Source organism: Ochrobactrum teleogrylli (genome assembly GCF_006376685.1).
Classification (GTDB): Bacteria; Pseudomonadota; Alphaproteobacteria; order Rhizobiales; family Rhizobiaceae; genus Brucella; species Brucella teleogrylli.
The window spans coordinates 344,177-401,180 of the sequence record NZ_VEWL01000003.1 but is presented as its reverse complement, the minus strand read 5'-3'; the positions used below and the strand labels follow the sequence as shown (position 1 = coordinate 401,180).

Here is a 57,004-nt window from a genome sequence, read left to right as displayed (position 1 = left end):
TTCCGGCGAAGCGGTGACGAACAGCTTTATCTCCGCCTTGGGGCAGACCACGGTGCCGATATCGCGACCGTCGAGGACGCTGGCCGGAAGGGCCGCCGCAAAATGGCGCTGGGCTTCGACAAGCGCACGCCGCACGGCTGGCATGACCGCAACCTTGGATGCGGCCTCGCCGATATCATGGGCGGAGAGCACGGTCTTGTCCATTTCGCGTAAGTCGAGATGGCGGGCCGCATCGGCTGCCAGCAGTTCGTCATCAAGCGGCAGGTTCTTGTCGAGAAGCGCCTTGGCGACTGCGCGATAGGTCAGTCCGGTGTCGAGATGCGGTATGCCGTAATGCGTGGCGATGCGCCGGGCAAGGGTTCCCTTGCCCGAGGCTGCCGGTCCATCGATGGCGACGATGAATGGCTTCATTCGGCTTCGCTCGGCTCGATCTTCGCGCCCATTCCGGTCATGAGGTCCATGAATTCCGGGAAGGAGGTTGCGATCATCGTGCTGTCGTCAACGGTCACAGGCTTTTCAGAGGCAAGGCCCATGACAAGGAAGCTCATCGCGATACGGTGATCGAGATGGGTGGCGACGACACCGCCGCCGATGCCCTTGCCGTCAGGACGACCGCGAACGGTGAGCGACATCTCGCCTTCTGTGCAATCGACGCCATTGACTTCGAGACCGCGGGCCACGGCGGCCAGACGATCCGATTCCTTGACGCGCAGCTCGTCGAGCCCGTCCATGACCGTTTCGCCTTCGGCGAAGGAACCGGCAATGGCCAGCACCGGATATTCGTCGATCATCGAAGGCGCACGCTCCGGCGGAACGGTGACGCCCTTGAGCTTCGACGATTTCACGCGCAGATCGGCAACATCTTCACCGCCAGCGAGACGTTCATTGAAGACTTCGATATTGGCGCCCATTTCCTGCAAGGTGAGGATCAGGCCCGTGCGGGTCGGATTCATCAAAACATTGCGGATGGTGATATCCGAACCTTCGACCAGCAACGCTGCAACCAGCGGGAAAGCCGTTGAGGATGGATCGCCCGGAACATCGATGGTCTGGCCGACCAGCTTGCCCTGTCCGGTGATGCGGATATGGCGCACACCATCCTTGTCGGTCTCGACGGTGAGATCAGCGCCAAAACCCTGCAGCATCTTTTCGGTATGGTCGCGTGTCATGACCGGCTCGATGACGGTCGTGACGCCCGGCGTGTTGAGACCGGCCAGCAGCACTGCCGACTTCACCTGCGCGGAAGCCATCGGCACGCGATAGGTGATCGGATTGGCGACGCTCGGTCCCACGAGGGTCAGCGGCATGCGGTCGCCATCGGTCGACTTCACCTGCACGCCCATCTGGCGCAGCGGGTCAAGCACGCGGCCCATCGGCCGGCGCGAAAGGGACGCATCACCGATAAAGGCGGTGGTCATGTCATAGGTGCCGACGAGGCCCATGGTCAGGCGCGCACCCGTACCGGCATTACCGAAATCGAGCGGTGCTTCCGGTTCAAGCAGGCAGCCATTGCCGACGCCATGGATGATCCAGGTATCGCCATCCTTTTCGATCTTGGCGCCCATGGCCTGCATGGCGCGACCGGTATTGATGACGTCTTCACCTTCAAGCAGGCCGGTGATGCGGGTCTCGCCCGATGCCAGGCCGCCGAACATGAAGGAACGGTGAGAAATGGACTTGTCGCCCGGAATGCGAATTTCGCCGGCCAGTGCCTCCGAGCGGCGGGCGACTGCAGGTTTCGGGGAAGCGGAATGGGACATGGATTTTTCACTGTCGCATTTTTGGCGCGATCGCGCGCCGGGATTGAGAGATAAGCGGGGCTTCACTAGCATAGTAATACCATGCGGTCATCCGCGAATACGCCATCGATGGTCTGCCGGACGCGCCTATAATAAAGAGTCTTGGCTATTCGGCGTCTTTCGCTTTGACAAACCCGCTAAATTGCGTTTATGCACCGAACAACAAAGGCAAAGACGCGGCACCGTCCGCTGTTCCTGCTGTGGACCGGTCTTTCGGTATATTGCGGGCATATGGGTGGTCTGACAGGATCAGCCGGCGCGTTTTTGAAATGAATTTATGCCCCCGGATGAAAAGTGGCCCCCGCCACAGGCGTAACGGGAATAAAACTCACGAGGCTCAACGTGGCAAAAGCTGAACTTGGTACCAAGCGCATCGACCCGGAAACGGGCAAGAAGTTTTACGATCTGAATCGCGATCCGATCGTTTCGCCTTACACCGGCATCTCCTATCCGCGTTCTTATTTCGACGCGAATGCAGAAGCGCGCGTCGTTGAAGAAGAAGCCGAAGAGGAAGAACTCGATACGGCACTGGAAAAGCCGGATTTCGTTTCTCTTGAAGACGCCGACGATGAAGCGAAGGGTGGCGGCGACGATCTGCCGGATCTGGACGACGACGATGTCGATCTGGGCGACGATGATGACGACACCTTCCTCGAAGAGGAAGAAGACGAGGACGACGATATGTCGGGCATCCTCGGTGGTGGCGTCGGTGGCGACGACGAAGAAGGCTGATCCCGCGGAATCAGCTTGATTTCCCAGTGTTTATGACAGGGCAGCCCGCGGGCTGCCCTTTCTTTTTCGGCCTGCGCAGAGGCAGCTTTCCACAGCCTCCGGCGGCAGAAGCGGACAATCGGCAAATTATTTTCGCAGATGTGAAAAGAGTTGCGATTTAGCTCTTGATCTTCTCGCAAACGCCATTTAATAAGCCGCCACACCGGACAGCAAGTTCTGTCTGGCCCACCTCGAAAGAGGTCTGATGGGGCCATAGCTCAGCTGGGAGAGCGCCTGCATGGCATGCAGGAGGTCAGCGGTTCGATCCCGCTTGGCTCCACCAAATTTCCCCAGTCGAAAACTTCAAAACGCTTTTTGTTCAGCAAACTTAATATTGATTCAGTTCAGTTTTCGTCAAATTTCTTGCCCGCAAGATCACTTCACACTCGACTTTATCGCGGAAGCGTATACTGACACGCAATAACAGTATTTATGCGATGTTTTGGAATGAATAGACTTCCTGATTTTGACGGTCTTCGGTTTTTGTTGTGTGCGGGGATCGCATTTTTTCATTTTTCCTTTCAATTCCCCATAGATAACGAGAAGATGAATTCCGTTATATTAACTTTTGCTTATTTTACCGATGTCTTTTTTATCCTGTCCGGCTTGTTTCTAGCGCTTCGCTCGAATTACCGCTGGAATCTTGCCCGCTACACGTCCTTCATCGGCAAGCGGCTCGCGCGAATCTACCCGTTGCACGTGGTCGCGTTTTCCTGCTTCGCGCTGATATCGGTGCTAGCAGCAGCTGGACTGTTCCATCCATCGACGCCGCCCAATATGAGCTGGCGGGACGGTCTGGCCCAGCTGCTGCTTGTTCATAGCTGGGGAATGGGGCAAAGCCTTTCCTATAATTATGTCAGCTGGTCGCTCAGCGCGCTGTTTTTGATGTATCTCTGCTTCCCGCTGTTCGACTGGCTCTGCAAGCACTTTGGCGATTGGGTGCTTGTCGTGGTTGTTGCCGCGTTGCTCGGCGGCGAATATGCGGCGCGGATGCTGGCGACGCCGTCACTTACACGCGTGCAGTTTGCAGATCTCGGCGTGCTTCGTGTATTGCCATCCTTCCTGTTCGGCATGTGGCTGGCGCGTCAGAAACATGGCGACTTGCCGAAGAGCTTCATCAAGCTCGCGCTTGCGGCCTGCCTGGTGATTTTTCTGTTCTATCATCCGGTAAGCGGAATGCCGGGCGCGACAACGCTCGAAGGGCCATGGCGGCTCGTGTTTCTCTATTTCAGCGTCTATGTACTTTTTGCCGCCAGCCGACAGAAACTCTACACGCCGCTGCAATGGAGCGGCTTCGTGAAAATGTCGCGTTATAGTTTCGGCATTTTCATACTCCACCCGCTGGTCGGCGGGGTCTTTTTCAAGATGTTGCCCGGTGGTTGGGGGCAAACGACGTTCAGCGCAATTGTTCTGATCAGCATGGGCGTGCTCGTCAGCATTGTTGCCGCTATCGCTGCATGGCATCTGTTTGAAAATCCGGTCCACCGCTGGGCGGTGCGCCGCATCGACTTGTGGATGGACAGACAGGGTGAAAGCGAACCGATGATGCGCCGACGCGACGCATGACCCGGAAAAGCATGGACGTACCGGAAAGTCTCTTTTAGAAACCTCTGGCGGCGCAGCCCGTAACTGGTGTCTGCTGCGCCCGTGTCATGGAGGAATGATGAGCACCGAGCCCGTTTCCACGCAGTTTTCGCACGACCATCCGCTGTGGCAGCCCGATGCGCAACGCATCGCAGCCAGCACGCTGGAGCAATTCCGCATTCGCGCCGAGCAGCGCACCGGCCTCAGCCTGTCGGATTATGCGGCGCTGCATCGCTGGTCGGTGGAAGATCGCGCGGGCTTCTGGACGCTCATCTGGGATTTCTGCGAGGTCATTGGCGAGCGCGGTGCAACGGCCCTTGTCGACAAGGGCCATATGCGCGAGGCGAAATTCTTTCCCGAAGCGCGGCTTAATTTCGCGGAAAATCTCCTGCGCCAGCAGGGCCATGACGACGCCATCGTCTTCCGTGGCGAGGACAAGGTCGAACGTCGCCTGAGCTGGGACGATCTCCACGCGCTGGTCTCCAAACTCCAGCAATTCATGCTGGCCGAAGGCGTAGAGCCGGGCGACCGTATTGCAGGCATGATGCCCAATATGCCGGAGGCCGTTGCGCTGATGCTGGCCGCCAGCTCCATCGGCGCCGTCTGGTCGTCGTGCTCGCCGGATTTCGGCGTGCAGGGCGTGCTCGACCGCTTCGGCCAGATTGAACCGAAGCTGTTCTTTGCCTGCGATGGCTATTGGTACAATGGCAAGCGCATCGAGGTGGCCGACAAGGTGGCGCTGGTCACGGCACAGCTGCCGGGATTGCGTCGGTCGGTGATTGTCAGCTATCTGGGCGAAGCGGAAGCTGTCGCGCAGAAGGCCGCGAAGGGCGTTGCGCTTGATGAAGCGCTGAGCGCCTTTGCCGCAAAGCCTGTCGAATTCACGCGCCTGCCTTTCGATCATCCGGTCTATATTCTGTTTTCTTCCGGCACGACCGGCATTCCAAAATGCATCGTCCATCGCGCCGGTGGGGTGCTGTTGCAGCATCTGAAAGAGCAGCGTCTCCATGCAGATATCCGCGAAGGCGACAAGTTCTTCTATTTCACCACTTGCGGCTGGATGATGTGGAATTGGCTGGCGTCGGGCATCGGTTCCGGGGCCACCTTGCTGCTCTATGACGGCTCGCCCTTCTATCCTGATGGCAATGTGCTGTTCGATTATGCCGCCGCCGAAGGCATGACCTATTTCGGCACATCGGCAAAGTTTATCGACGCCGTGCTGAAAGCCGGGCTGAAGCCGGGCGAAACGCACGACCTCTCGGCGCTGCGCACTGTTTCGTCCACCGGTTCGCCGTTGTCGCCCGAAGGCTTTGCTTTCGTCTATGACGCCATCAAGCCGGATGTGCATCTTGCGTCCATCTCCGGGGGAACGGATATCGTGTCCTGCTTTGTGCTGGGTGTGCCGACGGAACCCGTCTGGCTGGGCGAAATTCAGGGTGCTGGCCTCGGCATGGCCGTCGATGTCTGGAACGATGACGGCCAGCCGGTGCGCATGCAGAAAGGCGAACTGGTCTGCACGAAGGCGTTCCCCTGCATGCCGCTGCAGTTCTGGAACGACCCGGACGGGGCGAAATATCAGGCCGCCTATTTCGAGCGCTTCGACAATATCTGGTGCCATGGTGATTTTGCCGAATGGACCGAACATGACGGCATCGTCATTCATGGACGTTCGGACGCGACGTTGAACCCCGGCGGCGTGCGTATCGGTACGGCGGAAATCTACAATCAGGTCGAGCAGATGCCGGAGATCGCCGAGGCGCTCTGCATCGGTCAGGATTGGGATAAGGATGTGCGCGTGGTGCTGTTCGTGCGCCTTGCCGCTGGCGTGACGCTGGACGAGACCTTGACGGCGCGCATCAAGAGCAAGATCCGCACCGGGGCAACGCCCCGCCATGTTCCGGCGAAGATCGTCGCCGTCAGCGATATTCCGCGCACCAAATCGGGCAAGATCGTCGAACTGGCCGTGCGCGACATCGTGCATGGGCGCGAGGTGAAGAACCGCGAGGCGCTGGCCAATCCGGAAGCGCTGGAGCTTTATCGGGACGTTCCTTCCCTGCAGGAAGACTGATTTCTATTCCTGCTCCGATGCGCGGGATGATGCGCAAACAAAAGCTGAACCGGCGACGAAGGTCGCCGGTTTTCGCGCAACAAAATTTCTTTATCCGGTAATAAATAGCCACAGAACGCCGCGCAAAGCCATTGCCTATTTGACCGCCACGGGACACTCTGACCAGACATAGCCGTCTTGAAAAAGATGGATACCGGGCAGAACTTGTGGAGGACGAGTATGTTTGCTTCGGGCATGAATTTCGGTCTTGGCGAGGAGATCGAAGCCCTTCGTGAGACCGTGCGCCGTTTCGCGGAAAGCCGCATTGCGCCGCTTGCCGCTGAAACCGACCGTAATAACGCATTTCCCATGCATCTGTGGCGTGAACTGGGTGAGCTGGGTGTGCTGGGCATCACGGCGCCGGAAGAGTATGGCGGCGCGGGTCTCGGCTATCTCGCCCACTGCGTGGCCATGGAAGAGATCAGCCGCGCCTCGGCCTCGATAGGCCTCAGCTATGGCGCGCATTCCAATCTCTGCGTCAACCAGATCAAGCGCAACGGCTCAAGCGAGCAGCGCGCCAAATATCTGCCAAAGCTCATTTCCGGTGAACATGTCGGCGCGCTCGCCATGTCCGAGCCGGGGGCCGGATCGGACGTGGTTTCGATGAAGCTTCGCGCCGAAAAGCGCGGCGACGCCTATGTGCTGAACGGCAACAAGATGTGGATCACCAACGGCCCGGATGCCGATGTGCTGGTGGTCTACGCCAAGACCGATCCGTCGGCTGGCTCACGCGGGATGAGCGCCTTTATCGTCGAGAAAAGTTTCAAGGGTTTCTCGACCGCGCAAAAGCTCGACAAGCTTGGCATGCGCGGCTCCAACACCTGCGAGCTGGTGTTCGAAAATTGCGAAGTGCCTGCCGAGAATGTGCTGGGCGAGGTCGGCAAGGGCGTCAACGTGCTGATGTCCGGCCTCGACTATGAGCGTGTGGTGCTGGCGGGCGGCCCGCTTGGCATCATGGCAGCCTGTCTTGATGTCGTCGTGCCCTATGTGCATGAGCGCAAGCAGTTCGATCAGCCGATTGGCGAGTTCCAGCTCATGCAGGGCAAGCTCGCCGACATGTATGTGACCTTCAACGCCTCGCGTGCCTATACCTATGCCGTGGCGGCGGCCTGCGACCGGGGCGAGACGACGCGCAAGGATGCGGCGGGCTGCATTCTCTACACCGCGGAAAATGCGACCCAGATGGCCTTGCAGGCAATCCAGTCGCTGGGCGGCAATGGCTATATCAACGACTATCCGACCGGGCGTCTGCTGCGCGATGCCAAGCTTTACGAAATCGGTGCGGGTACGTCGGAAATCCGGCGTATGCTGATCGGGCGGGAATTGTTTCAGGAGACCCGTTGATGCCGGTTCTGAAATCCGAGATATCGACGCGTAGCACTAGCTATCAGGCTAACCGCAAGGCCATGCTTGAGGCCATCGATATCGTGGCCGAGGCGTCCCGCCTTGCCATCGATGGCGGCGGCGAGAAAGCGCGTGAACGTCATGTTTCTCGCGGCAAGCTGCTTCCCCGTGACCGCGTTGCGCAATTGCTTGATCCGGGTTCGCCCTTTCTGGAAGTCGGTCTGACGGCGGGTCACGGCATGTATGACGGTGCTGCTCCTTCCGGCGGTATCATCACCGGCATCGGGCGCGTATCGGGACGCGAATGTATGATCGTCTGCAACGATGCGACGGTGAAGGGTGGCACCTATTATCCGGTGACGGTGAAAAAGCATCTGCGCGCGCAGGAGATCGCGGGCGAGAATCGCCTGCCCTGCATCTATCTGGTCGATTCAGGCGGGGCCAACCTGCCCAATCAGGATGAGGTTTTCCCGGATCGCGACCATTTCGGACGCATCTTTTACAATCAGGCGCAGATGTCGGCAGCGGACATTCCGCAGGTCGCCGTGGTCATGGGGTCGTGCACGGCGGGCGGCGCTTATGTGCCTGCCATGAGCGACGAGACGGTGATCGTGCGCAATCAGGGTACGATCTTTCTGGCTGGCCCGCCGCTGGTGAAGGCCGCAACCGGCGAAGTGGTGACAGCGGAAGATCTTGGCGGCGGCGATGTGCACACACGGTTGTCCGGTGTGGCCGATCATCTGGCCAATGACGATGCCCATGCCTTGCAGATTGCGCGCGCCATCGCGGCCAATCTCAACAGTGAGAAACGCTCCTTCATTGCGAAGGGCGACGGTTCGGCCCCGCTCTATGACCCGGAAGAGCTTCTGGGCGTGGTTTCCGCCGATACGCGCATTCCCTATGATGTGCGCGAGGTGATTGCGCGGCTGGTCGATGGTTCGGATTTTGATGAGTTCAAGGCGCGCTACGGCGCTACGCTGGTTTGTGGCTTTGCCAGCATTTACGGGATGCCGGTGGGCATCATCGCCAATAATGGTGTGCTGTTTTCCGAAGCGGCCACCAAGGGCGCGCATTTCATCGAGCTTTGCTGCCAGCGCAATATTCCGCTGGTGTTTTTGCAGAACATCACCGGCTTCATGGTCGGGCGCAAATATGAGGCGGAAGGCATCGCCAAGCACGGCGCCAAGCTGGTGACGGCGGTGGCGACGGCCAATGTGCCGAAAATCACCATGCTGATCGGTGCATCCTATGGCGCGGGCAATTACGGTATGGCGGGACGGGCCTATTCCCCACGCTTTCTGTGGACCTGGCCGAACAGCCGCATTGCGGTGATGGGTGGCGAACAGGCAGCGGGCGTGCTGGCGACCGTCAAGCGCGACGGGATCGAACGCACCGGTGGAACATGGTCGGCGGAGGAGGAAGCGCAGTTCAAGCGTCCGACGCTTGAAATGTTCGAGCGCCAGAGCCATCCGCTTTATGCCTCGGCGCGGCTTTGGGACGATGGCGTTGTCGATCCGCGCAAGTGCCGCGAAGTGCTGGGCCTGTCGCTTTCCGCAACGCTGAATGCGCCGGTCGAGCCGACGCGTTTTGGCCTGTTCAGAATGTGAAGAGGGCGATCAGATGTTCAAAAAGATACTGATTGCCAATCGCGGGGAAATTGCCTGTCGGGTCATCCGCACGGCGCGTCAATTCGGTATCGCCACTGTGGCGATCTATTCGGATGCGGATGCCAATGCGCTGCATGTGGAGATGGCCGATGAGGCGGTGCGCGTCGGCCCTGCCATCTCGGCGCAAAGCTATCTCAATGTCGAGGCGATTATCAAAGCTGCACTTGAAACCGGCGCGGAGGCAATCCATCCGGGCTATGGCTTTCTCTCGGAGAATGCCGGTTTTGTGGATGCCGTCGAAGCTGCCGGGCTGGTCTTCATCGGCCCATCGGCAAAAGCCATCCGCGCCATGGGGTTGAAGGATGCCGCCAAGGCGCTGATGGAAAAAGCCGGTGTTCCCGTCGTGCCGGGCTATCACGGCGACAATCAGGACGGCGCTTTCCTCAAAAGCGAGGCGGACCGCATCGGCTATCCGGTGCTGATCAAGGCCCGGGCGGGTGGCGGCGGCAAAGGTATGCGGCGCGTCGATCAGGCGGCGGATTTTGCAGCAGCGCTGGACAGCGCGCGTCGCGAGGCGGAAGCCTCGTTCGGCGACAGCGCCGTGCTGGTGGAAAAATATATGACCAAGCCGCGCCATATCGAGGTGCAGGTCTTCGGCGATAATCACGGCCATGCGGTGCATCTTTTTGAGCGCGATTGCTCGCTGCAACGCCGCCACCAGAAGGTGATCGAGGAAGCGCCCGCACCCGGCATGACGCCGGATATGCGCGCGGTGATGGGCGAAGCTGCGGTGAAGGCCGCTTTGGCCATCGGCTATTCCGGCGCGGGCACGGTGGAGTTCATCGCTGATGTGTCGGAAGGGCTGCGGCCTGACCGGTTCTTCTTCATGGAAATGAACACGCGCTTGCAGGTGGAGCATCCGGTGACGGAGGCGATCACCGGTCTCGATCTGGTCGAATGGCAGTTGCGTGTGGCCTCGGGCGAAACCTTGCCGAAGCGGCAGGACGAGCTTGCCATCCACGGCTGGGCCTTTGAAGCGCGGCTCTATGCAGAGGACCCGGCCCGCGACTTCCTGCCTGCGACAGGCAGGCTTGCGCTGTTCGGGCCGCCTGAACATGCGCGTGTCGATTCCGGTGTGCGGACAGGCGATACCATCACGCCGTTCTATGATCCGATGATCGCGAAGATTATCGTCCATGGCCGGGATCGCGAAGAGGCGCTGAACCGGTTGGATACGGCGTTGGGCAAGACCCGCATTGCCGGTCTTGTCACCAATCGGCAGTTCCTGTCGGCGCTTTGCAAGCTGGATGCGTTTCGCACCGGCGATGTCGATACCGGGCTGATTGCCCGCGAGGCAGGGCAATTATTTGCTGACGAGCCGCCATCGGAAATCGCCTTTGCACTGGCGGCATTGGCGGCGCTCGATCTGCTGGATGCGCCGCTGAGCGACGATCCATGGTCGAGCCTGCGCGGATTTCGTCTGTGGGGCGATGCATCGCGCTCGGTGCTGCTCGACCATCAGGGCGAACGCCGGACAATCAGCTTTACGATCAATGATCAACGGCGTTTCAGCTTCGATTTCGGCGCGGTCGAAATCCGCAGTCACGCAAACGGGCTGGTTCGGTTCTCCGTCGATGCTCGTGTGTCGGAAGCGTCTGTCGTTCGCATCGGGCATGATGTGACGGTGCAGTTCGACGGGCGCGACACCATATTTCATCATGTGTTGTCTGCCGGAGCGGAAGATGATGCGTCCACGGAAAGCCGCATTCTTGCACCGATGCCAGGACTTGTACGGCTCGTATCCGCCGTGGAAGGCACCAGCGTCGCCAAAGGCGATCCGCTGGTGACGATGGAGGCGATGAAGATGGAACTGTCACTGACTGCGCCACGCGACGGCAAGATCACATCCATTACCGTTGTGGCTGGCGATCAGGTCAGTGAAGGCGCGCTGCTTGTCGAATTGGAGGATGAACATGGCTGAACACGTCGAAATCGTTGAAATGGCAGCACGTGACGGCCTGCAAAACGAGAAACGTTTTGTGCCGACGGCGGACAAGATCGCGCTGATCGACCGCCTGTCTGGCTGCGGTTATGCCCGCATCGAGGCGACGAGTTTCGTGAGCCCGAAATGGGTGCCGCAACTGGCCGATGCGGCAGACGTGATGGCGGGCATTCGTCGCGCCGACAGCGTGCGCTATTCTGTGCTCGTGCCGAACATGAAGGGCTATGAGGCGGCGGCTGCGGCCAATGTCGACGAGGTCGCGGTTTTCATCTCCGCCTCGGAGGGGTTTTCCAAAGCCAACATCAACTGCACGATTGCCGAGAGCATCGAACGCCTGTCGCCGGTAATTGGCGCTGCGATCAATGACGGGCTTGCGGTGCGCGGCTATGTCAGTTGCGCCATCGAATGCCCCTATGACGGGCCGACCGCGCCACAGGCCGTTGCCGATGTGACTGAGCAGCTTTTCTCGCTCGGTTGCCATGAGGTGAGCCTTGGCGACACGATTGGGCGCGGCACGCCCGACAAGGTCGCGGCCATGCTGGATGCGGTGCTTGCCATCGCCCCTGCGCACAGCCTTGCGGGCCATTATCACGACACGGGCGGACGTGCGCTCGACAATATTCGCGTCAGTCTGGAAAAGGGCTTGCGGGTGTTCGATGCATCGGTCGGCGGTCTGGGCGGTTGTCCTTTTGCGCCGGGTGCCAAGGGCAATGTCGATACGGTGGCAGTGGCCGAACTTTTGCACGGTTTGGGTTTTGAAACCGGCCTTGATCTGGACAAGCTGCGGTCGGCGGCATTGTTCGCGCAGGCGCTGCGTCAGGATAGAGCCGCATGAACCCTTTCGAGACCATTCAGCTTGCCATTGACGCGCGCAGCGTCGCAACGCTGACGCTGAACCGGCCCGAGCAGCACAATGTGCTGTCCGGCCTGATGATCGATGAACTGACCACTGCGGCGCTGCATCTGGCGGATAATCCGAAGGTGAGGATTGTGGTTCTGACCGGTGCGGGCACGAGCTTTTGCGCGGGCGGCGACCTTGGCTGGATGCAGGCGCAGGTGAATGCCAGCCGTGCGCAGCGGATCGAGGAAGCGCGCAAGCTCGCCTTGATGCTGAAGGCGCTTCGCGATCTGCCAAAACCGCTGATCGCGCGCGTCAATGGACAAGCCTATGGTGGTGGTATCGGCCTCATCAGTGTCTGTGATGCAGCCATCGGCGTGTCCGGCGCGCGCTTCGGCCTGACGGAGACGAAGCTTGGTCTGATACCTGCCACCATCAGCCCCTATGTCGTGGCGCGCATTGGTCAGGCCCATGCACTGCGCACATTTACCTCTGCCCGACTGTTCGACGCGCAGGAGGCAATGCGTATCGGCCTGCTGCATGAGGTGGTCGAGGCTGAGCAGCTGGATGTGGCGGTCGAGGCGGAGATCAAACCGTATTTTTCCACCGCACCGGCGGCGGTTGCGGCGTCGAAACGGCTCGTCCGCGCGCTGGTCGCGCCGATTGACGAAGCCGTCATCGACATGACGCTCACCCGTCTTGCCGACACATGGGAAACACCGGAGGCCGCGGAAGGGATCGCGGCCTTTTTTGCGAAGCAATCACCATCATGGAAGGGAGGGAGTTAGACTTTGGGAGGAGGCCGATTTTCGCTGTCACTGTGGGCACTTGGCCCCTTGCAATCGAAAGCCGGAAATGCATTCTTAGCACATCACGAAAGCGGCTCCCGTTTTGGAGCAGTTTTCCGAAACCGCCGAGGCTGTTTTGGATAATATTATGGCTCCAGTCCCTTTTTGGGTGCGGTGCGGCGCGCTTTTGGATCGACCCTTTGAGATCGTAAGATGAAACAAAAGGGAGGGCCCGGCAATTCGGCAGCACGTAAGCGCTGACAATTGACCGGATGGGTTGCCATCATGGGTTAGATGAGGGCGCGTCTCAGGACGGCGCCCCACCAAAGGAGAAAAAGAATGAACCTGAAACTTCTGTCCAGCGTAGCTTTCGCTGCTACACTCGGTTTTGCCAGCGCTGCTTATGCCGACATCACCATCGGCGTGGTTGCACCGCTGACGGGTCCGGTTGCCGCTTTCGGCGATCAGGTGAAGAAGGGCGCAGAAACCGCTGCCGAAGTCATCAACAAGGCTGGCGGCATCAAGGGCGAGAAGATCGTTCTGAAGTTTGCCGACGACGCCGGTGAACCGAAGCAGGGCGTCTCTGCTGCCAACCAGATCGTCGGCGATGGCATCAAGTTCGTCGTTGGCCCGGTTACGACCGGCGTTGCCATTCCGGTATCCGACGTTTTCTCTGAAAACGGCGTGCTGATGGTCACCCCGACTGCAACTGGCCCGGATCTGACCGCACGCAAGCTGGAAAACGTGTTCCGCACCTGCGGCCGCGACGACCAGCAGGCCGAAGTCATGGCCGATTATGTCCTGAAGAACTTCAAGGACAAGAAGGTCGCTGTGATCCACGACAAGGGCGCCTATGGCAAGGGCCTGGCCGACGCTTTCAAGGCTGCGATCAATAAGGGCGGTGTTACGGAAGTGCATTACGATTCCGTCACGCCGGGCGATAAGGATTTCAGCGCACTGGTGACCAAGCTGAAGTCGGCAGGCGCTGATGTCGTCTATTTCGGCGGCTACCATGCCGAAGGCGGTCTCTTGTCGCGTCAGCTGCATGACGCTGGCATGCAGGCGCTGGTTCTCGGCGGTGAAGGTCTGTCCAACACCGAATATTGGGCAATCGGCGGCACCAACGCACAGGGCACGCTGTTCACCAATGCCAAGGACGCCACGAAGAACCCCGCATCCAAGGACGCCATCGAAGCGCTGAAGGCCAAGGGTATCCCGGCTGAAGCCTTCACCATGAACGCCTATGCCGCAGTTGAAGTCATCAAGGCTGGCATCGAAAGCGCTGGTTCTGCCGAAGATTCGGCTGCCGTTGCCAAGGCTCTGCATGACGGCAAGCCGATCGAAACCGCAATCGGCACGCTGACCTATGGCGAAAATGGCGACCTCAGCTCGCCGAGCTTCGACATCTTCAAGTGGGATGACGGCAAGATCGTCGGCCTCGAATAAGACGCCCTCGACAGACAATCAGAAACGCCGGGCTTGTCCCGGCGTTTTTGCGTTCAGATAAATATTAGAAGGCAGTTCAGGACCCGGAAAAGTTGAACGTCGGTTCAAGCTCTTCGAAGGTGTCATCCATCGCATGGGTCGGACTGCCCGGAAAACCGAAATGCCCATAGGCTATGGACATCTGCCCCTCGGCCTTGCGCTCGCCGCCCTTGGAGATAGCCGCCACATAAAGCGCCGCGGCAAGGCCAGTGCGATCGGCACCAGCCTTGCAATGAATGAGAATCGGTTTTTCGGCATTCTGCATCAGCGTGATCAGCTCCTGCGCGCGCTGGGGCGACAGCCGCTTGCTGGACGACATTTCAAAATCAACATGCTGGATGCCAAGCGCTTGTGAAGCGTTGATTTCGTCGTCATACCAATCCGCACCCGGTTCCGGACCGCGCAGATTGATGATGGTCTTGATACCATAGGCCTTTTGCAGTTTTGCGATCCGCGCCGGATCAGGCTGGTTCGAACGATAGGCCTCTCCGGGCACAATTTCATGGACATTGCCGTTATACTGGATCGTATAGAGATAGCCGCCCAACATACTTGCTCCCACCAAAGCAGCAAGAGCGCCAATTCTGACGCGGTTGACGGACCATTGGGCGTATATTTTGAAAAAGCTCATGGGAACGCTTTAAAAGAGTTTTATGAAATAAATTCTATCGCCAGTTTTTGCTTGGCTTTGGCGGAGCATGGAGTAAGAATGAGACTTATTCTTGTTCGGCCTGGCGATATTCTGGCCGTTTTTTGGATAGCTTTGGTTACATATTTCATATCGGGCGACGGCCATAAGCCGTCAGGGGCAAGCATTCGCGTCAGTTGCGTGGCGTCAGTCGAAGTTGCGTTGGTTTTCCGTGGCTTAAGCTTCGGTTAACTATAAGTGTCTAGTCTGAATCCATGAAAAGCTGGGGCAGTTAGCGGAGCAGGTTTATGCAGCGCTACAGATTTGACGATAAAATGATTCTCACGGAAGCGATTGTCGAGCTTCTTAACCGTGGTGTTGAGCGCGATGATCTTGATCTGGTCTTGAGCCGGATTGGTCCGGTCGATCTTGATTTGATGCATCAGTGTCTGGTCGAGGTCTGGAACTATAACCATCCCGAATTTGCCGAAACGGCGATGGCTGCCTGATATCGGGCGGCTCGTTTCGACGGGTGATTTCTGCTCTTTGGCAGAAATTTCGAGGATGTCACAATCTTGAAACGGAGAGGGTTTATATCTCCCTCCGTATCGGGAATTCACCTGGGACGACGACCGCGGATGAACCGGCGTCAACTCAGGTGAAAGCGGAAGGTCGGGTCCATCCCGGCCTTTTTCGTTTTGGTTTCTTGAGGTTCATTTTGAAATTGAAGTCAGGTTATTTGTAATGATCCGGCACCCTATGCCATTAGTTTGTAGTATTTGACGATGTCGGCTGCAATTCTTCCAGATGACTGGTTCACGAACCTGTTCTGACCGCATATAGGAGTTGTTCTGGATTGGGTGCATCGCCTCGTTCTCGCGTCCCTCCGTGCTGATGGCCAAGGAAGCGGTCAATCGCAGCTACGAAATGACCTTGAACGAAGGACTGCGCTATGAGCGCCGCCTGTTCCATTCGCTTTTTGCGACCGAAGATCAGAAAGAAGGCATGGCTGCTTTCATCGACAAGCGCACGCCAAGCTTCAAGAATCGATAAGACCGACAGCACATCGGGCAGCTATTACCGTTGCCCGATGTGGTATGATGGCCCCCTGTAAGGGCCGAAAAGCCCGTACGCAGGCGCAAATCCGGCTTTTTGATTGGCGGTTGAGACAGAATCCTCGTTGACGTGAGGGCAAAGCTGATCTATAAGCCCGCCCACGGATCGGCGGCCTTCCCGGGATTTCTAGGGATTTCGGCTGCCCTAGAGGTTTTGTGCCCGGCGGTTTAAGCCCCTGGCTAGCTGACAGAAAAAGAGAGGCATTTATGGCCAATACTCCTTCGGCCAAGAAGGCAGTGCGCAAGATCGCTGCCCGCACCGAAATCAACAAGTCGCGCCGCTCGCGCGTTCGCACTTTCATCCGCAAGCTGGAAGACGCTCTTCAGAGCGGCGACAAGCAGGCTGCGGAAGTCGCATTCAAGGCTGCTGAGCCTGAACTGATGCGCGCAGCCTCCAAGGGCGTCGTACATAAGAACACTGCTGCTCGCAAGGTGTCTCGTCTTGCCAAGCGCGTGAAGGCACTCAACGCCTAATTGCTGCCTATTTTTATATGTAAATTTCGAAACCCGGCTCATTGTTAGCCGGGTTTTCTTTTTTCCGGGTTTCTGACGGAAGGCTGCGCAACGAGAGGTCGCAATTTTTTCGCAGATTTTTCAATGTGAAAAGGCCGGTTTCCGAGGTTTCCAAAAACAATGATTAGGTAATTTTCAATTGTAATTTCAATCATTTGCGAAGATTTCGACGGAGTTATCCACAGGGGTTTGACCGGACTCGGAAGGCCGTTTGAGTCAAGCAAAATTTTAAAATTTATTTTTAAGGTGGAACAGATCAGGACCATCTAATTTGACCATGTGGAAAATGCCTTGAATCCAAAGGCGTTAATTCGCTGGCGTCCGATTCCCTGTCTGTCGCACTGCCCCATGCAAGGGGTTTTATGAAAAAAAACTGGCAATCTCAGGCTTGCTCTTTGCGCCGGCCCTTCGCTAAAGTCAGCTCATCAAGAGGGGTGGGCCACCGGCCCGGAGTTAGCGCTTATTGCTGTCGAATGTCAGCGTGGATGTTCAATCCGCGGGCGCTATTTTCTGGTCTCCAAGGTCCTCTTTCTTTCAGGCGATTGCTTATCATTCAATGACCGGGCCATTAACTGGCCATTAACCGGAAAGTCGTTTTGGACAGATGGCGGGCAATTGAGTGGTTGTCGTGGAAGGGGTTCCGGGCAATCAGCCTTCGGTGAACAGTTGTATGAGTCGTGCGCGGGTAACCGGAAAGGAGTATTTCGGTTTGGGACCTGTTGGGTTCGATTGAGTTTGTGTTTGGCCCGGATGTTTGCGGGCCTGAGTGTATGAATGAGTACCGCCGACGTTGAAGGACGACAGATCCGGAACGACGAGCTGGAAAAAATGACAAGCGCCGGAAAATGGCGCGTACGAATGTGAAGGCAGGCGAGCGATGGCAATGACGAGCGGCAAGGCGACGGCAACGATGGGTGATGATGCACATGCGAACCGTATCCATGGATCTTCTGCTACCGGCAATGACAAGAGCCTGACGAACGTGGACGCTGCGGTTAGCGAAGAGGCTTTCGAGCGCCTGACGGCAAAGCTGAAAGCCCGCGTGGGCAGCGAAATCTATTCGAGCTGGTTTGGCCGGTTGAAACTTGACGATATTTCCAAGAGCATTGTGCGTCTGTCGGTTCCGACCGCTTTTCTGCGCTCCTGGATCAACAATCATTATTCCGAACTCCTGACCGAACTCTGGCAGGAAGAAAACGCCCAGATCCTGAAGGTCGAAGTTGTGGTGCGCGGCATGAACCGTGTGGTTCGCAGCGCCGCTCCCGCAGAAACGGCAGAATCGGCTGAAACCAAGCCGGTCGTGGCGCCGCGCGAAAAGATGATGTTCCCGGTCGGCCAGTCCTTTGCTGGTCAGCATATCGGTGACAAGCGCGGATCCGCCGTGGTTGCAGAATCGGCTGCCGCTTCGGGCTCGATTCTCGGTTCGCCGCTTGATCCGCGCTACACCTTCGACAGCTTCGTCGATGGCGCATCGAATCGCGTAGCGCTTGCTGCCGCCCGCACCATTGCGGAAGCCGGTTCCAGCGCCGTGCGCTTCAACCCGCTTTTCATCCATGCCTCCGTTGGTCTCGGCAAGACGCATCTTCTCCAGGCCATTGCAGCGGCGGCGTTGCAGCGTCAGGAAAAGGCCCGCGTCGTTTATCTGACAGCTGAATATTTCATGTGGCGCTTTGCGACCGCGATCCGTGACAACAATGCGCTTTCCTTCAAGGAACAGCTGCGCGACATCGACCTTCTGGTCATTGACGACATGCAGTTTCTGCAGGGCAAGTCCATTCAGCACGAGTTCTGCCATCTCCTGAACACGCTGCTCGACAGCGCCAAGCAGGTCGTGGTTGCCGCTGATCGTGCACCGTCGGAACTGGAATCGCTCGACGTTCGCGTCCGTTCGCGTCTGCAGGGCGGCGTCGCGCTTGAAGTGGCCGCACCGGATTACGACATGCGCGTTGAAATGCTGCGTCGTCGTCTGAACACGGCACAGGTTGAAGATCCGAGCCTCAACATTGGCGACGAGATTCTCTCGCATGTTGCCCGCACCGTCACCGGATCGGGTCGCGAGCTGGAAGGTGCTTTCAACCAGCTTCTGTTCCGCCAGTCTTTCGAGCCGAATCTGTCAATCGACCGCGTGGATGAGCTGCTGGGTCATTTGACCCGCGCAGGTGAACCGAAGCGCATCCGCATCGAGGAGATCCAGCGCATCGTGGCGAGGCATTACAATGTTTCGAAGCAGGATCTGCTCTCGAATCGTCGTACCCGCACCATCGTGAAGCCGCGTCAGGTGGCGATGTATCTCGCCAAGATGATGACGCCGCGCTCGCTGCCTGAAATTGGCCGCCGCTTTGGCGGACGCGATCACACCACCGTGCTGCACGCTGTGCGCAAGATCGAAGATCTGGTGGGTGCCGACACCAAGCTGGCACAAGAGCTGGAGCTTCTGAAGCGCCTCATCAACGATCAGGCTGCCTGATAAAACCAGCTTCCCCGCTATCAAAGGCGGTTATCAACAAAAAGCCCGGGCCCTGTCGCATTACGGCACGGCGCGGGCTTGCTTTTCTCCTTAAAAATCTGCCACTTTAACGGACCTTTCTGGCGCCTCTGGCGCCGTACCGACGAGGGCCGCTGCCCATCAGATGCAAGCGCCCTGGTCCCAGCGAGCGAGTGCGTTTGAACATGCGTGTTACCCTAGAGCGATCGAACCTTCTCAAATCTCTCAACCACGTCCACCGCGTCGTGGAGCGTCGCAACACGATTCCGATTCTGTCGAACGTGCTTTTGCAGGCCGAAGGCGCAAGCCTCGCCCTCAAGGCGACCGATCTCGACCTCGAAGTGAATGAAGCAACCGCCGCCATGGTCGAGCAGGCGGGTGCGACGACCGTTCCGGCACACCTTCTCTATGACATTGTGCGCAAGCTTCCCGATGGCGCGGAAGTCATGCTGTCGACCAATCCGGATGGCGGTTCGATGTCGGTCATTTCCGGCAAATCGTCCTTCCGTCTCCAGTGTCTGCCGCAGTCGGACTTCCCGGAACTGACAGCCGGGTCTTTCACCCATTCCTTCCGCATCGAAGCGCAGGCGCTGAAGCGCCTTATCGATCGCACCCAGTTTGCGATCTCGACGGAAGAAACCCGCTATTATCTGAACGGCATCTACTTCCATGCCATTGAAAGCGACGGCGCTCTGAAGCTGCGCGCCGTGGCGACCGACGGTCACCGTCTGGCGCGCGCCGAACTGGAAGCGCCATCGGGCACGGAAGGCATGCCGGGCATTATCATCCCGCGCAAGACGGTTGCCGAACTGCAAAAGCTGGTTGACGCTCCGGATGTGGTGGCGACAGTGGAACTGTCGGATGCCAAGATCCGCTTCACGGTCGGCTCGGTGGTGCTTACTTCCAAGCTCATTGACGGCACCTTCCCGGATTACCAGCGCGTCATTCCTTCCGGCAATGACAAGAAGCTCACCATCGGACGCCAGGAATTTGCCGCTTCGGTGGACCGCGTTTCGACCATTTCGAGCGAGCGTGGCCGTGCGGTCAAGCTTTCCATCGCCGATGGCCAGCTGACGCTGACGGTCAATAATCCCGATTCGGGCAGCGCTACGGATGAGCTGGCAGCGGATTATGATTCCGATCCACTGGATATCGGCTTCAACTCCAAATATCTGCTCGATATCACCAGCCAGCTTTCCGGCTCGGATGCTGTCTTCATGCTGGCTGATGCCGGTTCGCCCACACTGGTGCGCGACACCGGCGACGAAGATGTGCTGTATGTCCTGATGCCGATGCGCGTTTAGGAGCTATCGATCTTCAGGCTCTGGCGGCCTGCAAATGGCGTGATTTTTCGCTTCCGGTGCTCACGTGGCATTTTTCGACGCATAATCCCGACAAGTCAGCAACTTTTCGGGATTATGCGGTGAAGTACACTCCGCTCCGGTTCTCAAATCCCGCCATTTTCGGCTCGCCATAACCAAAATCTCGACAGCCACGGCATCTCGCTGGAAGAGGCCTCTTAAAGAACCCGATTGTGGATATAAAAGACGACATAACGAGCCGCCCTGACCGGGTTTCGGTCCGGCGGCTTAAATTGACTGATTTCCGCAATTATGCGGAACTCTCGCTGCCGCTTGGTCTCGGCCATGTGGTGCTGACGGGCGAGAACGGTTCGGGCAAGACCAATCTCATCGAAGCACTTTCCTTTCTGTCGCCGGGGCGCGGCCTTCGCCGGGCCTCCTATGACGATGTGGCGCGAACTGTCGCGCATGACGGCTTTGCCATCCACGCAACGCTCGACTGCATGATTTACGGCGAAGCAGAAATTGGCACTGGAACTGCAGGCGGCGGAGAAGGCGGGCGCAAGGTTCGCATCAACGGCGTTGCGGCCTCTGGCGACGAGCTGCTCGATTATGCCCGCATTCTTTGGGTCGTTCCTTCCATGGACGGGCTTTTCACCGGTGGCGCGTCGGACCGGCGGCGCTTTCTCGACCGCATGGTGCTCGCCATCGATACCGGGCACGGCAAGCGTGTGCTCGATTATGAGAAGGCCATGCGCAGCCGTAACCGGCTTTTGAGCGAAGGCAATAATGACGACCGTTGGCTCGACGCCATTGAAAGTCAGATGGCGGAGCTTGGCACCGCCATTGCCGCAGCGCGGGCGGAAGCCATGCGGCTGATTGCAGCCATGATCGAACGGTTGCCGGCAGAAGGTCCTTTCCCGAAGGCGGATTGCTTTCTGGAAGGTTCGCTGGAACAGCGGATCGGCGTTGAGGCGGCGCTCGATCTGGAAGAGGATTTCCGCCGCAACTTGCGTGACGGGCGCAGCCGGGATCGAGCGGCTGGCCGCACGCTGGACGGGCCGCACCGCACCGACCTCATCGTGCAGCATCGGCCGAAGGCGATGCCTGCCGCCCTTTGTTCGACCGGGGAGCAGAAGGCATTGCTGATCGGTCTTATCCTCGCCCATGCGCGCCTGACCGGCGAATTATCCGGCATGGCCCCGATTCTCCTTCTGGACGAAATCGCCGCGCATCTCGATTCAGGTCGTCGTGCCGCCTTGTTCAGCATTCTCGATGATCTCGGCGGACAGGCCTTCATGACCGGAACCGACAGGGCGCTGTTCGATACGCTTGGCGGCGATGCGCAGTTTTTCAGTGTCGCAGGCGGCGTCCTCACCAAGAGCTAAAATATCCGCTGACAGCATCGTCGCGGAGGCATATGTTGTGGCCATCATGAATGCACCATCCAGACCTTTTTCGTCCGAAGAGCTTGAACGCTATGCGCGCCATATCGTGCTGCCGGAAGTCGGTGGTCCCGGCCAGCAGAAGCTGAAGGCGGCCCGCGTGCTGGTCGTCGGCGCTGGCGGTCTCGGCGCGCCCGTGCTGCAATATCTGGCGGCAGCGGGCATAGGAACGCTTGGCATCGTCGATGACGACACGGTTTCGCTGTCCAACCTGCAGCGTCAGGTCATCCACGACACGGAAAGCGTCGGGCAGCAAAAGGTCGAGAGCGCGCGAAGCGCCATTACGCGCATCAATCCGCATGTGGCGGTCGAAGGCCACGCCCTGCGTCTCAGTGCGGACAATGCCGAAGCGCTCATTGCCGCTTACGATGTGATCGTCGACGGTTCCGATAATTTCACGACACGCTATGTGCTGGCGGATACGGCAGCCAAGGTCGGGCGCCCGCTGGTGACAGGCGCGATGGGCCGTTTCGATGGCACCGTGACGGTGCTGATGCCTTATCTGACGGGACCAGATGGCGCGCCAAATCCCTCCTATCGCGATCTCTTCCCGGAAGCACCACCACCGGGAACCGTCCCAACCTGCGCGGAAGCGGGCGTGCTGGGTGTATTGCCGGGCGTGATCGGCAGCTTGCAGGCGATGGAGGTCATCAAGCTCGTCACTGGCATCGGCGAGCCGCTGGTCGGTCGCCTGTTGCTCTATAATGCGCTGAATGTCCGCTTCGAGACCATTCGATACAAGGCGCGCACGCCCAAATGACCACGCCCCGTATCGTACCCATCACTCAGGATTTCGCCCGCTGGGACGAGCTTCTGAAACTCATCCGCGACAGCTTTGCCTATATGGACGGCGTGATCGATCCGCCGTCGTCCGCGCATCTTCTGACCGCGGAAGGACTGAAACAAAAGGCCAGCGATGAAATCGGCTTTGTCGCCCTGATCGGCGAAGAACTAGTAGGCTGCGTTTTCATCAAAGAAGGAAGCGACAGCTTTTATCTCGGCAAGCTGGCCGTTGCGCCTGCTTTCGAGGGGCAAGGGATCGCGCGCGCCCTTATGCATTGTGTGGAGGCCGAAACTATCGCGAAGGGCAAGCCGGCGATTGAATTGCAGGTGCGTATCGAACTGATGCGCAACCGGGCGGTGTTTGAAAAACTGGGTTATCGAAAGATCGCGGAAACGGCCCATCCCGGCTATACGCGAACGACCTCCGTCACCATGCGCAAGGAAATTGCGTAAAGGTAAAACAAAAAGCCCAGCAAGATGCCGGGCTTTTTGTTGAGCAATGTAAAGCTTACTCGCCGCGTTCGGCGTCGGAGCTTTTCAACTCTTCCAGCGTCGGCATTGAAACGATGTTGTAGCCGGAATCCACATAATGGATTTCGCCGGTCACGCCGCTCGACAGATCGGACAGGAGATAGACAGCCGATTTGCCGACATCGTCGATGTCGACCGTGCGGCGCAGCGGCGAATTGCGGCGCTGATAGCTGAAGATTGCGCGCGCATCGCCGATGCCAGCACCGGCCAGCGTGCGCACCGGGCCAGCCGAAATGGCATTGACGCGGATGCCCTGCGGGCCGTAATCGGCAGCCAGATAGCGAACCATGGCTTCAAGCGCCGCCTTGGCAACGCCCATAACGTTGTAGTTCGGGATCGTGCGGGTCGAGCCGCCATAGGTCAGCGTCAGGATTGAACCGCCGTCCTTCATCAGCCTTTCAGCGCGCTGCGCCATTTCCGTGAAGGAGTAGGCGGAAATCACCATGGTCCGGCTGAAATTATCGCGCGTGGTGACGTCTGCGTAACGGCCCTTCAGTTCGGTCTTGTCGGAAAAACCGATGGCGTGAACGATGAAATCGAGCTTGCCCCACTTCTTCTCGATTTCGGCAAAAACCGCATCGACCGTAGAAATGTCTTCGACATCGCAGGGCAGGACGAGGTCCGAGCCGACCTGTTCGGCCAGCGGCTTCACGCGCTTGCCCAGCGCATCGCCCTGATAGGTGAAAGCGAGTTCCGCGCCCTGTGCGGCCAGTTGCTTCGAGATGCCCCATGCCAGAGAATGATTATTCGCGACCCCCATGATGAGGCCGCGTTTTCCTTGCATCAAACCTTCCATATTCCCCTCTCCCTCAGCTCTGGTAGCGCTGGAAAACCAGCGTCGCATTGGTGCCGCCAAACCCGAAGGAGTTGGAGAGCACGGTATTGAGCTGAGCATTATCGATGCGCTTGCGGACGATAGGCATGTCCGCGAAGGCAGGGTCCAATTCTTCGATATGCGCGCTTTCGCAAATGAAATTATTCTGCATCATCAAAAGCGAATAGATCGCTTCCTGCACGCCCGTTGCGCCCAGCGAATGGCCGGTCAGCGACTTGGTCGCGGCAATCGGCGGGCATGCGTCGCCCGAGCCGAACACCTGACGGATGGCGTCGATTTCCGGCGCATCACCAGCTGGCGTCGAGGTTGCGTGCGGGTTGATGTAGTCGATCTTGGTCTTGACGGTCGAAAGCGCCATCTTCATGCAGCGGATCGCGCCTTCACCGGACGGAGCGACCATGTCGTAGCCGTCGGAGGTTGCGCCATAGCCGACGATTTCGCCATAGATCTTCGCGCCGCGTGCGAGCGCGGTTTCGAGATCTTCCAGCACCAGAACGCCAGCGCCGCCTGCAATCACAAAGCCGTCACGGTTCTTGTCATAAGCGCGTGATGCGGTGGCAGGCGTGTCGTTATACTTGGTCGCCATCGCGCCCATGGCGTCGAATAGCACCGAAAGCGTCCAGTCGAGATCTTCGCAGCCGCCCGCAAACATGCGGTCCTGCTTGCCATACTGGATCATCTCGAACGCATTGCCGATGCAATGGTTGGATGTCGCGCAGGCCGAGGAGATCGAATAGTTGATGCCCTTGATCTTGAAGAAGGTCGCCAGCGTCGCGGACGCCGTCGAGCTCATGGCCTTCGGCACGGCGAACGGACCGACGCGCTTCGGGCCCTTTTCACGGGTGATGTCGGCGGAATCAACGATGGTGCGGGTGGAAGGACCGCCCGAACCCATGATGATGCCGGTGCGGTCGTTGGAGACTTCGTCTTCCGAAAGACCAGCATCGGCAATCGCCTGATCCATGGCGATGTGATTCCAGGCGGTGCCGCGACCGTGGAAGCGCATGGCGCGACGGTCCACGAGGGATTCGACATCGATCTTCGGTGCGCCGTGCACCTGGCAGCGGAAACCCAGTTCGGCATATTCTTCCGCACGCGAGATGCCGGATTTGGCTTCGCGCAGCGAGGCCGTCACCTCTTCGGTGTTGTTGCCAATCGAGGATACGATCCCCATACCCGTTACGACCACACGCCGCATCGCGTTCTCCTTTACACCTTTGCTCGTCGAGCGGCAGTCGCTTGGGTCAAGACTGCCTCGTCGCCGTTACATAGGTGCGATCTTCGCATGTTTTGAGCGCGACCGCATAAAAACTGTTCGTTTTTGCCGTCGCGCCCGTGAATAATGGTTGGTTCAGACGATTATTGTCCGTCGCCTTCCTTTGAAAGGCCGACGCGCAGATCGGTGGCCTTGTAGATGGTTTCGCCATCGGCTTTCAGCCAGCCATCGGCGGTGCCGAGCACAAGACGTCCGCGCATGACGCGCTTGAAGTCGATGCCATATTCGAGAAGCTTGGTGTGCGGGCGCACCATGCCCTTGAATTTCACTTCGCCGGTCGAAAGCGCCATGCCGCGGCCCGGTTCGCCGAGCCAGCCAAGGAAGAAGCCGGTCAGCTGCCACATGCCGTCAAGGCCGAGGCAGCCCGGCATGATCGGGTTGCCCTGGAAATGGCATGGAAAATACCAGTCGTCAGGGCGCACGTCGTATTCGGCGCGGATATAACCCTTGCCGAACTCTCCACCGGTTTCGGAAATATCGGTGATGCGGTGCACCATCAGCATTGGCGGCAGGGGAAGCTGGGCATTGCCGGGGCCGAACATCTCGCCGCGCCCGCAGCTGAGGAGTTCTTCATACCCGTAGCTTGATTTCTGTTCTGCCATTTCGCCTCCCTTGAGGTTTATTCGCTATCGGCCGGCAATCCGGCCCGGTTGTCATTCGGAACGGTTTTAGCGCAAACACCCAAACCGCTCTATCTCTTTCTGGTCGTCAAGTCGGAACACCCCTATCACAGACTGGTTCCCGTACAAAACCTTAGCGACCATAAAAATATGCAATGGATTTTCCCGAAAAAACGGGCAAACTCCAAGCCTATTGATACTTATTTCGCAACGGCATATATCAATGTCAGTATGCAATGGGCAACAGCCCGTTCAATCTTTGACGAATTTGCTACAAGCTTGTAACGGAACCAGCGGTGAATATGCAGTCTACACATACCCACTCGACGGTCTCTATGGAAGAACGGCTCCGCGATTGCGGCCTGCGTCCGACGCGCCAGCGCGTTGCGCTTGCCAGTCTGATTTTTTCGCAAGGTGATCGCCACCTGTCCGCTGAAGACCTCCACGAACAGGCGGTCATGGCGGATGTGCCGGTGTCTCTCGCTACCGTTTACAACACATTGCACCAGTTCACGGAAGCCGGAATGCTCCGCATCATCGCGGTGGAAGGCTCCAAGACTTATTTCGACACGAATATTTCGGACCATCAGCACTTCTTCCTCGAAGGGGAAAATGTCGTGTTCGATATTCCGCATGGCGAACGCGGCCAGCCGACGGTTGCCAATATGCCCGACGCACCGGAAGGCATGGAAATCGTCAATGTGGACATTATCGTTCGCCTCCGTCGCAAGACGCAGTGACAGTTCGATCCTGACGGATTACTGATAAGCGGCTTCGGCCGCTTTTTTGTTAGCTGCCATAAAGTTCTTGCCAGAAACAGCGAAAGCGGGTTGAATAAAACGGTTCCGAAACAATCCTTGGTGTAGAGGATAGCGGATGCCGGTTGAGATGAAGCCGATACAGGCGCTGACATTGCTGAAGACCCTGTCGCTGGGGCAGATACGTGACGAGATGCCAGATCTCACGACGCGGCAGACCGCTATTCTTCTGACAATCTATCTGGAGCCTCCGCCGCATACGGTGCGGGGGCTTGCGGCAAAACTGGATGTCACCAAGCCGGTGGTCACGCGCGCGCTCGACACGATGGGTACGCTCGACCTTCTATCCCGTCATCGTGATGAAAAAGACCGGCGAAATGTGCTAGTTAAGAGAACTGTCGCCGGTGCGCTTTATGTTGAACGACTGGGCGATCTGGTGATCGCCAAAGCCAGAGAGTTACCTTTATGAGTGTCTGCCCATGAGTTCCGATGTGACCACGCTCGACCGCCGCCTCAATGCCTATCGCGCCGATCTCGCCGATGAGCGATTGAACGACCGGGTGCAGGCGGCCCGCTTTATAGCCGGAACCGAAATGCAGGTGACCGCGCCGGTGGTTGATCTCCGGTCGCAGCCGCGCCCGGACAGCGGACCCCAGACCCAGATCATTTTTGGCGACACGGTGCGCGTTTTCGAGGAAATGGACGGCTGGTGCTGGGTGCAGGCCGAGCGTGACGGTTATACGGGTTATGTCTCGGCGTCGTTCATCGAAAAACCGCAGGGCGAAGCCACCCATATGGTCATCGTGCCGCGAACCTTTGTCTATCCCGGCTCCGATTTGCGTTTTCCGCACACACAGGCGCTGTCGCTTGGTTCACGCGTGCGGATCGTGGGCGCTGCCGAAACGCGCGGCACTCCTTATGCCGTGCTGGAAAGCGGCGAGGCGATGATTGCAAGCCATCTGGCGCCAATCGGCGAACACGCTGCCGACTATGTGGCCGTGGCGGAAACGCTGTTGCATACGCCCTATCTTTGGGGCGGCACGTCCGGCTTCGGCATTGATTGTTCCGGTCTGGTTCAGCTTGCCATGTGGGTCGCGGGCCGCAAGGTTCTGCGCGATTCCGACATGCAGCAAAATACGCTGGGCACGGTGGTGGAGCCGAATGCGGATTATTCCAATCTCCAGCGTGGCGATCTTGTTTTCTGGAAGGGGCATGTCGCGATCTGCGCTGCGCCCGACATGCTGATCCATGCCAGCGGTCACACCATGACCGTGACGCTGGAACCGTTGCAGGATGCGATCAAGCGCATCGCTTATCTCTATGATCTGCCGACGCTGATCCGCAGACCCTGATTGCGCAGCGACTGCTTTAAACAGGTCCATGAAAGGTCGGGCCGATGACGGGAAACAGGATGTTTCAAGGTGCAGGCTTTGTCGCCATGGCGCTTGGTCTTGCTGTCCTCATCCCTTCAGCGGTTTCATCCGAAAGGATAGCGCGCGTGACCATTCCCGCTTCGCCAGCCGCCTTTGCCGAAGTCAACGGTATCGAAATGTATTACCGGATCGTCGGTAAGGGACCGCCGATCCTGCTGATACCGGGCGGTCTGTCCGACCAGCATGTCTGGGATGCGCAACTGCCGATATTGGCGCGTCATCACACGGTGATCGTCGCCGACAGTCGCGGGCAGGGGCGTTCCACCCGCACGACTGAACCGCTCACTTATGGCCTGATGGCTGACGATTATGTGGCGCTCATGGACTTTCTGCATATCGACAAGGTCGATCTGGTGGGCTGGAGCGATGGCGGCATTATCGGGCTCGATATCGCCATGCGTTACCCTGAGCGCCTGAACAGCCTGTTCGCGCAGGCTGCCAATGTCTCGCCCGAAGGCAATACCGGCTATATCGAAGCGATAGCTGAGGGACGGCCCATCCCTGAACTTCGCCACTACGAAAGCATCGACAAGGAAATTCATGCGCTCTGGGCGAATGAACCGAACTATACCGATGAAGACCTATCACAGATAAAGGTGCGCACCGCCATCGTGATCGGCGATCACGATACAGCCGTCACGCGTGAACATACGGAATTCATCGCCAGCCAGATTCCCGGTGCAGAACTGATTATCCTGCCCGATTCAGGCCACGGCGTGCCGGTGGAAAATCCCCGGCTTTACGCCCACACGGTTCTGAAATTCATCGATGGAAAAACGAACAGCCGAACTTAAACGCGGTTTGGAAGAACCCGATCCGGCGTCCGGTGTCCGTCGACGAAAGCCTTGATATTGATGATGACCTTGTCACCCATATCGATGCGGCCTTCAATCGTGGCTGAACCCATATGTGGCAGCAGCACGACCTTGCCCTTTTCGGCAAGCGCCAGCAGGCGCGGATTGACCGCAGGTTCGTTCTCGAACACGTCCAGCCCGGCACCGGCGATGCGGCCTTGCTCGATCAGATCGATCAAGGCGTTTTCATCGATGATCTGGCCGCGCGCGGTGTTGACCAGATAGGCCGTCGGCTGCATCAGCGCGATGCGACGAGCCGAGAGCAGATGAAATGTGGCCGGCGTCGAAGGGCAATTGACCGAGATAATGTCCATGCGGGCTAGCATCTGGTCGAGGCTGTCCCAATAGGTCGCTTCCAGCTCTTCCTCGACCTGCGGGCTGACGCGTTTGCGATTGTGATAATGGATCGACAAGCCGAAAGCCTTGGCGCGACGCGCCACGGCGGTGCCGATGCGGCCCATGCCGACAATGCCGAGGCGCTTGCCCCAGATGCGGCGTCCGAGCATCCATGTCGGCGACCAGCCCGGCCATTTGCCATCGCGCTCGTTCAGCACATTCGCGCCTTCCACAAGGCGGCGCGGGGCCGACAGAAGCAGCGCCAGCGTCATGTCGGCGGTATCTTCGGTGAGCACATTCGGCGTGTTGGTTACGGTAATGCCGCGCTTTGCAGCGGCGGCTACATCGATATTATCGACGCCATTGCCGAAATTGGCGATCAGCTTGAGATTGGGTCCGGCCTGTTCGATGGCGGCGGCGTCGATCACATCCGTGATGCAGGGCACGAGAACATCGGCCTCTTTCAGCGCGGCGATGATTTCCGGCTGGGTCATACGGTGGTCGTCTATATTGAGACGTGCATCGAACAATTCCCGCATTCGGGTTTCCACCGGGTCCGGCAGTTTTCTCGTAAGAACGACCAGCGGCTTCTTTTTGTTCGACATCTCCACCCCGTTTTCTAAGCCCGCTTCCGGGCGAACTTCTGTGCTGAAGCTTCATGTTGAGACCTCCTTAACCAAGAAGGTGCAATATGGGATATTGCTTCGGCTGCTCATCTCTATCAAGGCGGCGGGGCAAAGACAAAGAAAAACAGGACCGATAAACAAGACGGTCGCGATGCCGGACAGCCCCCGCCGCTTTACGCTTCCGCTGAAGGCATGACCGTCTTGAGTAAAGAACAGGACGGCGAGAGGCGCAGTGAATAGAGTACTTCCCCAAAGGTTTTTGGCTCAGAGCATCTCGGTAAAGCGCTTTTTCATGGCCTTTGCCGCGTGTCTGGGGCTGCTGTTCGCGGCAGCGCCGATCAGCGCGCATGCAGCCGAAACGGAAGCAACTGGCACCGCCACGGGCGCAAGCGGACTGCCTGTGCCGCGCTTCGTCAGCCTCAAACCGGCGCGCGTCAACCTGCGCATCGGGCCGGGGCGCGACTATCCGGTTTCGTGGCTGTTCATGAAGGCCGGGCTGCCGGTCGAGATCATTCAGGAATATGACAACTGGCGACGTATCCGCGATGCCGACGGCACAGAAGGCTGGGTCTACCAGTCGCTCCTGTCCGGCAAGCGCACAGCGATCACCGCGCCCTGGCTGAAGAACGACCAGGGCAAGATGATCACCATGCGCCGCGATGCCAATGATACGGCAGCAGTCGCTGCCGATATCGAACCGGGTGTTGTCGGCACCGTGCGCCAGTGCACCGGCCAATGGTGCCGTATGGACGTCAGCGGCGTGCGCGGCTGGATCAAGCAGTCGGAGCTATGGGGCGTCTATCCCGGTGAAGCCTTCGATTGATAAACATCAAGCGTAGCGTTCCTTGAGCAGCAGATAGAGCGCACGGATCGCCTGCGCTTCACCGCCGACCGGTGAGGCGGGTTTCTCCACCGGCACCCAGCCGAAAATATCGAAATGCGCATGCGCCTTTGCTTTTTCGACAAAGCGGCTGAGGAACAAGGCTGCCGTCACCGATCCGGCAAAACCGTCAGTGGTGACATTGTTGATATCGGCAATGCGTGACGACAGTTTTTGCGCATAGGGCTGCCAGAGCGGCATGCGCCACAGCGGATCGGCGGTTTCCTCGGCCTTGGCGGCAATGGCTTCCGCCAGCGCATCGTCATGGGTGAAGAACGGTGGCAGGTCAGGACCGAGCGCCACACGCGCTGCACCGGTCAGGGTCGCCATATCGATCAGCAATTCCGGTTCTTCCTCGTCGGCCAGCGCCAGAGCATCCGCCAGCACCAGCCTGCCTTCCGCATCCGTATTGCCTATTTCGACGGTCAGTCGCTTGCGGCTTTGCAGAACATCGCCCGGACGGAACGCATTTCCGGCAATTGAATTCTCGACCGCCGGGATCAGTACGCGCAACCGCACGGCCAGTTTTGCGCCCATGACGATGGCGGCAAGGCCGAGCACATTGGCAGCGCCGCCCATATCCTTTTTCATGAGCAACATGCCGCTTGCGGGCTTGATATCGAGACCGCCCGTATCGAAGCAGACGCCCTTGCCGACCAGCGTGATCTTCGGATCGCTTTCCGTGCCCCATGTGATGTCGATCAGACGTGGCGCAATCGCGCCTGCGCGTCCGACCGCATGGATCATCGGAAAATTCTGTGCCAGAAGAGCATCGCCTTCCGTGACGCTCACCTTCGCGCCATGTTCGCTGGCCAGTTCGCGTGCGGCTTTTTCCAGCGCATCCGGTCCCATGTCGTTGGTCGGCGTGTTGATGAGATCACGCGTGAGTGTAACCGCTGCGGCGATGCGCTTCGTCTCGGCTTCATCGACACCGCTTGGCAGAGCAAGACGGATTGTCTTGCCATTTGCCTTGCGGTAGCGCGAGAAATGATAGCCGCCCATCAGGAAGGCGAGCGCCGCCAGCCCGGCCTCGTCGCCAGCATTTTCGAAATGCCAGTCACCTTCCGGCAGGCTGCGTGCGAGTTTGCCTGCAAGCAGTTGCGACTGACCACCTTTGGCACCGTCGCCAATGCCGAACAGCGCGCCGGAGATCGCGCCGTCCGGTCCCGGCAGAACCAGAACCTTGCCCGCCTCTCCGTCGAAATCATGGGCTTTCGCCCAAGCGATCACCGGGGCAGGAAGCGTGTTTTCTTCCAGTTGCCCCTTTTTCGTAAACCAGATTGGACGGCTTTGTTCCGACTTTTGGGCAATGAGTTCGACAGACATGGCACTCTTTCCGATCAAGGCAGTTTTGAAAACAGATAGAGTGCTGCGCCTCGTTTGAAAACAGGTGCATGCGGGGCTTGTTAACCAATCATTAGGGTTAACGGATTATTGATGAAGGAGAAATCGGGCTTGATGGACCGGGGCGTAGCGCCGGTCGCATATGGAGGCGGGATGCTCAACATCGGTGTAATGGGCGGCGCTGGTTTCCGCCTTGGCGTGGCTTCTATCCTTTCAGCGCTAGTCCTCACCGGCTGCAACACGGTGGACCGTACTACGACGGGTTCGGTGCGACGCGTCGAAACCGCAGCCACTTTCGATCACATGAACGACGCACAGCTTGCCGCGATGGCGGGCCGTCTTGGCGCGCAATATGAGCGCAACCCCAAGGACCGTGGCACGGCACTGAATTATGCAGGCGTGCTGATCCGGCTTGGCCGCAACGATCAGGCTCTGGCCGTCATGCGCGCGCTGGTCATCACCTATCCGAAGGATCAGCAGGTCCTCGCCGCCTATGGCAAGGCGCTGGCCGGTGCGGGTCAGTTCGACACCGCACTTGATGCCATCCGCCGTGCGCAGAACCCGGCCTATCCCGACTGGAAACTCGTCTCCGCCGAAGGTGCCATTCTCGACCAGATGGGCAATCGGGATCAGGCCCGCGCCATGTATCAGAAGGCGCTGCAGATCAAGCCGAACGAACCGTCGGTACTCTCCAATATGGGCATGTCCTACCTTCTCGCCGGTGATTCCAGGGCGGCGGAAAACTATTTCCGGCAGGCCTCCGTTCTGCCCGGCGCGGATAGCCGCGTGCGTCAGAATCTGGCGCTGTCGGTCGGCTTGCAGGGACGTTTCCAGGAAGCGGAAACCATTGCCGCGCAGGAGCTTTCGCCGCAACAGGCCAAGGCCAACACGGATTATCTGCGTTCCATGCTGGCGCAGCAGAATTCCTGGAACATGCTCAAGGACAAGCCGAAGGGCTGACTTCTTACATCCGGCGAAGCATCAGCGCGGACCGAACAGTCCGCCCTGCGCGGCGATCTGGATGAAGGCCGGGCCAAGAATGACGATGAACAGCACCGGCAGGAAGAACACGATCATCGGCACGGTCAGTTTCGGCGGCAGGGCTGCTGCTTTCTTTTCCGCTTCCAGCATGCGCAGATCGCGGCTTTCCTGAGAAAGCGTTCTGAGCGCCTGCGACACCGGCGTGCCGTAACGCTCCGCCTGAATGAGCGCCTGCGAAACTGATTTCACCTGATCGACACCGGTGCGACTGGCGAGATTATCATAGGCCTGACGGCGCTCGGGCAGGAATGACAGCTCGGCATTGGTGAGCATCAGTTCTTCCGCCAGTTCCACCGATTGTATGCCGATTTCGTCGGCCACCTTGCGAAAGGCTGCTTCAATCGACATGCCCGATTCGACGCAGATCAGCATGAGGTCGAGTGCATCCGGCCAGGCCCGGCGGATCGACTGCTTGCGCTTGGTCGCCTTGTTGGAAACATAGAGGTTCGGCGCATAGAACCCGGCATAACCGGCCAGAATACAGACGAAAATCCGGACGAAGAACGAGTGGTCCGGCAGATTGCCGAGCACGAAGACGTAAAAGGCTGCCAGCGTCATCGCGCCGAAAGGCAGCACGAAGCGCAGAAACAGGAAGATGTTGAGCGGGTTTTGCCCGCGAAAACCGGCCGTTCTGAGTGCTGCAATCGTCTTTTCGTCGGCCAGCGCCTTTTTCAGATCAAGCCTTTCGACGAAGTCGCGAATGCCCTGCTTCTGTTGGTGACGCAGGCTGTTGCGCCGGTCGTTTTCCGTTGCTAGCCGCGCGCGTTCGCGCGAGCGGATCGCCTCGCGCTCAATGGCAACCGATTTCATGCGTGATTTCAAAACACTGGTGCTGAGGACCGGCATGACAACAGTGACGATGGCAGCGAAGACCGCAACCGTGATCAGCATGGCGATCAGAAATTGCGGGTCACTCAGTTTTTCGATGAGGAGAGAAAACATGGTCTGCGCCTCACATATCGAAATTGATCATGTTCTTCATGATGAAGATGCCGGTCGCCATCAGCACGGCGGCAATGCCCAACAGCATATGGCCGGTTGATGACGTGAAAAGCAGCGTCATATATTGCGGACTGGTCAGATAGACCAGCACCATGACGATAAAGGGCAGCGCGCCGATGATGGCGGCTGATGCCTTTGCTTCCATCGAAAGCGCATCGACCTTGGCTTTCATCTTCTTGCGATCACGCAGCACCTTGGACAGATTGTTCAGCGCTTCGGAAAGATTGCCGCCCGCCTGAGACTGAATCTGGATCACGATGGCGAAGAAGTTGGTTTCGGGGCAGGGCATGCTGTCGGGCATCTTGCCAACAGCTTCGGGGATCGACAGCCCCATCTGCTGGGCTTCAACGACTTTCTTGAATTCGCCTTTGACCGGCTCCAGCGCCTCGCTGGCGATCAGGCGCAAGCCATCGTTGAGCGGCAGGCCCGCCCTTGTCGCGCGGACAATGACGTCGAGCGCGTTTGGAAATTCTTCCAGAAACTTCTTCAGGCGGCGCTTGCGTTTTTGCAGCACAAACCAGCGTGGCAGCCCGAAAAAGCAGGCGATGGCAATGCCGGGAAGAAGCAGAAGCGGCAGGCCGAAAATAAAGCCGATCAGGAGGCCGGTGAAGGCCGTGACGCCGGAATAGATATAGAACTGGCGCAGCGTGACGCTCAGCCCCGCTTGCGTCAGCATAATGCGCAGCGGCGGGTATTTCTGATTCTTCTCGCGCTGCTTCTGCCGCGCTTCGAGATCCTTGATATTGTCCTGCAACAGTTTGCGGCGTTTCTGGATATCGGTGTTTTTGTCCCGTTCGCTGCGGGTGACACTGCGTTCGGCATAGTTGCGCACGGTTTCCAGCCGCCGCGAGGCGGGGTCCTTGCTGGCCAGCCTGTCATAGAACAGCACATAGGCGAGCGCAGCACAGGCGACCACCGCCAGAATAATGAAGATCAGAATGCTGACGGGGGAGGCGGTCATCAGTCAACCGTCTCCATACTGTCGAGAACAGTGGCAAGGCGGCTATCTTCGTTGTAATAGCGCGCGCGTTCCCAGAAGGCCGGACGACCAATGCCGGTCGAACTGTGCGTGCCGAGAATACGCCCGGATGCGTCCTCGCCCTTGATGTCGTAAAGCATCAGATCCTGGGTGATGATAACGTCGCCTTCCAGCCCGACAACTTCTGTCACATGGGTAATGCGACGCGAACCGTCCCGCAGGCGCGCCGCCTGAATGATGATATCGATGGAGTTGACCAGAATTTCGCGCACGGTCTTCTGCGGCAGCACATAGCCGCCCATGGCGATCATGGCTTCCATACGGCTGAGACATTCGCGCGGGCTGTTGGAGTGGATGGTGCCCATCGAGCCGTCATGGCCGGTATTCATGGCTTGCAGCAGATCGAAGACTTCCGGTCCGCGCACTTCGCCGACGATGATTCGCTCCGGGCGCATACGCAGGCAGTTTTTGACCAGATCGCGCATGGTCACTTCGCCTTCGCCTTCCAGATTGGGCGGGCGGGTTTCAAGGCGCACGACATGGGGCTGCTGCAATTGCAGTTCGGCGGAATCTTCGCAAGTGATGATGCGCTCATGCGTATCGATATAGCGGGTCAGGCAGTTCAAAAGCGTGGTCTTGCCCGAACCCGTGCCGCCGGAAATGATGACATTGCAGCGCACGCGGCTGATGATCTGCAACAGTTCCGCACCGGCGCTGGAAATCGCGCCGAAACGCACCAACTGGTCGAGCGTCAGCTTGTCCTTGCGGAATTTGCGGATGGTGAGCGCCGGGCCGTCGAGCGACAGGGGGGACGCGATGACATTGACGCGCGACCCGTCCGGCAGGCGTGCATCGCAGATCGGGCTTGATTCATCGACGCGCCTGCCGACCTGGCTGACGATGCGCTGGCAGATATTGAGAAGCTGCTGGTTGTCGCGAAACCGGATACCCGTTTCCTGCACCCTGCCATCGACTTCGATATAGGTGTGGCGCGAACCATTGACCATGATATCGGCAATGTCGTCGCGGGCGAGCAAAGGCTCCAGCGGACCGTAGCCCAGAACATCGTTGCATATGTCGTCGAGCAGTTCTTCCTGCTCGGCAATCGACATCACGAAATTCTTGATGGCGATGATATCATTGACGATATCGCGGATTTCCTCGCGCGCCGTATCGGGTGCCATGCGCGAAAGCTGCGACAGATCAATCGTGTCGATCAGCGCGGAAAAGACCTGCGCTTTGGTGTCGTAATAGCCTTCGGTCTTCTCGCGCCCGCTGCTGGTGGGCGGGGCAGGTCTGGCAGGCGTGGTGGGAACAGCGGCCTGCATGCGGGACGGCTGAACAGGCTCCGTGCGCTGCACAGGCTGAGGCGCGATTGCTTTTGCAATGCTGCCATCCTGTTTGCTTCCTGAATCGTTGCCTCTTTTGCCGAACATGATTTTCCGCCGTTACTTCGTCTTGCGTGCAAATTTGCCCAAAAGACCGGAGATGCCATTCTTCTTGCGCGGCTGGACATCCGCCCGTCCCGTCAGCACGTGCGCTAAATGCGTGATGGTTGCAGAAACCGGGCTGTCGGGGCTGGTTTCCGCGATCATGCGCCCGGTATTGGCGGCATTGCCGAAAAGCTGCGGTTCGAATTCGATGGCAGCAATCGGGTCGATGCCGAGCGGTTCGGAAAAGTCCGACAGTGCAATTTCGGGACGTTTCGGCACACCCACCTGATTGAGCACCAGATGCGGCTTCAGATCGTTCGGGCGCAATTGCGCCAGCGTGTCGAGCAGGTTCTTCGTATTGCGCAGATTGGCGAGATCGGGTGCTGCGACGATCACCACTTCATCGGCCCGCATCAATGTGGTGCGGGTCCAGCCGTTCCAGCCATGCGCCAGATCGAGAACCACCAGCGGCGAGGTGCGCTGGGCGACATCGATTATTTCGGAAAAGGCGTCTTCCTGAAAATCGAAGGTGCGCTCCAGACTGGAAGGGGCGGCGAGAATCGAGAGATGTTCGCCATATTGCACCAGAAGGCGGTCGAGATAGACCTCGTCCACCCGTTCAGGCGAAAACACGGCATCGGCGATACCGAGCGTCGGGTCTTGATCGAAATTGATATTGGCCGTGCCGAAGGGCAGGTCCATATCGGCCAGAACCACGTCGTGCCGGAACAGGTTCGAGATCGACCAGGCGACATTATGCGCGATGGTCGATGCGCCGACACCGCCCTTCGCGCCGATAACCGCGATGGAACGTCCAAGCGGTTCGGCACCCGGATCGAGAAAGATCGACGAGACGATGGCCAGAACATCGGCCAGCGAAACGGGCGCTACGATATATTCCGATACGCCGCGGCGCAGCAATTCGCGATAGAGCCAGACTTCGTTGGAATGACCGATGACGAGCACCTTGGAACCGGGATCGCAGACTTCCGACAGGCGCTGGAGTTCATCGAGCAGAACACTCGGCTCCGATGACGATTCGACAATGATCAGATTGGGCGTTGAGGCTGTCTGGTAGAACTCGATGGCCGCTTCTATGCCGCCGCCGGAGACTTTGAGATGCGTCTTGGCCATGCGCCGGTCGTTGCCGGCACGTTCGATGGGAATAGCGACGCTTTCGTTTTCACAAAAGGCCTGGATGGAAATGCGCGGAATCGGCCGCACATTTTCCAGCATGATCGGCGCGCGCTGTTCGGCAATTTCGCTGCCATTGTCCGGTTCGAAGGCGATATTTGTCATGGTTCGCCCTCTTAGTAATTTGCCTGTTCGCTGCGGGGTTCTTGCCAATTATCCGTCTGCGCAGTCGACATTTTCGTGTAGCCCTGATCGCCATTGAGGCGTTCCGTCGTGCGGTCGGAATCGATTGGAGAGGAAGCGCGCGGTCCGAGAAGATCGGCTGGATTGGCGACTTGAGCTGCGAGATTGTTCTGCATCGAGCAGCCGAAATTGGCGTAATGCTTGTTTTCCGGCGTGGTCGCAATATCGTCCGGCCAGCGACCGCAAGGCGTCGTGCCAGCCGTCATCGCATAATAGCTGATGCGGATCGGCGCTGCGGCATCCGGTGATGGAACGGGATAGTTTTCAATGGCGATATTGGTCTGCTTGATGCCACCCTTGCGCAGCGCTGCGGAGATTTCGGTGCTCAGGCGATAGGCGGCAGCCTGATTGGCTGCACCAGCTGGAACCAGCACATAGACCATGCCCGATCCGTTATAGCGATAGTTGGCGACGACCTTCTGAACGATGCCGCGCTGCATGGTATTTAGCCGGCTATCGGCGCTGCCGACCGGAATGTCGGTCACCTGTTCGCGCTCGGCAATCGTGATGGGATGATTGGTGCGGTAATCGTCAGGCAATGCGCCGACGGTCACGTGCTGCCGGTTGGCGCAACCTGCCAGAAGCGCGACCGACAGAGCCAGCATCGCTGACTTGATGGGAACCTGTTTGCCTCGGATTGTCATTCCCGTTTCCCCGCTCATTTGTAGATATACCCGACAACGCCGTTGTAACGGCCGGGCGGCAGCTTGGTCTCCATCGTCCCGTAAACGCGGTTGACCTTGCCGAGAATGAAACCGGCGCCATCGCTGGCCGGATTAAGATTGTCGTCGGGGCGCGCAAGCTGCTGCCGCGCCACCGGGCGAGCGAGATAAGGCGTCACAATGACGACCAGTTCGGATTCGTTGCGGATGAAGTCCTTGCTGCGGAACAGCGCGCCGAGGACGGGAATCTTGGTAAGACCCGGAAAGCCGGAAACCGACTGGCGCACTTCATCGCGGATAAGGCCGCCGATCATCATCGAGCCGCCGGATGGCAATTCCACCGTGGTGTCCGCCACGCGCTTGCGCAGCGAGAGCAGGCTTGCGCCCACGCCCTCGGCCTTGTTGGTCGTACCGGAGCCTTCGGTGGTCGGTTCCGACACCGAAGTTCTGATCTTGAGGCTGATCCGACCCGGTCCCAGCACCACCGGCATGAATTCCAGCCCGATGCCATATTCGATCTTGGCCAGCTGGTTGGTGCGCTTGCCATCATCGTCATAGGTGACGCTGTTGATGACATTATATTCGCCGCCGACATTGAATGCGGCCTTTTCGCCGGAAATGGCGGTGAGTGTCGGTTCGGCAAGCGTCTTCATGACACCAGCCGTTTCCATCGCGCGCAGATAGGCCGAGAAATTGCTGGTCGCGAGACCAAAGCCGGTATCGGAAAGATTATTGCCGATCGCGCCAGCGATGCTTTCCGAAATGCCCGCATAGGAAATGCCGTTGCTGGTTCCGCTGCCCGTCATATTGACGCCGAGCTGCTTCATGACGGTGCGGCTGACTTCGGCCACCGTCACCTTCAGCGTGACCTGATCTTCCCCAACGATGGTGAGCATATTGACCACTTTACTGGTGCGCCGCCCTGCATCGGGATTGTCGATTGCTACTCCGCCGCCATCGGTCGGGGCCGAAGCGGTCGTCGAATACTGGCCCGTCGTGGCTTCACCACCGGTTACGAAAAGGCTTGCAAGCTTTGCGGCCTGCGCCGAATCCTGTGGCGTCTGAACCGTGCCGGTCAAAACGACGTTGTCGTTGATCAGTTCAACCCGGATATCGGAACCTGGAACGAGACGTTTCAATTGCGTCGAAAGGCTGCTGACATCGCGCTCGATTTCAACATCGATGGAGGCGATCTGTTCGCCATTCGGGCCGAAGACAAAGATATTCGTCTGCCCGACCTGCTTGCCGAACAGATAGATGCGGCGCGATGTGCGCGTGACCGCATCCGCGATGGATGGATTGGAGACGAGAACGTCATAGGCGTCCTGCGGCAGGTCCAGCACAAGCGATTTGTTGAGACCAAGCGCGATGCGCTGGGCGCGGCCCTGTGCGCCGACCTTGACGACGCCACCCGCTGCCATGGCAGGCGCTTCGAAGAAAGGCTGGGCGCAAAGTGCCAGGCTTGCGGCAATGAGGGCGGATTTGGCAAAATACGGGCGCACGCGTTTTCCCTGTTTCATGAGCGCGGTCCTACTTCTGTAATGCTGCCGGACTTGATGACCTTGACGGTTCCGCTGCGCGTCGGCGAGGAAACCAGATAGTCGGCCTGCTTGATGTCCTTGTCTTCCGCATCGTGCATGGAGCGCAGGGACAGGGTCAACCGGTCGGCCATCTGCTGGGCGACGGTGATGATTTCCGCCTGATCGGGCGTCAGTTCCAGTGTCGCGGTCTGGCCGACCATGACCTTGCGGCCCTGTTCGTCTTCCTGAATGGTCTGGTCGATGGCGAGGATACGCACATTTTGCAGCACGGTTTCGGTCGTGAAAGGCGCGATGGAGGTGCTGGTTGCATTGTCCGGCTTGCGACGGGTCATGATGACATCGACAAAATCATTGGGCAGGATGAAACCGCCCGCCGAGCTTTCGGCATTGATCTGGGTCGCAACCGCGCGCATGCCGGGCGGCAGGATCGATGAGAGGAAGCTCTGTCCGGGGCCGATCAGCTTCACCTTGCGAATGGGTTCGCCGGGGAAAAGTTGCAGCCTGACGGTTGCGCCATTGAGCTGATTGATCGCGTCTGGTTCGCTGGACCGGGTGATATAGCCATCGGATATCGCTTCCGCAGGCCATGACTGCCAGCGCATCTGCGAGGTCAGTTCAGCGCCGACACCGAGGTTTTCCGTGGCGACCAGCACTTCTTCCAGCTGGATCTGTGGGGTTTCGGACGCAACCACGACCGGCGCTGGCGGCGGTGCCGCCAGATTCATGGCGATATAGCCCGCACCGCCAGCAGCGATGACGGCTACCCCAAGAATGAGCAGACGAGCTGATTTCATGATGCGCCCCGTGCAAGTCCCCACGTCCGAACGACGTGTTCCAAAATTGCACTGGCAATCGTGTAATTATGGTTAATATAATCTTATTCGTATTAAGAAATATAAGTTCCGCAGGGCAATTTCGTGCTGGCCGTTACGCGGGAGCGAACAAAATCGACTGCATGGTCTGGCCAACGGGTGAGAGCGGGAAGCTCCACAAACCGGCAGCACCCAGCGCAATACCGTAGGGAATCCCGACATCCTTGTGCGACAGCCGTTCCAAAAAGGCATAGCGATCCGCATGCGCCGGGCGCGGCATCAGGCGGTAAAGAATGATGAGAAGCGTCAGGGCGCCGCCAATCAGCGAAAACTTGATGACATAATCCACCAGACCCGGATTGAAGCCGAACCACAATGTGGTTGCTGCAATCATTTTTGCGTCGCCGCCGCCCATGGTGCGCAGGCAGAAGAGCAGGAAAGTGATGCAAAGCATCAGCCCGCCTGCCAGCAGATGCCAGCCGTAATCGGCAAGGGCAAGACCGGAAAACGGTGCAAAGATGATGAAACCGGCGGCGAGCCCAATCGAAACCCGGTTGCGAATGGTCATCGACAGAAGATCGGTGACCATGGCCGTGACCATCGCCGCCACGAATATCGCCGTCATCAGCGCCGCTATGACCATCGAATCCCCCGATCCATTCAATAAGTGTTATTGGCCGTTGGTCGCGTTCTGAAAGCTCGTGGCAACGCTGTCGAATTTTTCGCCGACGCTGCCGGCCATGAGCGCCACGCCGCTGACGATCGCAATCGAAACCAGCGTGCCGATCAGCGCATATTCAATCGCTGTGGAACCGGCCCGGTTCTTCAAAAAACGCGTCATCAATGTCGGCATTGTACGCTCCTTCACCTCTCCGAAGACGGCTGCCCCATCATGGCCGTCGCTCTGTTCGGATGGCTGAAAGATAATCGACACGCATTGTAGGGCCCTTAACAATCAGGGTTAATGAAGCGTTTCCCGGTCGATTGGCTCGCCGCTGGCGCATGAGGCGGGGCGGCTTAATGCTTCCTTCACCAATCCTCTTCATTATTTGCTAGGCATATTACGGGGGTCGTAGAGTGGCGCATCGGTTTTTCTCTTCGGAAAAGTTGCGGAAGGCATCTGCTTTGGCCGCAATGATGCTGGTTTCAGCAGGGCTTCAGGCTGCGCAGGCGGAAGAATATATCAAGCTGGAAACCAGTCAGGCGCGCATCCTTCGTCTGGCTCGACCCGCCGACACCGTGGTGATCGGCAATCCCGCCATTGCGGATGCAGTGGTGCAGGATTCCCAGACCATCGTGCTGACCGGCAAGGATTTTGGCGTTACCAATATCGTTGTCATGGATAAGAACGGCGAGCCGATCATCGACCGGGAACTCGTCGTTTCCAGCAATGCGCGCGGCACCATGCGCGTTTATCGCCAGGCAGAGGTGCAGACGCTGTCCTGCACACCCTATTGCGAAAAGGCGTCCACCAAGACCGGCGACGATAAATAACACCCCTCTCTAAAATCCGACCTGCGCCGTTAATACTCTTTCAGGTTGTCCTGATGTAATCATGCGCCATGGTTTGAACCGGCAGGTTTGGGTGGGGCATGGCATTCATGGATTTCCGTCAAAGGCGCGGAGAAGGACGGCTGCGGTTGCAGGCCGCCATCCGTCAGTTGCGGCTGTTCGGTCGGGCGCGAGACGGCGTCACGGCCATTGAATTCACGCTCCTGATCATCCCGTTTCTCCTCATCGTCTTTTCGATCATTGAAACAGGCATGAATTTCACCGCCCGACAGATGTTGTGGAACGCCACGCAGAACGTGGCGCGCCAGATCCAGACCGGGCAGGTCCGGGGAAGCGATCTCACGCAGACCAGAATCCAGACCATGCTTTGCGATCAGATCCAGTTCATGGTGAAAACCGGTTGCGAGGGGTTGTCATTCAATCTCGGAACCTATTCCGGCTTTGCCTCGGTCCCGACCCGCGACATTCTGACGGACAAAGGCTATCTGTCCCGCACCGGCATCACCGGCACCAACGGCACCTCGACCATCAACCAGCTCAATGTGCTTTATCGCTGGCCGGTTCTGACAAACATACTCTACATGACCGATAGTGCCGATGCGGAAAGCGGCACTATGCCGTTATTCTCCACGCTGACATGGCAAAACGAGCCGTTTCCAAACTGACGACGAATATCGGGTTGTGGCCCGGACTGGACCTATATCGCCATGCGAACAGCATTATCCCGGTTGTTGAAGAGATTTTTTCGCGACAAGCGCGCGGTCGGCGCGGTTGAATTCGCGCTGATCGTCCCGGTTCTGCTCCTGATTTATCTGGGCTCCACCGATTTGGCCGATGGTCTCGACGTCAACAAGAAGGTGTCGCGGTCCGCGAGTAGCCTTGCCGATCTGGTCACGCGCCAGATATCCGTCAAAGCCACGGATATCGACGATATGTTCGCCATCGGCAGCACGTCGCTTTTGCCCTATCGCCGGACAAGCCCGAAGATCAGGGTGACAGCCATCAAGGTCACCAAGGCGCAGTCGTCCAGCACCTTTTCCGTGACTGTTGACTGGTCGCGCGCCAATGTCGCAAATTTCGCGGCGCTGGCTGGCAGCAAGGCCGATCTTCCCGAGGCGCTGGTCGCAAGCGATGCCTATTTCATCAAGGTCGATGTCGAACTGGACTACAAGCCGCTGAATTCCTGGATATCGACCAGCATACCGATGAGCGAGACCTATTACCTCGCGCCGCGCTATACCAACACCATTCCCTGCAGCGGTTGCTGAACCCGTCTCTTGGCTCTGCCCCTTGCACTACAGTTGCATTCTTCGTCAGGCCGCGGCGAAACGAGTGATTTTCGAGCACCGGAGCGGAGCGTACTTCAACGTACGTGAGCACCGGAGCGCAGGAAATTGCTCGTTGCAGACCGGCATCACGAAGAATGCAACTGTAGTGCTTGGCAATGCGGATAAAACCCAACATATAGAAGGAAAGGCCAAACCGCCCCCTTCAGGATTTGTTTTCATGCCAGAATTGCCCGAGGTAGAAACCGTTCGCCGCGGCTTGCAACCCTTCATGGAAGGTGCAACCATCGAAAAGGTCGATCAGAACAGACCTGATCTCCGCTTTCCATTCCCGGAGCATTTTGTCGAGCGACTGACCGGTCACCGTATCGAGGCGCTCGGTCGCCGTGCGAAATATCTCACGCTTCACCTTGATGACGGCCTGTCCGTTATCAGCCATCTTGGCATGTCCGGCTCGTTTCGCATCGAGGCCGACGACGATGCCGATACGCCCGGCGCCTTCCAGCATGAGCGTTCGAAGAACAGCGCCCATGACCATGTGGTGTTTCACCTGCTGCGGCCGGGCGGTTCGGGCGCGCGCATCATCTATAATGATCCGCGCCGTTTCGGCTTCATGCTGTTTGCGGAAAAAGGCGCGCTCGATACGCATCCGTTTCTGAGCGGCCTCGGGATCGAACCGACCGGCAATCTTCTGTCGGGGGCGGTACTGGCGGAGTTGTTCCAGGGACGGCGCACGCCGCTCAAGGCAGCGCTGCTTGATCAGCGGCTGATCGCCGGTCTCGGCAATATCTATGTCTGCGAGGCGCTGTGGCGTTCCGGCCTGTCGCCCATGCGGGCAGCCGGGGCCGTGGCGGACGATGCAGCACTTATGGAGCGTCTGGCGAGCGATATCCGCACAGTGATTGCGGAGGCGATTGCTGCGGGCGGATCGAGCCTGAAGGATTATATTCAGGCCGATGGCGCACTCGGCTATTTCCAGCATTCCTTCTCGGTCTATGGGCGGGAAGGGGAGCCGTGTCGCAATCCCGCCTGCAATGGCGTGGTCGAGCGTGCGGTTCAGGCGGGACGTTCGACTTTTTTCTGTGCCTCGTGCCAGACATAAGACCTTGCCAAACGGGGATGGCCGGTTCACCTTGCCGCCCGGAAATTGAAGCTGTCATGGTATCGGCCTTATAGGGGCCTGAACCGGACGGCGATGCCTGATGAAGGAGGAGCAGAATTCCATGGCTTATGAAACGATCATCGTCGAGACGCGCGGCAATGTCGGGCTTATCCGCCTCAATCGCCCGCAAGCGCTCAATGCGCTCAATCGGGGAGTGCTCGATGATTTGACGGATGCGCTCTCGGCTTTCGACGCCGATGACAAGATTGGCGCCGTGGTGTTGACCGGTTCCGAAAAAGCCTTCGCGGCGGGCGCCGACATCAAGGAAATGCAGTCGATCGATTTCGTCGATGCCTATTTGCAGGATATGTTCTCCGACTGGCAGAAGGTGGACCGCGCGCGCAAGCCGATCATCGCCGCCGTTTCCGGCTATGCGCTGGGTGGCGGGTGCGAGCTGGCCATGATGTGCGACTTCATCATCGCGGGCAGCAATGCCAAGTTCGGCCAGCCGGAAATTACGCTGGGCGTTATTCCGGGCATGGGCGGCTCGCAGCGCCTGACCCGTTTTGTCGGCAAGTCCAAGGCCATGGATATGTGCCTGACTGGCCGCATGATGGATGCAGCGGAAGCCGAGCGTTCGGGTCTCGTTTCGCGGGTCGTCGAGCCGGAAGTCCTGCTGGAAGAAGCGCTGAAGGCAGCCGAGCGCATCGCCTCCTTCTCGCGTCCGTCCGTGCTGATGGCCAAGGAAGCGGTCAATCGCAGCTACGAAATGACCTTGAACGAAGGACTGCGCTATGAGCGCCGCCTGTTCCATTCGCTTTTTGCGACGGAAGACCAGAAGGAAGGCATGGCCGCTTTCATCGACAAGCGCACGCCAAGCTTCAAGAATCGATAAGATCGACACCACATCGGGTGATGGTTACTGCCTGATAGACGAAAGAGGCCGGGACATTTTTGTGTCCCGGTCTTTGCTATTGTTTTCAGGCACAAGCGGCCTGAATGCTCATTCGCAAGCAGAAGTCTTGCGCCCTTGTTTCACTTCTTCGCATCGAAGATTTTGAAACCGTCTGCTTCTTCCAGTGTCGTCACCGACTTGAACAGGCCCTTGAGGGTCACCTCATAAGGCAGCTGCCGGTTGGCGACCATCAGCAGGCGACCGCCCGGCTTCAGCCGCGACGCTGCAGCCGAGATAAAGCTCTGGCCAAGCGAAACATCCGTCACGCGCCCTTCGTGGAACGGCGGGTTCATGATGACGGTATCGTAGATGCCGGTCACCTTCTCGCTGGTAATATCGAACCAGTTGAAGGAAATCGGCACCGAAGCGCCCAGGCGCTCCAGATTGCCGCGTGCGGCCTCCAGCGCCTCATAATCCGCCTCGAACAGATCGATGGACTTGATGCGGTCGGCATATTTCAAGCTCTGCGCTGCGAGATAACCCCAGCCCGCGCCAAAATCCGCTACATTGCCGAACACGATCTTTTCCATATGCGGGACCAACAGCGCCGAGCCCTTGTCGATGGCGCCGTGCGAAAACATGCCCGGTTCGGTGCGGAACACATCATCAATTGCGCTTTCCAGCGGGCGCAGCGCCGCGATGAAGTCGTCGTCCAGATCGGCGGGACGCTGCAGCCAGAAGGCCACCGCGTGGTTCTTTGACATCCGGTCGCTGATTTCGGCGATATTGCCCACCCATTTGCGGAAACTATCGACGCCAAGCTTCTTGTCCCCGCAAACGACGATCCACCCGCCCGGCTGAACACGCGCCAAAAGCTCGGAGAACCACGCCTCGTTGCGCCCACGGTGTTTTCCGAGCAGGAGTAGCCCGCCGTTAAAACGGCTCTCTGTGGCCAATCTCGGCTCTGCGCGAAAGCCTTCCTTGCCCAGCGCCAGAAAATCTGGACGCCATGGTTGCAGGCAAGTCAGGATCTGCTTCCATTCAGGATCGAGAAGCCGGTCGGCGGAAAGGCCGCATGCGAGAAAGGATTGCCCATCTTCGGGCGTATCGAGAATGCCCTGCTCGAAGGGAAGGAAGAGTGTTTTCTGTGCCGGTGTCATCATGATCGTTCTTTAACCCGCAAGATCGCATCCGAAAAGTCCGCACGACCCCTATGATTCCCGTGAAACAACAAAAAAGCGCGCCCGAGGGCGCGCTTTCCGATTTCATAAGCGATGCAGGGCTTATTCAGCGTCTGCGTCTGCCTTCTTTTCAACTACGACTTCCTTGCCGGTTTCCTGATCGACGACCTTCATCGACAGGCGAACCTTGCCGCGTTCGTCGAAGCCCATGAGCTTGACCCAGACCTTCTGGCCTTCCTTGACCACATCGGTGGTCTTGGCAACGCGGTCGGCAGCCAGCTGCGAGATGTGAACCAGACCGTCACGCGGGCCGAAGAAGTTCACGAAAGCGCCGAAGTCGGCGGTCTTGACGACTGTGCCTTCGTAGATTTCGCCGACTTCCGGCTCAGCAACAATCGAGTGAATCCACTTCTTGGCGGCTTCGATTTCCTTGCCGTTCGACGAAGCGATCTTCACCGTGCCGTCGTCTTCAATGTTGATCTTGGCGCCGGTCTTTTCCACGATTTCGCGGATGACCTTGCCGCCCGAACCGATAACATCACGGATCTTGTCGGTCGGGATGTTCATCACTTCGATGCGCGGAGCGAATTCGCCGAGTTCTTCACGCGACGTGGACAGAGCCTTGCTCATTTCGCCGAGAATATGAATGCGACCACCCTTGGCCTGCTCCAGAGCGACCTTCATGATCTCTTCGGTGATACCGTCGATCTTGATGTCCATCTGAAGTGCGGTGATGCCGTTTTCAGTACCGGCAACCTTGAAGTCCATGTCGCCGAGGTGATCTTCATCGCCGAGAATATCGGAAAGAACAGCATAACGCTCGCCTTCCTTGATCAGGCCCATGGCGATACCGGCAACCGGACGTGCAAGCGGAACGCCGGCGTCCATCAGAGCGAGCGAGGTGCCGCAAACGGTCGCCATCGAGGAAGAACCGTTGGATTCGGTGATCTCGGAAACCGAACGGATCGTGTAAGGGAACTGTTCGGCAGCTGGCAGCATAGGGTGGATAGCGCGCCATGCGAGCTTGCCATGACCAACTTCACGACGGCCCGGCGAACCCATACGGCCGGTTTCACCAACCGAATATGGCGGGAAGTTGTAGTGCAGCATGAAGGATTCTTTGTACGTACCGGTCAGAGAATCGATCATCTGTTCGTCTTCGCCGGTGCCGAGGGTAGCAACAACGATCGCCTGCGTTTCACCGCGGGTGAACAGCGCCGAGCCGTGGGTGCGCGGCAGAAGGCCAACTTCCGAAACGATTGCACGAACGGTCTTCAGGTCGCGGCCATCGATACGGTTGCCCGTGTCGAGAATGTTCCAGCGAACGATCTTCGCCTGCAGGTGCTTGAAGACAGTCGCAAAGCTTTCAGCCGAGAATTCCGTTTCTTCAACGCCTTCAGGGAAGAAGTGAGCCTTCGCCTTGGCCTTTGCAGCGTCAACAGCAACGTAACGAGCCTGCTTTTCGGTGATCTTGTAAGCGTCGCGCAGGTCGTTCTCCACAACGGCCAGCATCTTGGCTTCGAGGTCCGACAGGTCTTCCGGCTGGAAGTCGCGCGGTTCCTTGGCAGCAACTTCAGCAAGCTTGATGATCGCGTCGATCACCGGCTGGAAGCTCTTCTGGCCGAAAACGACGGCGCCGAGCATGACTTCTTCGGAAAGTTCCTGCGCTTCCGATTCAACCATCAGCACGGCATCAGCCGTACCGGCAACAACCAGATCGAGCTTCGATTCCGGCATTTCGTCGATATTCGGGTTCAGAACATATTCGCCGTTGATGTAACCAACGCGCGCACCACCGATCGGGCCCATGAAAGGAACGCCGGAAAGGGTCAGTGCTGCGGAAGCTGCAACCATCGACAGGACGTCGGGGTTGTTTTCGAGATCGTGCTGAACAACGGTCAGAACAACCTGCGTGTCGTTCTTGTAGCCATCGACGAAGAGCGGACGGATCGGACGGTCGATCAGGCGCGAAACGAGGGTTTCGTTTTCGCTCGGACGACCTTCACGCTTGAAGAAACCGCCCGGGATCTTGCCGGCAGCATAGGTCTTTTCCTGATAATTGACCGTCAGCGGGAAGAAATCCTGACCAGGCTTCGGTTCCTTGGCAGAAACGACAGTCGCCAGAACGACGGTTTCGCCATAGGTTGCGAGAACTGCACCGTCAGCCTGACGCGCGATCTTGCCGGTTTCGAGCGTGAGCGGACGACCGCCCCATTCGATTTCCACTTTGTGGGTATTGAACATATCTTGTCCTCATAGGGAGACGCCGCGCCAGGCGCTAAGGCATCTCCGTGGTTGGCGGACGGGCCACGGGCAAGACAACGGGGAGCTCGGGGGAGAGCGAACTACCTGCAATCCTGCCCCATGACGGGTCCAAGTCATGAGCCTTTTCGGCTCTCGGGCAACCCGATCCGGCCTTGTTTCGTCCGGGGCGGGAAATAAGGGCATATGCCCTATTCTCTGTTTCTCCGCATTACCCTACGCAAACCGCTTCGCGCTCTTGTTGGGAATGCTTTAAAAATCAAACGGGCGACGTTCATCACGTCGCCCGATTTACCGTTAACGGCGCAGGCCAAGACGGCTGATCAGCGCCTGGTAGCGCGCTGCGTCCACGCCCTTGACATAGTCAAGAAGACGGCGGCGCTGCGAAACCAGCTTCAGAAGGCCGCGACGCGAATGATTGTCATTCTTGTGGCCCTTGAAGTGTTCGGTGAGGTTGGCGATACGCTCGGAAAGAACGGCAACCTGTACTTCAGGAGAACCGGTGTCGCCTTCCTTGGTGGCGTATTCCTTGATAAGTGCTTGCTTGCGCTCAGCAGTAATCGACATCGTAAACCCTTTCTTGATGAGAGGAAAAACAGACGCCCAGGCCGGGATGTCGTCCAGCGCGGGCCAACTTACACGATCTGATCTGCATTTCTGCGGGATCGCTGTTGGGGCATATAGTGCAAAAACGGCAAGAATACCAGCATCAAATACGCCCCGCCAATTGCGAGGACTTTTTAGGTAGCAGTGAAAACTCGCTTCGGCTTGAACTGACCATGCTCGATATAGCCGATGGCGAGCAGTTTTCCGCGTGCCGTGACGCACGCTTCGTCCGCTTCCAGCGGGGCATCGCGACCACGCAGGATAACTGGATTGCCGAGGCGAACGCGTTGCGCCTGATCGTCGGTCAGCGGAACCTGCGGCAGACAATCGAGCGCGGCGCCCGTATCGATCACCAGAGCATCGAGGCCAGAAAAATCGCGGCGCGGCGCGGGTTCGAGCACATTGCCATCCTCGTCTTTCGGCGGCAGCGGCGGCCAGACGGCTTCCAGTTCCGAGAGCGTGACAAAGTCTTCTTCCGTGAACGGGGCGACTTCGATGCGGCGCAGTTCGGAAATATGACCAAAGCAGCCAAGATCGCGGCCCATATCGCGCGCCAGCGAACGCACATAGGTGCCCTTGGAGCACTCGACCTCGAACGAGGTGCGGTTGTCGTCGTGGAATTCGACGATTTCCAGACGGTCGATCTCGACTTCGCGTGCCGGAATCTCCACCGTTTCGCCTTCACGGGCGAGATCATAGGCGCGTTCACCGTCGATCTTGATGGCGGAGAACTGCGGCGGGATCTGCGAAATGAGGCCGGTATAGTTCGGCAGCAGGGCCTCAACCTCTTCACGCGACGGACGCTTGTCGGAGGTCTTCGTCGGCTGTCCTTCCAGATCGTCGGTCGAGCGTTCCTCGCCCCAGGTCACCGTGAAACGATAGACCTTGGTTCCGTCCATGACATAAGGCACGGTCTTAGTGGCCTCACCCAAAGCAATCGGCAGCATGCCGGATGCGAGCGGGTCGAGTGTGCCGGCATGACCGGCCTTCTCGGCGTTGAACAGCCACTTGATCTTCGAGACCGCTTCGGTCGATCCCATACCTTTCGGCTTGTCGAAAATAACCCAACCGGAAACCGGACGGCCTTTTTTCTTACCCCGTCTTGCCATGCTTTATTTGTCTCCATTGCGGGAGGTTTCATCCTCGCCAGCGTCTTCATCGTTATGCGCAAGATCGCGCGCCACTTCCGGCGAACGCAGAAGTGCGTCGATCTTCGAAAAATTGTCGAAACTCGTGTCGGAGCGAAAGCGGAACTCCGGCATGTATTTCATCTGGCCAAGGACTGGCGCCATGCGTCCGCGAATGAATTTCGCGTTGGCGGCCAAAGCCTTGACGATAGACTGCGGGTCAACATTGCCAAGCGGCATGATGAAACAGGTGGCGATCTTCAGGTCGGGCGACATGCGCACTTCCGAAACGGAAATGACAGTGCGCTCGATCAGATCGTCACGGATTTCATTGCGCTGGAGCAATTGCGCCAATGCATGACGCACCTGTTCGCCAACGCGAAGCTGGCGCTGCGAAAGACCGCCTGAGCCTTTTGGGTCCGGGGAACGTGCCATAGCTAAATCCTCGATGAACAGCCATCGACCGACGTTCAGCCTCTCAGGCAGTCCGACGACACGGCTTGAAAATTATGGGCGTAACTTACCACAATTCAGATGGGAGTCAGACCCTCGGAACCGGGCATTAGAGCGCGTTTCGATCTGAATGAATCAGATCGGCGCTCAATGCTTTTCTATTTCAAGCATAATCTTACCGATCCTCGTTTCACTCCGGTCTGATTATGCTCTAAAAAGCCGGACCGCCCCTGTCGGACGGTCCGGCCAAAGCTATTAGAGCGTGCGCGTAATATGCTCGACGCGGAACGCTTCGATCGTGTCGCCTGCGCGAATGTCGTCGTAGTTTTCGAACGCCATACCGCATTCCTGGCCCATCGGCACTTCCGACACTTCGTCCTTGAAGCGCTTGAGCGTCTTGAGCTTGCCTTCGTGTATAACCACGTTGTCACGGATGAGGCGGACGCCTGCACCACGTTCGACCTTACCGTCAACGACACGGCAACCAGCAACCTTGCCGACCTTGGTGATGTTGAAGACTTCAAGAATCTCAGCATTACCAATGAAGGTTTCACGGCGTTCTGGCGACAGAAGACCCGACATTGCTGCTTTAACATCTTCGATCAGATCGTAGATGATGTTGTAGTAGCGAATTTCGATGCCCTGCTGTTCGGCAGCGTCACGTGCCTGCTTGTTGGCGCGGACGTTGAAGCCGATGATCGCGGCATTGGAGGCTTCGGCCAGCGACACGTCGCTTTCCGTGATACCACCGGCGCCCGAATGCACGATGCGTGCACGCACTTCGTCGGTGCCGAGCTTGTCGAGAGCCGTCATGATGGCTTCGACCGAACCCTGCACGTCACCCTTGATGACGAGCGGGAATTCCTTCAGGCCATTGACCTGCAGCTGGCTCATCATCTGCTCGAGCGAACCGCGCGCGCCGGACTGGCGGGCAACGGCCTTGTCACGGGCCAGACGCTGACGATATTCGGCGATTTCACGCGCCTTGGCTTCATTGGCAACCACGGCAAAGCGGTCGCCCGCCTGCGGCGTGCCCTGAAGGCCCAGAACTTCAACCGGCATAGCAGGACCGGCTTCCTTCACATGCTCGCCATGGTCATTGACCAGTGCGCGCACGCGGCCCCATTCGCTACCGGCGACGAGAATGTCACCGGGATGCAGCGTACCGGTCTGAACCAGAACGGTTGCAACCGAACCACGGCCACGATCAAGCTGGGCTTCGATGACGACGCCTTCAGCCGTACGCTTCGGGTCTGCCTTGAGGTCAAGGATTTCAGCCTGCAACAGAACTGCTTCCAGCAGCTTGTCGAGGTTGATCTTGTTCTTGGCCGACACTTCGACGTCGAGAACTTCACCGCCCATCGATTCCACGAAGACATCGTGCTGCAACAGGGCAGTACGAACCTTCTGCGGATCGGCAGTTGGCTTGTCGATCTTGTTGATCGCCACGATGATCGGAACACCAGCCGCCTTGGCATGGTTGATCGATTCAATCGTCTGCGGCATCACGCTGTCGTCAGCAGCCACCACGAGGATGGCAATGTCGGTCGCCTGCGCACCACGGGCACGCATTGCGGTAAAGGCAGCGTGGCCCGGCGTATCGATGAAGGTGATCTTCTGGCCGTTCTGTTCGACCTGATAAGCACCGATATGCTGTGTGATACCACCGGCTTCACCCGACACCACATTGGCGTGACGGATTGCATCGAGCAGCGAGGTCTTGCCGTGATCGACGTGGCCCATGATGGTCACGACCGGAGGACGGGAAACCAGCGCAGCCTCGTTGTCGGCAACACCGAAGATGCCTTCTTCAACGTCCGATTCCGCAACGCGCTTGACGGTGTGGCCGAATTCTTCAGCAATGAGCTGCGCCATATCGGCATCGATCACATCGCCCGGCTTCATCATCTGGCCCTGCTTCATCAGATACTTGATGATGTCGACCGAACGCTCGGTCATACGCTGTGCGAGTTCCTGAAGCGTAATGGTTTCAGGCACAGTCACTTCGCGAGAGATTTTCTCGCGCGTTTCCTGCATCTGCGAACGCTTGAACTTTTCCTGACGGCGACGCATGGCCGACAGCGAACGCGAACGGCCTTCGTCTTCCAGATTGCTGGAGATCGTCAGCTTGCCGCGACGGCGATCGTCTTCCGTCTTGACCACCTTTGGCGCGCGCACTTCCGGCTTGGCCGCGGTGCCACGACGGGCTGCCATCGGGCTTCCGCCACGACGATCATCGTCATCGCCAGACTGGCCCGGCCTGCGAAGCTGGCTCTGCGGCAGCGGCTTGCCCGGTCCCGGAGCGGTTTCTGCAAGCGACGGAGCCGGACGCGGTGCACCCGACTGCGGACGATTGCCCTGCTGCGGACGGCCAGCGTGCTGCGGGCGGTTGCCCTGCGGTGCGCCACGCGAATCGTCGCGACGCTCGGTGCGCTGTTCGCCCCGTGCTTCCGGCTGCGGAACGCGCTTGGCAGCTTCTTCTTCTGCCTTGCGGCGTGCTTCGGCCTCAGCCTTGAGACGGGCTTCTTCCTCGGCCTGACGGCGTGCGGATTCTTCACGTTCCTTGGCGCGGCGCGCATCTTCTTCGGCGCGGCGCTTGGCTTCTTCAACGGCGCGGGCGCGTTCTTCGACTTCACGCACCTGCGCTTCTTCGAGCGCACGGCGGCGTGCATCCATTTCGGAGCGCGACAGCGTGTTCAGCACCATGCCGGAGCGATCGGCAGGGCGCGGGCGCGGTGCCTGCTGATTGGGGCGCTGCTGCACCGGGCGCTGCTGTTGCTGTGCGACATGCGGCTTTGCAACCGGGGCCGCAGCAGCGGGTGCTGCCGGTGCCTTCGGCTGAGCCACGGGCGCGGCAGAGGCAACTGCGGGCTTGGGAGCCGCTGCTTCCACTTCCGGCTTGTCGTCTGGCCGTGAGAACTTGCGCTTCTTGGTTTCAACGACGACAGCCTTGGTGCGGCCGTGGCTGAAATTCTGGCGCACGGTGCTCTGCTCGACGCCTGGCCGCTTCATGGTCAGGGTCTTCTTGGGGGTGACGCCCAGCGTCTTGTCGTCGTTTGTGTTATCGCTCATTACGTTCCGTTTCCTTCGCGGCTCCGGCCGCTCTACTCGAGCATTATCCAACGCGACCTGGTCGGGTTGGATAATGCTCCAGTCATCCACTTCTACGCCCAATCCGGTGTGAGACCTGCCAGCCTCCGGGATTACGCTCTAATTCGAATTCGTTGCGCTTTCACCGCGATAGCGATGCAGCAATTGCGCCCGCTGAACGAACCCGACAGCCGCCTTTCCTTCAAGCACGGCTGCATGTATCACATTTCCGCCCCCAAATGCCAAATCCATTTCTTCTCCCGTAAAAAGGGTGAAGGCCGGGATATCGGGGCCATCCAGATGCACCACGGCGCGCCTTGCCTGATCAAGCTTGCGCACGCCATCGGCTGCGGCTTCCTTGGTATGCAGCACCATGGCCGCCGCGCCCGTGCGGATCGCCTGATCCACCTTGGTCGAGCCGGTTACCACGGCGCCTGCCTTGCGCGCCAAAGCCAGACTGCCGAGAGCGGATTTCGTCAGCAGCTGGTCGACCAGCGCGCCAAGATCGTCCTGCGGCTTCACGCCTTCCTTCAGCGCCCGCGCAAAAAGCTTGCGCTTGATCGCTTCATCCACCAGACGGCGCTCGGCCTTGACCCAGCATCCCCTGCCTGGCAGGTTTCTTTTCAAGTCCGGCACGACGGAACCGTCTGGCCCTGCCACAAAGCGGATCATGTCATCGGCAGAACCGCTTTCGCGCGTGACGATACAGGTTCTGTCATTCATATCCTGCTCCACGCAAACTCCCGCTCTGCCATATACGGACTTGTACTCAACTTCAAAACTGGCAACGCTTCCGCCGTTATGTTCTCAAATCGGGCGGTTTGGAACCTCCCCGACATATCAAACGCAACGCGTGGCGCTGTACCAGAGCCGGGGCTTCGCCACAACCCGAAACGTGGTCCAAGGCCCACTGAAACCCGATCCGACTGACCGAATCCGGCAGATGAGACCCGTTTCCCCATCTCCGGGCGCAAAACCGTTGCGCAGTTTTGCTGGAGATGCTTGAAGCCGCACAGCTTACGCCTGAATTGCTTCAGACGTAAGAACCCATGCGGCTCCAGAACTTTCAGCGCTTCTTACGAAGCAGCTTCTTCTTCACCGGCTTCAGCCTCGACTTCCGCTTCGGCTTCTTCCTGAGCGGCTGCTGCCAGCTCTTCTTCCGTGATCCAGCCAGCCTTGAGGCGGGCAGTCAGGATCATCTGTTCGGCATCGACGCGCGAAACATCGAAGGACGAGAGAATGCCGCTATGAGCGACAGTGTCGCCATCCTTGCGCTCACGCCAGCCGACGAGATCGTCAACAGCGTAACCTGCAAAGTCTTCAATCGACTTCACACCGTCTTCACCGACAGCAACCAGCATGGCGGTGGTGAGGTTCGGCAGTTCACGCAGTTCGTCTTCGACGCCGAGTTCCTTGCGGCGCGCATCCAGTTCACCTTCGAGGCGATCCAGATATTCACGGGCACGCTGCTGGATTTCAGAAGCGGTATCGTCATCGAAACCGTCGATGGATGCGATTTCGCCCGGCTCGACATAAGCCAGTTCTTCAATCGAGGCGAAGCCTTCGGAAGCCAGAACCTGACCGACCATTTCGTCAACGTCGAGGGCTTCCATGAACAGGTTCGAACGCTCGGTGAATTCCTTCTGACGACGTTCGGACTCTTCGTCCTCCGTCAGAATGTCGATGTCCCAACCGGTGAGCTGCGATGCGAGGCGGACATTCTGGCCGCGACGACCGATCGCAAGTGATAGTTGGTCATTCGGGACGACAACTTCAATACGTTCCGCATCTTCATCGAGAACAACCTTGGCAACTTCAGCAGGCTGAAGCGCGTTGACGATGAAGGAAGCCGCATCCGGCGACCACGGAATGATGTCGATCTTTTCGCCCTGCAGTTCAGCCACAACCGCCTGAACACGCGAACCACGCATACCAACGCAGGCACCGACCGGATCGATGGACGCATCGCGCGAAACCACGGCGATCTTGGCGCGCGAACCCGGATCACGGGCGACCGACTTGATCTCGATGATGCCGTCATAGATTTCCGGAACTTCCATGGTGAAGAGCTTCGCCATGAATTGCGGATGGGTGCGCGACAGGAAAATCTGCGGGCCGCGCTGTTCGCGACGCACGTCGTAAACATAAGCGCGGATACGGTCACCATAACGGAAGGCTTCACGCGGGATCAGTTCGTCACGGCGCACGATGGCTTCGCCACGGCCCAGATCGACAATCACATTGCCATATTCGACGCGCTTCACAGTGCCGTTGACGATTTCGCCCACGCGGTCCTTGTATTCGTCATACTGGCGGTCACGCTCGGCTTCGCGCACTTTCTGCACGATGACCTGCTTGGCGGACTGGGCAGCAATACGGCCGAAATCCATCGGCGGAAGCTGGTCAGCGATGAAGTCGCCGATCTGCGCATCCGGGTTGCGGTCGCGTGCGGTGAACAGCGAAATCTGCGTGGCGTAGTCTTCGACATTCTCGACCACTTCGAGCAGACGCTGAAGCTTGATCTCGCCCGACTTCGCATTGATGTCGGCGCGGAT

Annotated in this window: 53 protein-coding genes, 1 tRNA gene and 1 pseudogene (2 of these 55 cut by a window edge); 30 read left to right on the top strand and 25 right to left on the bottom strand. The window is 58.5% G+C overall.

The genetic code is table 11. The features are described from left to right. Nucleotides 1–411 carry the 5' portion of a (d)CMP kinase gene (gene cmk / locus FIC94_RS08425; RefSeq protein WP_109368077.1) on the bottom strand. Its footprint begins 234 nt before the window's first position, so 411 of the gene's 645 nt are visible here — the first part of the coding sequence; its start codon is at nt 409–411; its stop codon lies beyond the left edge, outside the window. Further along, nucleotides 408–1,760, bottom strand: coding sequence for a 3-phosphoshikimate 1-carboxyvinyltransferase (gene aroA / locus FIC94_RS08420; RefSeq protein WP_140024540.1), 1,353 nt, complete (start codon nt 1,758–1,760; stop codon nt 408–410). The genes cmk and aroA overlap by 4 nt, the downstream gene beginning before the upstream one ends. 381 nt (nt 1,761–2,141) lie before the next feature. On the opposite strand from aroA, the gene FIC94_RS08415 reads away from it, so the two are divergent. From FIC94_RS08415 to FIC94_RS08365, 10 genes are all read left to right on the top strand, one after another. Next, nucleotides 2,142–2,531, top strand: a complete 390-nt coding sequence (locus tag FIC94_RS08415; protein ID WP_109368079.1) for a TIGR02300 family protein — start codon at nt 2,142–2,144, stop codon at nt 2,529–2,531. 246 nt (nt 2,532–2,777) lie between these two features. Further along, nucleotides 2,778–2,853: transfer RNA gene (locus FIC94_RS08410), tRNA-Ala, on the top strand. Between the two features lie 164 nt (nt 2,854–3,017). Beyond that, nucleotides 3,018–4,136, top strand: a complete 1,119-nt coding sequence (locus FIC94_RS08405; RefSeq protein ID WP_140024539.1) for an acyltransferase family protein — start codon at nt 3,018–3,020, stop codon at nt 4,134–4,136. A 97-nt stretch (nt 4,137–4,233) separates the two neighbouring features. After that, nucleotides 4,234–6,222: an acetoacetate--CoA ligase gene (locus tag FIC94_RS08400; RefSeq protein ID WP_140024562.1), complete on the top strand. Its 1,989-nt coding sequence runs from the start codon at nt 4,234–4,236 to the stop codon at nt 6,220–6,222. A gap of 234 nt (nt 6,223–6,456) precedes the next feature. Then, complete coding sequence (locus FIC94_RS08395) at nt 6,457–7,605, top strand: isovaleryl-CoA dehydrogenase (RefSeq protein WP_171317214.1); 1,149 nt, start codon at nt 6,457–6,459, stop codon at nt 7,603–7,605. Continuing rightward, entirely contained in the window at nt 7,605–9,212 is a 1,608-nt protein-coding gene (locus FIC94_RS08390) for a carboxyl transferase domain-containing protein (protein ID WP_140024538.1), read from the top strand. Before FIC94_RS08395 ends, FIC94_RS08390 begins: the two co-directional genes overlap by 1 nt. Before the next feature lie 13 nt (nt 9,213–9,225). Then, on the top strand, nt 9,226–11,193 hold the full coding sequence (locus tag FIC94_RS08385) for an acetyl/propionyl/methylcrotonyl-CoA carboxylase subunit alpha (protein ID WP_140024537.1): 1,968 nt from the start codon (nt 9,226–9,228) through the stop codon (nt 11,191–11,193). After that, the gene (locus FIC94_RS08380) at nt 11,186–12,049 is read left to right on the top strand and encodes a hydroxymethylglutaryl-CoA lyase (RefSeq protein ID WP_109368086.1); all 864 of its coding nucleotides are present in this window, start codon (nt 11,186–11,188) and stop codon (nt 12,047–12,049) included. The genes FIC94_RS08385 and FIC94_RS08380 overlap by 8 nt, the downstream gene beginning before the upstream one ends. Beyond that, entirely contained in the window at nt 12,046–12,840 is a 795-nt protein-coding gene (locus FIC94_RS08375; RefSeq protein WP_140024536.1) for a crotonase/enoyl-CoA hydratase family protein, read from the top strand. Before FIC94_RS08380 ends, FIC94_RS08375 begins: the two co-directional genes overlap by 4 nt. A gap of 339 nt (nt 12,841–13,179) precedes the next feature. Beyond that, nucleotides 13,180–14,286: a branched-chain amino acid ABC transporter substrate-binding protein gene (locus FIC94_RS08365; protein WP_140024535.1), complete on the top strand. Its 1,107-nt coding sequence runs from the start codon at nt 13,180–13,182 to the stop codon at nt 14,284–14,286. A 76-nt stretch (nt 14,287–14,362) separates the two neighbouring features. On the opposite strand, the gene FIC94_RS08360 is transcribed toward FIC94_RS08365, so the two are convergent. Further along, nucleotides 14,363–14,956, bottom strand: a complete 594-nt coding sequence (locus tag FIC94_RS08360; protein WP_140024534.1) for a dual specificity protein phosphatase family protein — start codon at nt 14,954–14,956, stop codon at nt 14,363–14,365. A gap of 305 nt (nt 14,957–15,261) precedes the next feature. Between FIC94_RS08360 and FIC94_RS08355 the strand changes: the two genes are divergently transcribed. The 8 genes and pseudogenes from FIC94_RS08355 (at nt 15,262) to FIC94_RS08320 (ending at nt 23,048) form a co-directional block, all read left to right on the top strand. After that, nucleotides 15,262–15,462, top strand: a complete 201-nt coding sequence (locus FIC94_RS08355) for a hypothetical protein (RefSeq protein ID WP_109368090.1) — start codon at nt 15,262–15,264, stop codon at nt 15,460–15,462. 355 nt (nt 15,463–15,817) lie between these two features. Beyond that, a pseudogene (locus FIC94_RS08350) lies at nt 15,818–16,006 on the top strand (enoyl-CoA hydratase-related protein); the annotation flags it as partial. Between the two features lie 269 nt (nt 16,007–16,275). Beyond that, nucleotides 16,276–16,542: a 30S ribosomal protein S20 gene (gene rpsT / locus FIC94_RS08345; protein ID WP_140024533.1), complete on the top strand. Its 267-nt coding sequence runs from the start codon at nt 16,276–16,278 to the stop codon at nt 16,540–16,542. Nucleotides 16,543–17,464: 922 nt separating this feature from the next. Continuing rightward, nucleotides 17,465–19,048 carry a chromosomal replication initiator protein DnaA gene (dnaA, locus tag FIC94_RS08340; RefSeq protein WP_109368053.1) on the top strand — a complete coding sequence of 528 codons (1,584 nt, stop codon included), beginning with the start codon at nt 17,465–17,467 and terminating at the stop codon, nt 19,046–19,048. 203 nt (nt 19,049–19,251) lie between these two features. Continuing rightward, a complete protein-coding gene (gene dnaN, locus FIC94_RS08335; RefSeq protein WP_109368055.1) occupies nt 19,252–20,370 on the top strand; it encodes a DNA polymerase III subunit beta in 1,119 nt (372 codons plus the stop codon). Between the two features lie 230 nt (nt 20,371–20,600). Next, a complete protein-coding gene (gene recF / locus FIC94_RS08330; protein WP_140024532.1) occupies nt 20,601–21,755 on the top strand; it encodes a DNA replication/repair protein RecF in 1,155 nt (384 codons plus the stop codon). 46 nt (nt 21,756–21,801) lie between these two features. Beyond that, the gene (locus tag FIC94_RS08325; protein ID WP_140024561.1) at nt 21,802–22,572 is read left to right on the top strand and encodes a molybdopterin-synthase adenylyltransferase MoeB; all 771 of its coding nucleotides are present in this window, start codon (nt 21,802–21,804) and stop codon (nt 22,570–22,572) included. Continuing rightward, a complete protein-coding gene (locus FIC94_RS08320; RefSeq protein WP_140024531.1) occupies nt 22,569–23,048 on the top strand; it encodes a GNAT family N-acetyltransferase in 480 nt (159 codons plus the stop codon). Before FIC94_RS08325 ends, FIC94_RS08320 begins: the two co-directional genes overlap by 4 nt. Before the next feature lie 55 nt (nt 23,049–23,103). Here FIC94_RS08320 and fabI read toward each other — a convergent pair whose 3' ends face one another. The 3 genes from fabI to fabA form a co-directional block, all read right to left on the bottom strand. After that, a complete protein-coding gene (gene fabI / locus FIC94_RS08315; protein WP_109370113.1) occupies nt 23,104–23,922 on the bottom strand; it encodes an enoyl-ACP reductase FabI in 819 nt (272 codons plus the stop codon). A 13-nt stretch (nt 23,923–23,935) separates the two neighbouring features. Then, the gene (gene fabB / locus FIC94_RS08310; RefSeq protein ID WP_109370114.1) at nt 23,936–25,159 is read right to left on the bottom strand and encodes a beta-ketoacyl-ACP synthase I; all 1,224 of its coding nucleotides are present in this window, start codon (nt 25,157–25,159) and stop codon (nt 23,936–23,938) included. A gap of 161 nt (nt 25,160–25,320) precedes the next feature. Beyond that, the gene (gene fabA / locus FIC94_RS08305) at nt 25,321–25,839 is read right to left on the bottom strand and encodes a 3-hydroxyacyl-[acyl-carrier-protein] dehydratase FabA (RefSeq protein ID WP_121537008.1); all 519 of its coding nucleotides are present in this window, start codon (nt 25,837–25,839) and stop codon (nt 25,321–25,323) included. 320 nt (nt 25,840–26,159) lie between these two features. Here fabA and irrA point away from each other — a divergent pair, with 320 nt between their 5' ends. The 4 genes from irrA (at nt 26,160) to FIC94_RS08285 (ending at nt 28,842) form a co-directional block, all read left to right on the top strand. After that, on the top strand, nt 26,160–26,597 hold the full coding sequence (irrA, locus tag FIC94_RS08300; protein ID WP_109370116.1) for an iron response transcriptional regulator IrrA: 438 nt from the start codon (nt 26,160–26,162) through the stop codon (nt 26,595–26,597). A gap of 136 nt (nt 26,598–26,733) precedes the next feature. Next, nucleotides 26,734–27,084 (top strand): MarR family transcriptional regulator, encoded by a 351-nt coding sequence (locus FIC94_RS08295; RefSeq protein ID WP_109370117.1) that lies wholly within the window; start codon nt 26,734–26,736, stop codon nt 27,082–27,084. Between the two features lie 10 nt (nt 27,085–27,094). Next, a complete protein-coding gene (locus tag FIC94_RS08290; protein WP_109370118.1) occupies nt 27,095–27,967 on the top strand; it encodes a C40 family peptidase in 873 nt (290 codons plus the stop codon). Between the two features lie 44 nt (nt 27,968–28,011). Further along, nucleotides 28,012–28,842, top strand: a complete 831-nt coding sequence (locus FIC94_RS08285) for an alpha/beta fold hydrolase (protein ID WP_235858893.1) — start codon at nt 28,012–28,014, stop codon at nt 28,840–28,842. Here FIC94_RS08285 and FIC94_RS08280 read toward each other — a convergent pair. Continuing rightward, entirely contained in the window at nt 28,839–29,843 is a 1,005-nt protein-coding gene (locus FIC94_RS08280; RefSeq protein ID WP_109370120.1) for a 2-hydroxyacid dehydrogenase, read from the bottom strand. The genes FIC94_RS08285 and FIC94_RS08280 overlap by 4 nt on opposite strands. A gap of 40 nt (nt 29,844–29,883) precedes the next feature. Here FIC94_RS08280 and FIC94_RS22390 point away from each other — a divergent pair, with 40 nt between their 5' ends. Together FIC94_RS22390 and FIC94_RS08275 are read left to right on the top strand one after the other, a co-directional pair. Beyond that, nucleotides 29,884–30,060, top strand: coding sequence for a hypothetical protein (locus FIC94_RS22390; RefSeq protein WP_180917932.1), 177 nt, complete (start codon nt 29,884–29,886; stop codon nt 30,058–30,060). Nucleotides 30,061–30,156: 96 nt separating this feature from the next. Beyond that, complete coding sequence (locus FIC94_RS08275; protein ID WP_109370347.1) at nt 30,157–30,687, top strand: SH3 domain-containing protein; 531 nt, start codon at nt 30,157–30,159, stop codon at nt 30,685–30,687. A gap of 6 nt (nt 30,688–30,693) precedes the next feature. Here FIC94_RS08275 and FIC94_RS08270 read toward each other — a convergent pair whose 3' ends face one another. Then, on the bottom strand, nt 30,694–32,070 hold the full coding sequence (locus FIC94_RS08270; RefSeq protein WP_140024530.1) for a leucyl aminopeptidase family protein: 1,377 nt from the start codon (nt 32,068–32,070) through the stop codon (nt 30,694–30,696). 171 nt (nt 32,071–32,241) lie between these two features. Between FIC94_RS08270 and FIC94_RS08265 the strand changes: the two genes are divergently transcribed. Continuing rightward, nucleotides 32,242–33,048, top strand: a complete 807-nt coding sequence (locus FIC94_RS08265) for a tetratricopeptide repeat protein (protein WP_140024560.1) — start codon at nt 32,242–32,244, stop codon at nt 33,046–33,048. A gap of 21 nt (nt 33,049–33,069) precedes the next feature. On the opposite strand, the gene FIC94_RS08260 is transcribed toward FIC94_RS08265, so the two are convergent. The 9 genes from FIC94_RS08260 to FIC94_RS08220 all read right to left on the bottom strand — a co-directional run bounded on the left by FIC94_RS08260 (nt 33,070) and on the right by FIC94_RS08220 (nt 41,869). Continuing rightward, nucleotides 33,070–34,071: a type II secretion system F family protein gene (locus tag FIC94_RS08260; protein WP_140024529.1), complete on the bottom strand. Its 1,002-nt coding sequence runs from the start codon at nt 34,069–34,071 to the stop codon at nt 33,070–33,072. A gap of 10 nt (nt 34,072–34,081) precedes the next feature. Next, nucleotides 34,082–35,092: a type II secretion system F family protein gene (locus FIC94_RS08255; protein WP_140024528.1), complete on the bottom strand. Its 1,011-nt coding sequence runs from the start codon at nt 35,090–35,092 to the stop codon at nt 34,082–34,084. Further along, nucleotides 35,092–36,546 carry a TadA family conjugal transfer-associated ATPase gene (locus tag FIC94_RS08250; protein ID WP_109370124.1) on the bottom strand — a complete coding sequence of 485 codons (1,455 nt, stop codon included), beginning with the start codon at nt 36,544–36,546 and terminating at the stop codon, nt 35,092–35,094. The genes FIC94_RS08255 and FIC94_RS08250 overlap by 1 nt, the downstream gene beginning before the upstream one ends. A gap of 12 nt (nt 36,547–36,558) precedes the next feature. Beyond that, a complete protein-coding gene (locus FIC94_RS08245) occupies nt 36,559–37,842 on the bottom strand; it encodes a CpaE/TadZ family protein (protein WP_140024527.1) in 1,284 nt (427 codons plus the stop codon). An 11-nt stretch (nt 37,843–37,853) separates the two neighbouring features. Then, the gene (locus tag FIC94_RS08240) at nt 37,854–38,564 is read right to left on the bottom strand and encodes a CpaD family pilus assembly protein (protein WP_140024526.1); all 711 of its coding nucleotides are present in this window, start codon (nt 38,562–38,564) and stop codon (nt 37,854–37,856) included. 14 nt (nt 38,565–38,578) lie between these two features. Next, nucleotides 38,579–40,102, bottom strand: coding sequence for a type II and III secretion system protein family protein (locus tag FIC94_RS08235; protein ID WP_140024525.1), 1,524 nt, complete (start codon nt 40,100–40,102; stop codon nt 38,579–38,581). Beyond that, nucleotides 40,099–40,917 (bottom strand): Flp pilus assembly protein CpaB, encoded by an 819-nt coding sequence (gene cpaB, locus FIC94_RS08230; RefSeq protein ID WP_109370128.1) that lies wholly within the window; start codon nt 40,915–40,917, stop codon nt 40,099–40,101. Before cpaB ends, FIC94_RS08235 begins: the two co-directional genes overlap by 4 nt. A 133-nt stretch (nt 40,918–41,050) precedes the next feature. Then, on the bottom strand, nt 41,051–41,578 hold the full coding sequence (locus FIC94_RS08225) for an A24 family peptidase (protein WP_140024524.1): 528 nt from the start codon (nt 41,576–41,578) through the stop codon (nt 41,051–41,053). Nucleotides 41,579–41,605: 27 nt separating this feature from the next. After that, nucleotides 41,606–41,869, bottom strand: a complete 264-nt coding sequence (locus FIC94_RS08220; protein ID WP_235858895.1) for a Flp family type IVb pilin — start codon at nt 41,867–41,869, stop codon at nt 41,606–41,608. A 200-nt stretch (nt 41,870–42,069) separates the two neighbouring features. Here FIC94_RS08220 and FIC94_RS08215 point away from each other — a divergent pair, with 200 nt between their 5' ends. From FIC94_RS08215 to FIC94_RS08195, 5 genes are all read left to right on the top strand, one after another. Next, nucleotides 42,070–42,429: a pilus assembly protein N-terminal domain-containing protein gene (locus FIC94_RS08215; RefSeq protein ID WP_109370131.1), complete on the top strand. Its 360-nt coding sequence runs from the start codon at nt 42,070–42,072 to the stop codon at nt 42,427–42,429. 98 nt (nt 42,430–42,527) lie between these two features. Beyond that, nucleotides 42,528–43,112, top strand: coding sequence for a TadE/TadG family type IV pilus assembly protein (locus FIC94_RS08210; RefSeq protein WP_235891970.1), 585 nt, complete (start codon nt 42,528–42,530; stop codon nt 43,110–43,112). A 66-nt stretch (nt 43,113–43,178) separates the two neighbouring features. Then, on the top strand, nt 43,179–43,715 hold the full coding sequence (locus tag FIC94_RS08205) for a TadE/TadG family type IV pilus assembly protein (RefSeq protein ID WP_235891969.1): 537 nt from the start codon (nt 43,179–43,181) through the stop codon (nt 43,713–43,715). A 238-nt stretch (nt 43,716–43,953) separates the two neighbouring features. Beyond that, nucleotides 43,954–44,835 carry a bifunctional DNA-formamidopyrimidine glycosylase/DNA-(apurinic or apyrimidinic site) lyase gene (gene mutM, locus FIC94_RS08200; protein ID WP_140024522.1) on the top strand — a complete coding sequence of 294 codons (882 nt, stop codon included), beginning with the start codon at nt 43,954–43,956 and terminating at the stop codon, nt 44,833–44,835. Nucleotides 44,836–44,956: 121 nt separating this feature from the next. Next, entirely contained in the window at nt 44,957–45,730 is a 774-nt protein-coding gene (locus tag FIC94_RS08195; RefSeq protein WP_140024521.1) for an enoyl-CoA hydratase, read from the top strand. Nucleotides 45,731–45,870: 140 nt separating this feature from the next. Here the strand turns inward: FIC94_RS08195 and FIC94_RS08190 are convergent, their stop codons facing one another. The 8 genes from FIC94_RS08190 to nusA all read right to left on the bottom strand — a co-directional run. Then, entirely contained in the window at nt 45,871–46,893 is a 1,023-nt protein-coding gene (locus tag FIC94_RS08190) for a class I SAM-dependent methyltransferase (RefSeq protein WP_140024520.1), read from the bottom strand. Nucleotides 46,894–47,013: 120 nt separating this feature from the next. Continuing rightward, nucleotides 47,014–49,155, bottom strand: coding sequence for a polyribonucleotide nucleotidyltransferase (gene pnp, locus FIC94_RS08185; protein ID WP_140024519.1), 2,142 nt, complete (start codon nt 49,153–49,155; stop codon nt 47,014–47,016). Nucleotides 49,156–49,470: 315 nt separating this feature from the next. Further along, nucleotides 49,471–49,740, bottom strand: coding sequence for a 30S ribosomal protein S15 (gene rpsO / locus FIC94_RS08180; RefSeq protein WP_109370110.1), 270 nt, complete (start codon nt 49,738–49,740; stop codon nt 49,471–49,473). Between the two features lie 173 nt (nt 49,741–49,913). Beyond that, a complete protein-coding gene (gene truB, locus FIC94_RS08175) occupies nt 49,914–50,888 on the bottom strand; it encodes a tRNA pseudouridine(55) synthase TruB (protein ID WP_109370109.1) in 975 nt (324 codons plus the stop codon). A 3-nt stretch (nt 50,889–50,891) separates the two neighbouring features. Further along, complete coding sequence (gene rbfA, locus FIC94_RS08170) at nt 50,892–51,341, bottom strand: 30S ribosome-binding factor RbfA (protein ID WP_109370108.1); 450 nt, start codon at nt 51,339–51,341, stop codon at nt 50,892–50,894. Between the two features lie 273 nt (nt 51,342–51,614). After that, a complete protein-coding gene (gene infB / locus FIC94_RS08165; RefSeq protein WP_121537000.1) occupies nt 51,615–54,431 on the bottom strand; it encodes a translation initiation factor IF-2 in 2,817 nt (938 codons plus the stop codon). Nucleotides 54,432–54,569: 138 nt separating this feature from the next. Then, nucleotides 54,570–55,172 (bottom strand): RNA-binding protein, encoded by a 603-nt coding sequence (locus FIC94_RS08160; protein WP_109370106.1) that lies wholly within the window; start codon nt 55,170–55,172, stop codon nt 54,570–54,572. Nucleotides 55,173–55,525: 353 nt separating this feature from the next. Continuing rightward, nucleotides 55,526–57,004: the 3' portion of a transcription termination factor NusA gene (nusA, locus tag FIC94_RS08155; protein ID WP_109370105.1), read on the bottom strand. 147 nt of this gene lie beyond the right edge of the window; 1,479 of the gene's 1,626 nt are visible here — the last part of the coding sequence; its start codon lies off the right edge, out of view; the stop codon is at nt 55,526–55,528.

Excerpts from the sequence above, each read along its gene's own strand:
- aroA (WP_140024540.1), bottom strand. The coding sequence starts at position 1,760 with ATGTCCCATTCCGCTTCCCCGAAACCTGCAGTCGCCCGCCGCTCGGAG.
- FIC94_RS08405 (WP_140024539.1), top strand. The coding sequence starts at position 3,018 with ATGAATAGACTTCCTGATTTTGACGGTCTTCGGTTTTTGTTGTGTGCG.
- FIC94_RS08400 (WP_140024562.1), top strand. The coding sequence starts at position 4,234 with ATGAGCACCGAGCCCGTTTCCACGCAGTTTTCGCACGACCATCCGCTG.
- FIC94_RS08395 (WP_171317214.1), top strand. The coding sequence starts at position 6,457 with ATGAATTTCGGTCTTGGCGAGGAGATCGAAGCCCTTCGTGAGACCGTG.
- FIC94_RS08390 (WP_140024538.1), top strand. The coding sequence starts at position 7,605 with ATGCCGGTTCTGAAATCCGAGATATCGACGCGTAGCACTAGCTATCAG.
- FIC94_RS08385 (WP_140024537.1), top strand. The coding sequence starts at position 9,226 with ATGTTCAAAAAGATACTGATTGCCAATCGCGGGGAAATTGCCTGTCGG.
- FIC94_RS08380 (WP_109368086.1), top strand. The coding sequence starts at position 11,186 with ATGGCTGAACACGTCGAAATCGTTGAAATGGCAGCACGTGACGGCCTG.
- FIC94_RS08375 (WP_140024536.1), top strand. The coding sequence starts at position 12,046 with ATGAACCCTTTCGAGACCATTCAGCTTGCCATTGACGCGCGCAGCGTC.
- FIC94_RS08365 (WP_140024535.1), top strand. The coding sequence starts at position 13,180 with ATGAACCTGAAACTTCTGTCCAGCGTAGCTTTCGCTGCTACACTCGGT.
- FIC94_RS08360 (WP_140024534.1), bottom strand. The coding sequence starts at position 14,956 with ATGAGCTTTTTCAAAATATACGCCCAATGGTCCGTCAACCGCGTCAGA.
- FIC94_RS08355 (WP_109368090.1), top strand. The coding sequence starts at position 15,262 with ATGCAGCGCTACAGATTTGACGATAAAATGATTCTCACGGAAGCGATT.
- rpsT (WP_140024533.1), top strand. The coding sequence starts at position 16,276 with ATGGCCAATACTCCTTCGGCCAAGAAGGCAGTGCGCAAGATCGCTGCC.
- dnaA (WP_109368053.1), top strand. The coding sequence starts at position 17,465 with ATGACGAGCGGCAAGGCGACGGCAACGATGGGTGATGATGCACATGCG.
- dnaN (WP_109368055.1), top strand. The coding sequence starts at position 19,252 with ATGCGTGTTACCCTAGAGCGATCGAACCTTCTCAAATCTCTCAACCAC.
- FIC94_RS08325 (WP_140024561.1), top strand. The coding sequence starts at position 21,802 with ATGAATGCACCATCCAGACCTTTTTCGTCCGAAGAGCTTGAACGCTAT.
- FIC94_RS08320 (WP_140024531.1), top strand. The coding sequence starts at position 22,569 with ATGACCACGCCCCGTATCGTACCCATCACTCAGGATTTCGCCCGCTGG.
- fabI (WP_109370113.1), bottom strand. The coding sequence starts at position 23,922 with ATGGAAGGTTTGATGCAAGGAAAACGCGGCCTCATCATGGGGGTCGCG.
- fabB (WP_109370114.1), bottom strand. The coding sequence starts at position 25,159 with ATGCGGCGTGTGGTCGTAACGGGTATGGGGATCGTATCCTCGATTGGC.
- fabA (WP_121537008.1), bottom strand. The coding sequence starts at position 25,839 with ATGGCAGAACAGAAATCAAGCTACGGGTATGAAGAACTCCTCAGCTGC.
- irrA (WP_109370116.1), top strand. The coding sequence starts at position 26,160 with ATGCAGTCTACACATACCCACTCGACGGTCTCTATGGAAGAACGGCTC.
- FIC94_RS08295 (WP_109370117.1), top strand. The coding sequence starts at position 26,734 with ATGCCGGTTGAGATGAAGCCGATACAGGCGCTGACATTGCTGAAGACC.
- FIC94_RS08290 (WP_109370118.1), top strand. The coding sequence starts at position 27,095 with ATGAGTTCCGATGTGACCACGCTCGACCGCCGCCTCAATGCCTATCGC.
- FIC94_RS08285 (WP_235858893.1), top strand. The coding sequence starts at position 28,012 with ATGACGGGAAACAGGATGTTTCAAGGTGCAGGCTTTGTCGCCATGGCG.
- FIC94_RS08280 (WP_109370120.1), bottom strand. The coding sequence starts at position 29,843 with ATGTCGAACAAAAAGAAGCCGCTGGTCGTTCTTACGAGAAAACTGCCG.
- FIC94_RS08275 (WP_109370347.1), top strand. The coding sequence starts at position 30,157 with ATGGCCTTTGCCGCGTGTCTGGGGCTGCTGTTCGCGGCAGCGCCGATC.
- FIC94_RS08270 (WP_140024530.1), bottom strand. The coding sequence starts at position 32,070 with ATGTCTGTCGAACTCATTGCCCAAAAGTCGGAACAAAGCCGTCCAATC.
- FIC94_RS08265 (WP_140024560.1), top strand. The coding sequence starts at position 32,242 with ATGCTCAACATCGGTGTAATGGGCGGCGCTGGTTTCCGCCTTGGCGTG.
- FIC94_RS08260 (WP_140024529.1), bottom strand. The coding sequence starts at position 34,071 with ATGTTTTCTCTCCTCATCGAAAAACTGAGTGACCCGCAATTTCTGATC.
- FIC94_RS08255 (WP_140024528.1), bottom strand. The coding sequence starts at position 35,092 with ATGACCGCCTCCCCCGTCAGCATTCTGATCTTCATTATTCTGGCGGTG.
- FIC94_RS08250 (WP_109370124.1), bottom strand. The coding sequence starts at position 36,546 with ATGTTCGGCAAAAGAGGCAACGATTCAGGAAGCAAACAGGATGGCAGC.
- FIC94_RS08245 (WP_140024527.1), bottom strand. The coding sequence starts at position 37,842 with ATGACAAATATCGCCTTCGAACCGGACAATGGCAGCGAAATTGCCGAA.
- FIC94_RS08240 (WP_140024526.1), bottom strand. The coding sequence starts at position 38,564 with ATGACAATCCGAGGCAAACAGGTTCCCATCAAGTCAGCGATGCTGGCT.
- FIC94_RS08235 (WP_140024525.1), bottom strand. The coding sequence starts at position 40,102 with ATGAAACAGGGAAAACGCGTGCGCCCGTATTTTGCCAAATCCGCCCTC.
- cpaB (WP_109370128.1), bottom strand. The coding sequence starts at position 40,917 with ATGAAATCAGCTCGTCTGCTCATTCTTGGGGTAGCCGTCATCGCTGCT.
- FIC94_RS08225 (WP_140024524.1), bottom strand. The coding sequence starts at position 41,578 with ATGGTCATAGCGGCGCTGATGACGGCGATATTCGTGGCGGCGATGGTC.
- FIC94_RS08215 (WP_109370131.1), top strand. The coding sequence starts at position 42,070 with ATGATGCTGGTTTCAGCAGGGCTTCAGGCTGCGCAGGCGGAAGAATAT.
- FIC94_RS08210 (WP_235891970.1), top strand. The coding sequence starts at position 42,528 with ATGGCATTCATGGATTTCCGTCAAAGGCGCGGAGAAGGACGGCTGCGG.
- mutM (WP_140024522.1), top strand. The coding sequence starts at position 43,954 with ATGCCAGAATTGCCCGAGGTAGAAACCGTTCGCCGCGGCTTGCAACCC.
- FIC94_RS08195 (WP_140024521.1), top strand. The coding sequence starts at position 44,957 with ATGGCTTATGAAACGATCATCGTCGAGACGCGCGGCAATGTCGGGCTT.
- FIC94_RS08190 (WP_140024520.1), bottom strand. The coding sequence starts at position 46,893 with ATGATGACACCGGCACAGAAAACACTCTTCCTTCCCTTCGAGCAGGGC.
- pnp (WP_140024519.1), bottom strand. The coding sequence starts at position 49,155 with ATGTTCAATACCCACAAAGTGGAAATCGAATGGGGCGGTCGTCCGCTC.
- rpsO (WP_109370110.1), bottom strand. The coding sequence starts at position 49,740 with ATGTCGATTACTGCTGAGCGCAAGCAAGCACTTATCAAGGAATACGCC.
- truB (WP_109370109.1), bottom strand. The coding sequence starts at position 50,888 with ATGGCAAGACGGGGTAAGAAAAAAGGCCGTCCGGTTTCCGGTTGGGTT.
- rbfA (WP_109370108.1), bottom strand. The coding sequence starts at position 51,341 with ATGGCACGTTCCCCGGACCCAAAAGGCTCAGGCGGTCTTTCGCAGCGC.
- infB (WP_121537000.1), bottom strand. The coding sequence starts at position 54,431 with ATGAGCGATAACACAAACGACGACAAGACGCTGGGCGTCACCCCCAAG.
- FIC94_RS08160 (WP_109370106.1), bottom strand. The coding sequence starts at position 55,172 with ATGAATGACAGAACCTGTATCGTCACGCGCGAAAGCGGTTCTGCCGAT.